This is a genomic window from Shewanella sp. 125m-7 (genome assembly GCF_052977045.1).
In genome coordinates, this window is the sequence record NZ_JBRILQ010000020.1 from 1 (window position 1) to 57671 (window position 57671).

Annotated in this window: 45 protein-coding genes (1 of these 45 running past the window's edge); 27 read left to right on the forward strand and 18 right to left on the reverse strand. The window is 45.2% G+C overall.

Going from position 1 to position 57671, the window contains the following annotated elements:
- Window positions 1–92 precede the first annotated feature (92 nt).
- The 3 genes from ACVBIL_RS10890 to ACVBIL_RS10900 form a co-directional block, all read right to left on the reverse strand.
- Window positions 93–551, reverse strand: coding sequence for a GNAT family N-acetyltransferase (locus ACVBIL_RS10890; RefSeq protein ID WP_447167005.1), 459 nt, complete (start codon window positions 549–551; stop codon window positions 93–95).
- A gap of 121 nt (window positions 552–672) precedes the next feature.
- Window positions 673–1332, reverse strand: a complete 660-nt coding sequence (locus ACVBIL_RS10895; protein ID WP_447167006.1) for a 7-cyano-7-deazaguanine/7-aminomethyl-7-deazaguanine transporter — start codon at window positions 1330–1332, stop codon at window positions 673–675.
- Between the two features lie 213 nt (window positions 1333–1545).
- Window positions 1546–2892 (reverse strand): isochorismate synthase, encoded by a 1347-nt coding sequence (locus tag ACVBIL_RS10900; RefSeq protein WP_447167066.1) that lies wholly within the window; start codon window positions 2890–2892, stop codon window positions 1546–1548.
- Between the two features lie 462 nt (window positions 2893–3354).
- Here ACVBIL_RS10900 and ACVBIL_RS10905 point away from each other — a divergent pair, with 462 nt between their 5' ends.
- The 8 genes from ACVBIL_RS10905 to ACVBIL_RS10940 all read left to right on the forward strand — a co-directional run bounded on the left by ACVBIL_RS10905 (window position 3355) and on the right by ACVBIL_RS10940 (window position 11420).
- Window positions 3355–5298, forward strand: a complete 1944-nt coding sequence (locus ACVBIL_RS10905) for a TonB-dependent receptor plug domain-containing protein (protein ID WP_447167007.1) — start codon at window positions 3355–3357, stop codon at window positions 5296–5298.
- Between the two features lie 17 nt (window positions 5299–5315).
- On the forward strand, window positions 5316–6725 hold the full coding sequence (locus ACVBIL_RS10910; protein WP_447167008.1) for an ATP-binding cassette domain-containing protein: 1410 nt from the start codon (window positions 5316–5318) through the stop codon (window positions 6723–6725).
- On the forward strand, window positions 6715–7410 hold the full coding sequence (locus ACVBIL_RS10915; protein WP_447167009.1) for an energy-coupling factor transporter transmembrane component T: 696 nt from the start codon (window positions 6715–6717) through the stop codon (window positions 7408–7410). The genes ACVBIL_RS10910 and ACVBIL_RS10915 overlap by 11 nt, the downstream gene beginning before the upstream one ends.
- Window positions 7407–7952 carry a core component of ECF transporter gene (locus tag ACVBIL_RS10920; RefSeq protein WP_447167010.1) on the forward strand — a complete coding sequence of 182 codons (546 nt, stop codon included), beginning with the start codon at window positions 7407–7409 and terminating at the stop codon, window positions 7950–7952. The genes ACVBIL_RS10915 and ACVBIL_RS10920 overlap by 4 nt, the downstream gene beginning before the upstream one ends.
- A 53-nt stretch (window positions 7953–8005) precedes the next feature.
- A complete protein-coding gene (locus ACVBIL_RS10925; RefSeq protein WP_447167011.1) occupies window positions 8006–8767 on the forward strand; it encodes a DNA-binding protein in 762 nt (253 codons plus the stop codon).
- A 32-nt stretch (window positions 8768–8799) separates the two neighbouring features.
- On the forward strand, window positions 8800–9015 hold the full coding sequence (locus ACVBIL_RS10930; protein WP_447167012.1) for a hypothetical protein: 216 nt from the start codon (window positions 8800–8802) through the stop codon (window positions 9013–9015).
- A 255-nt stretch (window positions 9016–9270) separates the two neighbouring features.
- Complete coding sequence (locus ACVBIL_RS10935) at window positions 9271–10455, forward strand: HD-GYP domain-containing protein (RefSeq protein ID WP_447167013.1); 1185 nt, start codon at window positions 9271–9273, stop codon at window positions 10453–10455.
- Window positions 10456–10721: 266 nt separating this feature from the next.
- Complete coding sequence (locus tag ACVBIL_RS10940) at window positions 10722–11420, forward strand: DJ-1/PfpI family protein (protein ID WP_447167014.1); 699 nt, start codon at window positions 10722–10724, stop codon at window positions 11418–11420.
- Between the two features lie 529 nt (window positions 11421–11949).
- On the opposite strand, the gene ACVBIL_RS10945 is transcribed toward ACVBIL_RS10940, so the two are convergent.
- From ACVBIL_RS10945 to ACVBIL_RS10960, 4 genes are all read right to left on the reverse strand, one after another.
- On the reverse strand, window positions 11950–12888 hold the full coding sequence (locus tag ACVBIL_RS10945; RefSeq protein WP_447167015.1) for a YeiH family protein: 939 nt from the start codon (window positions 12886–12888) through the stop codon (window positions 11950–11952).
- Window positions 12889–13433: 545 nt separating this feature from the next.
- Window positions 13434–14612, reverse strand: a complete 1179-nt coding sequence (locus tag ACVBIL_RS10950) for a diaminopropionate ammonia-lyase (protein WP_447167016.1) — start codon at window positions 14610–14612, stop codon at window positions 13434–13436.
- A gap of 83 nt (window positions 14613–14695) precedes the next feature.
- Window positions 14696–15079, reverse strand: a complete 384-nt coding sequence (locus ACVBIL_RS10955; protein WP_012157267.1) for a RidA family protein — start codon at window positions 15077–15079, stop codon at window positions 14696–14698.
- A 19-nt stretch (window positions 15080–15098) separates the two neighbouring features.
- Window positions 15099–15779, reverse strand: coding sequence for a helix-turn-helix transcriptional regulator (locus ACVBIL_RS10960; RefSeq protein WP_447167017.1), 681 nt, complete (start codon window positions 15777–15779; stop codon window positions 15099–15101).
- A gap of 340 nt (window positions 15780–16119) precedes the next feature.
- Between ACVBIL_RS10960 and ACVBIL_RS10965 the strand changes: the two genes are divergently transcribed.
- The 5 genes from ACVBIL_RS10965 to ACVBIL_RS10985 all read left to right on the forward strand — a co-directional run bounded on the left by ACVBIL_RS10965 (window position 16120) and on the right by ACVBIL_RS10985 (window position 21940).
- The gene (locus tag ACVBIL_RS10965) at window positions 16120–17286 is read left to right on the forward strand and encodes a M24 family metallopeptidase (protein ID WP_447167018.1); all 1167 of its coding nucleotides are present in this window, start codon (window positions 16120–16122) and stop codon (window positions 17284–17286) included.
- Window positions 17287–17349: 63 nt separating this feature from the next.
- Window positions 17350–18129, forward strand: coding sequence for a maleate cis-trans isomerase family protein (locus tag ACVBIL_RS10970; RefSeq protein ID WP_447167019.1), 780 nt, complete (start codon window positions 17350–17352; stop codon window positions 18127–18129).
- Window positions 18130–18168: 39 nt separating this feature from the next.
- Window positions 18169–19155, forward strand: coding sequence for a DMT family transporter (locus ACVBIL_RS10975; RefSeq protein WP_447167020.1), 987 nt, complete (start codon window positions 18169–18171; stop codon window positions 19153–19155).
- Window positions 19156–19237: 82 nt separating this feature from the next.
- The gene (locus ACVBIL_RS10980; RefSeq protein WP_447167021.1) at window positions 19238–20392 is read left to right on the forward strand and encodes a M20 aminoacylase family protein; all 1155 of its coding nucleotides are present in this window, start codon (window positions 19238–19240) and stop codon (window positions 20390–20392) included.
- Window positions 20393–21496: 1104 nt separating this feature from the next.
- Window positions 21497–21940 (forward strand): hypothetical protein, encoded by a 444-nt coding sequence (locus ACVBIL_RS10985; protein ID WP_447167022.1) that lies wholly within the window; start codon window positions 21497–21499, stop codon window positions 21938–21940.
- Between the two features lie 120 nt (window positions 21941–22060).
- On the opposite strand, the gene ACVBIL_RS10990 is transcribed toward ACVBIL_RS10985, so the two are convergent.
- Complete coding sequence (locus ACVBIL_RS10990; protein ID WP_447167023.1) at window positions 22061–23155, reverse strand: hypothetical protein; 1095 nt, start codon at window positions 23153–23155, stop codon at window positions 22061–22063.
- A 366-nt stretch (window positions 23156–23521) separates the two neighbouring features.
- Here ACVBIL_RS10990 and pip point away from each other — a divergent pair, with 366 nt between their 5' ends.
- The 3 genes from pip to ACVBIL_RS11005 all read left to right on the forward strand — a co-directional run bounded on the left by pip (window position 23522) and on the right by ACVBIL_RS11005 (window position 28722).
- Complete coding sequence (gene pip / locus ACVBIL_RS10995) at window positions 23522–24481, forward strand: prolyl aminopeptidase (protein ID WP_447167024.1); 960 nt, start codon at window positions 23522–23524, stop codon at window positions 24479–24481.
- A 506-nt stretch (window positions 24482–24987) separates the two neighbouring features.
- Window positions 24988–26079, forward strand: coding sequence for an NADH:flavin oxidoreductase (locus tag ACVBIL_RS11000; protein WP_447167025.1), 1092 nt, complete (start codon window positions 24988–24990; stop codon window positions 26077–26079).
- 690 nt (window positions 26080–26769) lie between these two features.
- Window positions 26770–28722 carry a BCCT family transporter gene (locus ACVBIL_RS11005; protein ID WP_447167026.1) on the forward strand — a complete coding sequence of 651 codons (1953 nt, stop codon included), beginning with the start codon at window positions 26770–26772 and terminating at the stop codon, window positions 28720–28722.
- Between the two features lie 138 nt (window positions 28723–28860).
- Here the strand turns inward: ACVBIL_RS11005 and gorA are convergent, their stop codons facing one another.
- The 3 genes from gorA to ACVBIL_RS11020 all read right to left on the reverse strand — a co-directional run bounded on the left by gorA (window position 28861) and on the right by ACVBIL_RS11020 (window position 32040).
- Window positions 28861–30216, reverse strand: coding sequence for a glutathione-disulfide reductase (gene gorA / locus ACVBIL_RS11010; protein ID WP_447167027.1), 1356 nt, complete (start codon window positions 30214–30216; stop codon window positions 28861–28863).
- 283 nt (window positions 30217–30499) lie between these two features.
- The gene (locus ACVBIL_RS11015) at window positions 30500–31036 is read right to left on the reverse strand and encodes a hypothetical protein (protein ID WP_447167028.1); all 537 of its coding nucleotides are present in this window, start codon (window positions 31034–31036) and stop codon (window positions 30500–30502) included.
- 221 nt (window positions 31037–31257) lie between these two features.
- A complete protein-coding gene (locus tag ACVBIL_RS11020) occupies window positions 31258–32040 on the reverse strand; it encodes a hypothetical protein (RefSeq protein ID WP_447167029.1) in 783 nt (260 codons plus the stop codon).
- Window positions 32041–32315: 275 nt separating this feature from the next.
- On the opposite strand from ACVBIL_RS11020, the gene prlC reads away from it, so the two are divergent.
- Together prlC and ACVBIL_RS11030 are read left to right on the forward strand one after the other, a co-directional pair.
- A complete protein-coding gene (prlC, locus tag ACVBIL_RS11025; RefSeq protein ID WP_447167030.1) occupies window positions 32316–34355 on the forward strand; it encodes an oligopeptidase A in 2040 nt (679 codons plus the stop codon).
- A 130-nt stretch (window positions 34356–34485) separates the two neighbouring features.
- Window positions 34486–35058: a thioesterase family protein gene (locus ACVBIL_RS11030; protein ID WP_447167031.1), complete on the forward strand. Its 573-nt coding sequence runs from the start codon at window positions 34486–34488 to the stop codon at window positions 35056–35058.
- Window positions 35059–35105: 47 nt separating this feature from the next.
- On the opposite strand, the gene ACVBIL_RS11035 is transcribed toward ACVBIL_RS11030, so the two are convergent.
- Window positions 35106–35753, reverse strand: coding sequence for a glutathione S-transferase family protein (locus ACVBIL_RS11035; protein WP_447167032.1), 648 nt, complete (start codon window positions 35751–35753; stop codon window positions 35106–35108).
- Window positions 35754–35949: 196 nt separating this feature from the next.
- Here ACVBIL_RS11035 and ACVBIL_RS11040 point away from each other — a divergent pair, with 196 nt between their 5' ends.
- The 3 genes from ACVBIL_RS11040 to ACVBIL_RS11050 all read left to right on the forward strand — a co-directional run bounded on the left by ACVBIL_RS11040 (window position 35950) and on the right by ACVBIL_RS11050 (window position 41320).
- Complete coding sequence (locus ACVBIL_RS11040) at window positions 35950–36639, forward strand: DNA-3-methyladenine glycosylase I (protein WP_447167033.1); 690 nt, start codon at window positions 35950–35952, stop codon at window positions 36637–36639.
- A gap of 361 nt (window positions 36640–37000) precedes the next feature.
- Window positions 37001–38152, forward strand: coding sequence for an efflux RND transporter periplasmic adaptor subunit (locus tag ACVBIL_RS11045; protein ID WP_447167034.1), 1152 nt, complete (start codon window positions 37001–37003; stop codon window positions 38150–38152).
- A gap of 9 nt (window positions 38153–38161) precedes the next feature.
- Window positions 38162–41320, forward strand: a complete 3159-nt coding sequence (locus ACVBIL_RS11050; protein ID WP_447167035.1) for an efflux RND transporter permease subunit — start codon at window positions 38162–38164, stop codon at window positions 41318–41320.
- Between the two features lie 448 nt (window positions 41321–41768).
- On the opposite strand, the gene yfcE is transcribed toward ACVBIL_RS11050, so the two are convergent.
- Window positions 41769–42326 carry a phosphodiesterase gene (gene yfcE / locus ACVBIL_RS11055; RefSeq protein WP_447167036.1) on the reverse strand — a complete coding sequence of 186 codons (558 nt, stop codon included), beginning with the start codon at window positions 42324–42326 and terminating at the stop codon, window positions 41769–41771.
- A 224-nt stretch (window positions 42327–42550) separates the two neighbouring features.
- Between yfcE and ACVBIL_RS11060 the strand changes: the two genes are divergently transcribed.
- A complete protein-coding gene (locus ACVBIL_RS11060) occupies window positions 42551–43885 on the forward strand; it encodes a permease (protein WP_447167037.1) in 1335 nt (444 codons plus the stop codon).
- 540 nt (window positions 43886–44425) lie between these two features.
- Here ACVBIL_RS11060 and ACVBIL_RS11065 read toward each other — a convergent pair.
- Window positions 44426–46045, reverse strand: a complete 1620-nt coding sequence (locus tag ACVBIL_RS11065) for an AbgT family transporter (protein WP_447167038.1) — start codon at window positions 46043–46045, stop codon at window positions 44426–44428.
- Between the two features lie 1163 nt (window positions 46046–47208).
- Here ACVBIL_RS11065 and ACVBIL_RS11070 point away from each other — a divergent pair.
- From ACVBIL_RS11070 to ACVBIL_RS11080, 3 genes are all read left to right on the forward strand, one after another.
- Window positions 47209–47778, forward strand: coding sequence for a LemA family protein (locus ACVBIL_RS11070; RefSeq protein ID WP_447167039.1), 570 nt, complete (start codon window positions 47209–47211; stop codon window positions 47776–47778).
- A gap of 121 nt (window positions 47779–47899) precedes the next feature.
- Window positions 47900–48922: a DUF3137 domain-containing protein gene (locus ACVBIL_RS11075; RefSeq protein ID WP_447167040.1), complete on the forward strand. Its 1023-nt coding sequence runs from the start codon at window positions 47900–47902 to the stop codon at window positions 48920–48922.
- Complete coding sequence (locus ACVBIL_RS11080) at window positions 48919–49668, forward strand: lytic transglycosylase domain-containing protein (RefSeq protein ID WP_447167041.1); 750 nt, start codon at window positions 48919–48921, stop codon at window positions 49666–49668. Before ACVBIL_RS11075 ends, ACVBIL_RS11080 begins: the two co-directional genes overlap by 4 nt.
- 187 nt (window positions 49669–49855) lie before the next feature.
- Here the strand turns inward: ACVBIL_RS11080 and ACVBIL_RS11085 are convergent, their stop codons facing one another.
- Window positions 49856–51238, reverse strand: coding sequence for an MATE family efflux transporter (locus ACVBIL_RS11085; protein ID WP_447167042.1), 1383 nt, complete (start codon window positions 51236–51238; stop codon window positions 49856–49858).
- Window positions 51239–51345: 107 nt separating this feature from the next.
- Between ACVBIL_RS11085 and ACVBIL_RS11090 the strand changes: the two genes are divergently transcribed.
- Window positions 51346–52224, forward strand: a complete 879-nt coding sequence (locus tag ACVBIL_RS11090) for a LysR family transcriptional regulator (protein ID WP_447167043.1) — start codon at window positions 51346–51348, stop codon at window positions 52222–52224.
- Window positions 52225–52618: 394 nt separating this feature from the next.
- Window positions 52619–52876: a hypothetical protein gene (locus ACVBIL_RS11095; RefSeq protein WP_447167044.1), complete on the forward strand. Its 258-nt coding sequence runs from the start codon at window positions 52619–52621 to the stop codon at window positions 52874–52876.
- 342 nt (window positions 52877–53218) lie between these two features.
- On the opposite strand, the gene ACVBIL_RS11100 is transcribed toward ACVBIL_RS11095, so the two are convergent.
- The 3 genes from ACVBIL_RS11100 to ACVBIL_RS11110 all read right to left on the reverse strand — a co-directional run.
- Window positions 53219–54061 (reverse strand): 23S rRNA (adenine(2030)-N(6))-methyltransferase RlmJ, encoded by an 843-nt coding sequence (locus tag ACVBIL_RS11100; protein WP_447167045.1) that lies wholly within the window; start codon window positions 54059–54061, stop codon window positions 53219–53221.
- 57 nt (window positions 54062–54118) lie between these two features.
- Window positions 54119–55360, reverse strand: a complete 1242-nt coding sequence (locus ACVBIL_RS11105; protein ID WP_447167046.1) for a winged helix-turn-helix domain-containing protein — start codon at window positions 55358–55360, stop codon at window positions 54119–54121.
- A 318-nt stretch (window positions 55361–55678) separates the two neighbouring features.
- Window positions 55679–57671, reverse strand: the 3' portion of a protein-coding gene (locus tag ACVBIL_RS11110; protein WP_447167047.1) for a multiheme c-type cytochrome. Its footprint extends 299 nt past the window's final position; the window shows 1993 of its 2292 coding nt (coding positions 300–2292); its start codon lies off the right edge, out of view — the gene reads right to left on this strand; its stop codon occupies window positions 55679–55681.

Consider the following 57671-nt stretch of genomic DNA (forward strand, 5'->3'; position numbering starts at 1 on the left):
TCATTCTCATTTGCAAGCTTTATCGCAGCGTTTTTTCACATTCTATGCGTTTCTTTACTTGAGACTCATACCTCAATCTCTTACCTGCCTGCTTATACGTGCTTTTGCAGGTGTAGCTTATTCTGGCTATGGTTTTGTGCATCGCTAACCATAGCAGTAATCTGATATTGATTACTGATCAGCATGTTTAGCATGCTAGGGAAACAGTTACGGGTTTTAACGTCGATACGTTGATAGCCCTGCTCAGTCGCCCAGCGCTCTTGGTATTCAAGTAAGCTCTTGGCTAAGCCTAGACCACGAAAATCAGGCGTTACACCCCCTAGCCAGCTGTAGAACACTTGGTCATCAGTTTGGTAGCCAAGCTTAAAACCGGCAATTTCACCTTCGACTTTAGCAATAAGCAATAATGCTGGACCAGCAAGCAGTCGCTGACGGATCTCTTGGCTGGCGTAGCCTTGCTCAAATTCAGGAATAGCTGAATAGACAGTCTGGATCTGCTCAAGCACTTCAGGCGTAAACTCAGTTACGGCTTCAATTTCAATGGTGTACATTTCTGACTCTCAATAACATCGCCAGTTCACCCAGTAATACAACCAAACCATTGGCTGAAAGGTGAACGAATTGGCGAAATTATAACAGGTCCGTCCAGTTGTTGTTAAGCGTTAACTGCCGTTAGATGGCGGTTTTGCGAGCCGAATCTTGTAAGATCTTATCTTGTAAGAACTTTAATAGCAGACCGTATACAGGCAAGAACAGGCCTAAACTAACAATTAGCTTAAATCCGTAATCGACAGTGGCAATTTCAGGCCAGTGCGTCGCCATAAACTCATCTGTTGAAGCATAGAAAGCGAGACCGAAGAACACGATCGTGTCGATAAGGTTGCCGACGATAGTCGACGCCGATGGTGCTACCCACCAAGATTTGGTTTCTCTGAGCTTGGCAAATACAAAAATATCCATCAGCTGGCCAACTAGATAGGCGGCAAAGCTTGCGAAAGCGATTCTGAATACAAAGTTATTGAACTCAAGTAATGCTTCGGCGCCTTGAAAGCTACCTTGATGAAAAACCACGCCCATTAAGTACGAGATGATCAGTGCCGGTAACATGGCGAGGAAGATAATCTTTCTGGCGGCTTGCTGACCAAATATGCGCACGGTGAGATCGGTCGCTAGATAGACAAAGGGAAAGCTAAATGCGCCCCAGGTAGTGTGGAAGCCAAATATCTGAAAGGGGAGTTGTACAAGGTAGTTACTCGCACAAATAATAACAATATGAAAGCCTGCTAATAGCAGTAATGCACGGCGAAGCTGTGCAGGGGTCAACATCAACATCTTGTGGCCTTTTTAAATAAATCGGGCGGGGTTAGGGAACCCGCAATAGCGATCGTCGCTATAATTTTACAATTTTTGGTTAAACATAATGGTTTGCCCCCTATCGATATAGGGGGCGCAAATTATAGAGCAGATTTTTATTTGAGCAAGTGCAAATCTCAGCAGCATAATAATTTCTGCTGCTGAGCATGGTCAGCGGTAGGAGGCGTGGCGCTATAACTCAGTTAAGATAGATAAAATGGTGGTGAGCTTGTTCTCAAGCTCGGTCCATTCTTTATCGGCTTCGGAGCCTGCAACAATACCCGCGCCGGCAAATAGATTGATGCGGCCAGGCTCAATTAAGGCGCTGCGTATTGCTACGGCAAACTCACTTTCATACTTATTGAAATAGCCGCACGCTCCGGCATACCAGCCTCTAACGTAGCCTTCTTGCTGGCGAATAAAGTTCATCGCCGACTCTTTCGGTAAACCGCCTACCGCAGGCGTTGGATGCAGCGCCTGGATCAGCTGAAAGTCATTCACGCCGGGCTTTAGTTCGGCACGAATAGAGCGGTGCAGATGCTGAATATGGCTGAGCTTAAATATCGTTGGGGTTTCATCTGCGCCCACATAATTACTTAATGGGTTGAGAACATTAACGATGTGCTGCCTAACAAGCTGATTTTCATGACTATTCTTTGTATCATCAAGTAGCGCCTGCGCTAGCTCTTTGTCTTCTTCTTGGTTTAGCCCACGAACCGTTGTGCCTGCGAGTGCCTCGGTGAACAGTTCACGTTGACGACGACGATACAAGCGCTCAGGAGTACAAGAGATAAAGGTACTGTCTGGGCTAAACTGAAAACCAAATTGAAAGCTGTTTGGATTACGCCCTTGCCAGCAGGCAAGTAACATCCAAGGATCGACAACTTCGTTGATCTCAAGCTGAGTCACGCGTGACAAGACCACTTTTGGCGTGTCTTCAATAAATTTTGGATGGGTGACCCGGTTAACCAGTTCATTCCAACGGTATCTATCGGGTCTATCGCTGCGTCCCATCAACGCCACCTTATTAGGAGGCGTCAGTGGTTTAGGGGCATCGAGTGCCTGTAGCGATTGTAGGGCGTTATCAATTTCAAGCGTAAACTCAGACTCGGTAAAGTTGAGATTGACCAGCAATTTGTATTCATTACCACTACGACGCAGTTCGATGCGAGGCAGAATAAAATGTGCTTTACCAAATTCAGGCCAGCTCTCATTGCGGCGATCAAATGCCACGCCGCCATAATAACGGATCTCTTGGTTACTGCTGAGGGCTCTTTGTTTTTGATATTCAGCCGATAGCTCAGCGTCATCTACGTCATCATCAAAGAAAAAGTCTTTACAGCTACCAATGGCTGCCACTTCCTCTTGGGTATCACGTCCCTTCCAATACACTCTTGGGTAAGTGGTTTGCGCGGCTAACCAGGCAATAACCGGAATTGGCGACACCACCACTGACAGCTGCACAATGGGATCGCTGTTTGGTTGGAGGGTAAAGGATTTGATTTTGTCGGTTAAAGACTTAATAGCTTGAGGCAGCATGGGGATGGTCAATAAGTACTCCAAACAAATATCATTAGGGCTTGCTTAGAGGAGCTGCCTCTAATTGGGATACACCCATCGCACAGTGGTAATAAGAATCTTTACCACAAACTAATAGTCTGAGCATACCGTGTCAAGTCGATTACTCTACCTGTGTGAGCTTCCACTGACTATTTTATCAGCATGGTTTAGATTTAACCGAAAATCATTGCATTATTCCTTAGTAATAACCAGTTAGCCATTATCGATACCGCGTGTGTGATTTTTAATCTGCGACATTCGTGCCCCCTTTTGTCCTTGCTACACAAAGTGTGGGTCAATTTGTCTGCCACTGTATTGTAACTCTCCCCTTAAAGTTAAAATTAGTCGATCTAAGTTTGTTTTATGATTTTATTAGCTTGAGTGATAGCCAGTGCTTTATTAAAAATAGCGGAAAACAGATCGTTAGGATGATGAAACTAGATGAAAACTAAAAAAAATGTGCTAAAAGTATCCACATTAGCACTGGCGATGAGCTTAGCGTATCAAGTTCAAGCTGATGAACTTGAGCGAAACCCTATTCTCGACGTAACAGAAGTGATTGTGGTTCACGGTGAACGTGCTTCTGTGACTGAAGCCGCTACTACGAACTGGAGCATAGATGCTGATGAGATTAAAGCATCAGGCGCGCAGAGCTTAGATCAAGTTCTTCAAAATGTACCTGGTGTCTATGTCAGAACGGGGGCTGCAGGCATTCCACGTGTTGATATTCGCGGATTAAAAACACGCCATATTACGTTCTTAATTAACGGTGTTCCAGCAAGTAGCACTGAAGATGGTCAGTTTGATCCCACTGTTATCCCAACCAATCAAATCGCCCGAGTTGAAGTGTCAGTCGGTCCGACATCTGTGTTGTATGGCCCAGGTGGCAGCGCAGGTGTGATCAATATTATTACCAAGCAAGGTGATGAATCATCTGCGCTGTCAGGTAAAGTTGAATCAGCAGCTGACAACACCCTTAACGCAGATATAAGTGCAGCGGGTTCTGGTGAAAACTGGCAAGGTATTATGAGTGTCACGCATCAAGAAACAGATGGCACTCCTATGTCAGATGATTTTGAAGATACGCGTAATCAAGTCGGTGATGTACGCTTTAATTCGGACAGAAAATTAACTAACTATTATGCTCAAGGTAGTTATTTCATCAATGATTCAACGAAGCTGATGGCAAACTACAGTCAACGCGATGGTAAGTGGGGACTATCACCCACAGTAGATCGTAAGAAAACCCCATCAAGAGTTGAAGATTATAACGAGCAAAGCATCCAGTTCGGTGCGGCTCATGAAATAAATAACGCACAGACATTACGTGGTTTTATTTATTATAATCAGACTGATATGGTTGAAAACTTTTATAACCATAAAATGAATAATTTAAATAGTATTGTTGACAGTACTTCGAAAGTCAGTGGCACTAATATTCAATTTATTAACGAATTTGAGTATGGCGCTGTATTAACGACGTCAGTGATTGTAGAAAAGCAAGATTGGTTCTCTCACACCAATAAACTACGCAGTACTAAAGGTTCTGGCGGTGGCACTGGCGGTGGTCAAGGTGGCCCTAGCGATATTGACGAAAGCATCATTATTTATACCGGTGCTGCTGAATACCAATATCAACACGATGGTGAGTATGGTTACAGCTTAGGCGCGGCCGTACATAATTACGATCGTGATAGTAATAGCGAAACTGATTTTTCAGCACAAGCATCTGCATTTTATCAAATCACTGATTCAAGTCGTATTCATACTGGTATAGCACAAAAAGTACGTTACCCATCAATTAGCGATTTATACGCGACGACTAGCGGTAATATGGAACTTAAAGCTGAGGTTGCTCATCAGTTTGAACTTGGGTTACAGCAATCTTTACCTTTTGATAGTCAATTAGATATTAGTAGCTATGTTACCGACGCAAACGATTACATCGCTAAAGATGATATGAACCAAGAGCAAAATATTGGTGATTATCGCTTTATGGGTGTTGATTTACAGATGACAAATCAATATTTCGATAGCCTCGGGTTAACGTTTGCTTATAGCTACATAGACACAGAAGATCGTACCACGAATGAACGTTTACAATACCGCCCTACTCACAATCTTCGCTTTCAAGCGAGTTATGATTTCTCCTTTGGTTTAACGACGCGCTTAGATGCTGAACGCATCATTGATCAAGTGAACGGTAAAGGTGTTCAATTAAATAATTACACCTTAGTCGATCTAAGTTTGAGTCAAAATATTTGGCATGAAAATTTAGAGTTATATGTCCGAGCAACGAACTTATTTGATGAGCTTTATTATCAAAGCGACTTTATGCCACAAGCGGGTCGTCAGGTCTTCGTCGGCATTAACTGGCAGATCTAGATCGTTCGGGGAAGAGTATGAAACTCATAGCGCTAGAAGGGATTCATTTTGGCTATGGATCAAACCAAAGCGAGATCTTGGACGATCTCAATTTGGTGGTTAATCAAGGTGAGTGTCACTGCATTAATGGACCAACAGGCTCGGGAAAATCGAGCTTGTTGCACTTGATGGCAGGCGAACTTTCTCGGCCTTATGAGGGGGACGTGTATCGTCACCCTTCATTGCTGGTTGGTTTGGTGATGCAAGATCCGAACGTACAAGTCTTGCGCCAAAGTGTTGGGGCTGAAATTGCCTTTGCGTTGGAAAACTTAGGCGTTGCATCTGAGCTAATGGTCGAAAAAGTGCAGCAGTCGTTAAGACGAGTGGGCTTGTACATTAGTTTAGATACCCCAGTTGATGTTTTATCGCTTGGGCAGAAATATCGTTTGATGATGGCGGCACAATTAGTGTTTAAACCATCGCTATTATTGCTGGATGAACCATGGGCCCAGCTCGATGATAAAGGTGTTAGAGAGCTCTATAACGTTCTGAAAATATTGTTGAGTGACGGTGTTGCGGTTGTCATGGTTGAGCATAACCCCGAAGCGTTTTCGGGCTTAGTCGATTATCTGTGGTTACTGCAGGACGGCGGGCTAGAAGCAGGGCCCCTACCTGTCGGTAAAGCGCTAACCACTTTCGCTATCGAGACCAATATTGAGCCTGCGCGTACTCGCGGGGCGATTCGCCGCATTAAACCCAGCATCAGCAATAAAGACTGTGAGTGCTTAATCACGATCCAGCCCCACGAGTTTAGGTTTTTAGATCAAGACAGCTTATTTCATTGCCAACAAAGCTTGTCGCTTTATCGCGGCGAAGTCATAGCCTTAGTGGGTGACAATGGTGCTGGTAAAAGTAGTTTGCTCAAAACTCTGGCTGGTATTCAGGCCAATACTCCAACCTTGCCTATCTCTGTATTAGGTAAGCGGCCGCAGCTGGGGATTTATGGCTCACAACTTGGCCTATTGATGCAACGCCCCAATCGGCAGTTGTTTGAGCAAAGCGTACTGAGCGAGCTGCAATTTAGTTTAAAGCGTTTCAAACTACCTTTAGCTCGCGCAGAACATATTTTACAAACACTAGAATTAACTCATCTTGGAGAGCGTTCGCCGCATAAGTTGTCCTATGGTCAGCAGCATATTATCGCGCTAGCCTCTCTGGTCTGCTTGCGGCCAAAGCTGCTGTTGCTTGATGACCCGTTTGCAGGGCTCGATAAGCAGCACGTAGAGAAAGTGGTGCTGTTATTGCAGCAATTAAGCGCCCAAGGCTGTGGGATCTTGCTTACTAGCCATCGTCGTGTCCCCACTTTTGAGGTCGATAACTACTGGCTGATCGAGTCTGGAAAACTGGTAGATGGATCAGGACATATTGAGCAGTTGAATGTGGGCTAAACATCGCATGGGCCGGAGTGCCAACAAGCCTTCAGGGTCTATTCGTTCAAACTCGATGCTTAGCACCACTCAATACTGCGCGTTGGCATTAATACTGAGCTTAGTACTGTCGAGCTGCGCCTTTTTCCTCCCCAATAGTGCGCTTGGCTGGTTGGTGCTGGCAGATCTGTTGTTGGTCGTGCACGGTTTATATCTCAAGAACAAGATCACCGCTCTGCTGAGGCTTGGCCTAGTGCAGTTAGCGCTAACCGTACCTCTCTATTATCTGCTCCATGGTGAAGCACAGTTGCTCGATGGTGTGATAGTGGTGCTACGAGTGTTCTTGGCCATGTTGCCCGGCTGGTGGCTATCGAGCACCCAAAGCCCTGAACGTTTAGGTGAGGTGCTCAGTTGGGGCTTACCCGCTAAATGGGCATTTGTGATCGCCGCATCAATCGGTTTGCTGCCCTATATGTTGCAAGAAACTAAAGAAATTTATGCAATTCAGTGCTTACGCGGGGCAAACATAACGCCTAAAGCACTGAGGAATCCCCAAAACTGGCCAGAGCTTATCTACTGTGTAGTGCTGCCAGTGCTTATTCAGCTACTAAAGCTATCAAAACAGATGGCAAAAGCAGCCAAGTTACGCCATTTCGGTAAAGTTAATCAGCCAACCCATTGGCCTGCAACAAAGGAAGATAAATGAAATCTCCATTTGACCTACAAGATGCCCTGTTTATTGGATTTTGCGCCACCTTACTGGTGGTGCTCAAAAGCATGTTACGTCTAAAGCTAGGCTTGAGCGGTCACTCCATGTTTTTGATGACCTTCTTCTATCTGATTTGCTACGGCGCCGTGGGGCGGGTGGGTTGCATTACCGCCTGCGGTTTACTGGCAGGGTTAGTCGCTATGATGCTCAGTGTGGGCAAAGGTGGGCCGATGATCTTGCTTAAATTCGGCTTACCTGCAATGGCGATGGATCTCGCGTTACTGGTGATGTCGGGCTTATTTAGTCTGCGCTGGCAAAGCATTATTTTGGCATTGGTCGCTTGTCTAGCGTGGGCGGGTAAAGGTTGGCTAGGTAATTTGCTGGCCGGAATGAGTGGCCAAGTTGCGCTGGCGCAATTTGGACTGAGTTTCATACAAGGCGGGGTATTTGCCACTGCAGCGGCATTGCTCGTGCCCACGGTATTAAAACGGTTACATGCCCATGATCTGCTGCATAGAAGCCAGATTGACGATAAATAGTGTGTTTGTCGGTATTGAGATAAACAACACCAGCAACTAAAAAAGGGTTTTAGATGAAAGCTTGGTTAATTTGTATTGATGACACCGATGATATCGGAACGAAGGGAACTGGAGAGATTGCCGAAGAGATTGCGGCAAAACTCGCCCCCGCGTCGTTAACTGGGGATGATAAAGCCCCCGTTAGTCGCATGGTGACCCGTCATCAACTGTTTGTACATCCCGATATTCCTTATACCTCGCATAATAGTGCCATGTGTTTTCAGATTGCTACAAGCTTGAGCTTTAATGAGATTAAAGCCATCTGTATTGCGCATTTAAAGCAAGAATCGGCGGCGGCATCCGATCCCGGTTTAGCCATCTTAGATCTTGCCTCCAGCTATGACATCCAGCAGTTAATCGCCTTTGGTCAGCAAGCTAAAGTTGAGGTAAAAACCAAACAGCAGGCTTACACCTTGGCAGAAGTGCTAGGCATTGATTTGTCAGAGCATGGTGGTACGGGCCAAGGCGTCATTGGCGCAGTTGCAGGATTAGGTCTACGACTGAGTGGGCAAGATGGCCGGGTAAAAGGCCAGTTAAAACTAGGGCAGACCACTGATGAATCTGAAGCGATTGAGCTGAGCGTTGCAGAAGTCCTTGCCCGTACGGGATTGGAGGCGGTGATCTCCGTAGAGGGTGACAAGCTAGCGGTGGATCAAGTATTAACACTTAAAGGCAAGATCAAAGCGGTATTTACCCAATATCAGTTTGCCTTATTAGTGAGCCGTGATGCAGGCCGCTGGGTCAATGCCACTAAACAACAATTAAAGCCGTACTAATTTTCATACCGTTTAGGATAATAGGAGGGGACATGCAGCAGTGGTTTACCCATGTCGATGGCTTATGGCAGTTTAAGTTTGGCATTGAAGACTATCTTCCAGCCCGCGCCGCCGCAGCCCGTTGCGAGGTGTTTCTTAGTGATGATGAAGATGAGCATACCGATAATGTTGCTCGCTCTTGCTACAACTGTATGTATCGTCGTTGGCAACCGATGAGCTTTCAATGCCATAAGCGGCGCGCCGAATAACAGCAAACATTAATATTAGTGGTAGGAAATTATTTTTTATTGCCATTTGAGGCCTATTTGTTGTGCATTAGCGAATATTAATTAACTTTGTCTATGGTGATTTAACAGTTCAGAGAATAGAATAGCCGGCTTCTTACAGAAAATAACAAGATGGGCTCCGTGTAATCCGGGCCACAACATCAAACTTCTGCAAAGGGTACGGTGGCTATTTTGTTGCTGTATTAAAGGTTTAATCATCCGGGGACCGAAGAGATAATGGGTGATTCATTCGAATCAAATGGCTTGATAAAGATACCTGTTTCAAAGTTGAAAGTAGGCATGTTTGTTGAGGCCATAGACAAAAGTAACAGCCAGGTTAATATTGCGAGTGCAGGGCAAATTCGCAGTGCCGAAGCCATTTTAAGACTACATAAGAGCCAAGTGACTCATGTGTGGGTTAATGCTGAGCGTTCAGAACCTAGCTTAGGTTTAGGGCGAGCGACTGCTGCACCTAAAACTCTACCGAAAAAAGTCAGTGTCGAACGCGCTACAACTCAAAAACAAGCTAAAGAATTAATGCTTGAGGCGAAAGACCTGATCCGCAAAGTGCTGTCTGAAACTTTTGAAGGCAAAGCAATCGAAGTTAAGCCCTTTGAAGCGTTAGCCGACAATATGATTGAGTCGGTAATGCTCGATGCTGATGCACTTAAGTGCGTATCAGCACTGCGCTCTAAAGACGTGTATTTGCTTGAACATTCGATTAATGTTGCCTTTTTGCTGGTGACTTTTGGCCGCTATTTAGACTTTGATACCGACATGCTACGGCAGATGGCTGTTGGTGGGATTTTACATGATATTGGCAAGATTAAAGTCGATAGTGAGATTCTAAATAAGCCGGGTAAATTAACGGCCGAAGAGTTTGAACACGTTAAGCGGCATCAAACCTATGCCGTGGAGATCATGGGACAGACCAAAGGGTTATCTCAGGTCAGTAAAGATATTAGTTTGATGCACCATGAAAAACTTGACGGCAATGGCTATCCTCGCGGGCTAAAAGGCGATGAAATTCCAATCCATGGGCGTATGAGCTGTATTGTCGATATCTTCGATGCATTAACTGCGACCCGCTGTTATAAAGAAGCCATGAGCCCGGCTGCTGCCTTTAAGATCCTACTCAGTTTGACGCCATTCCACTTAGATCAAAAGTTAGTTTATGAGTTTATCCGCTGCATTGGCGTATATCCGGTGGGCTCATTAGTACAGCTGTCTGATGGCCGTATTGGCATAGTATGGGAATCTAAAGGGCGCGATGCGCTGCACCCTAAGGTGAAGTGTTTTTACTCGATGAAGCACAAATGCTACACCAAGGTGGAGATTGTCGATCTGCTGAGATCATCATTTAATATCGAAAAGGGCATATCCCCAAGTAGCTTGGATATCGATCCGACACAATTCTACTAGTGATGAGTCGGGTTTAGCGAATATCAAGCGTCCTTAATTGGGCGCTTTCTATTTTCAGCACTAAACCTTTAACTTGAGAAATGGGCTTGCCATTACTCATTCTGAGCTGGTATTAGATCCCACTACGCCGCATAGTTTGAGCCAGCTCTATTTTTGATGAACGATTCCTAAATTGACTTAATAATCATTGAATTAATCCTATTTACTCGGCACTAAGCTAAGTCTAACTAGGCAAAACCAAACACGTTATATGATGGGGGATTTCAATGCAACGTAGGCAATTTTTACAAGTCAGTAGCGCGCTATTAGCCAGCAGTGTGCTTAGCACCAGTGTGCAGGCCAGCTCGGCAACAACGCCGCCTTTTAGCCGCGGTAAATACCGCATACTGGCACTGGTGTTTGATGACTACGAAACCCTAGACTTACACGGCCCAGTTGAGATGCTAGGCCATATGCCCAATACCGAGATAAAGCTTGTGGCCACCAAAGAGATCGTCAAAAGTTATCAGGGACCGCGAGTGGTTGCCGATTGCTTAACAACAGACACTTATGACTGCGATCTGCTATTAATTCCTGGTGGATTAGGTACTCGTCCATTAGTTAGCGATACAGCACTGCGCCAATGGCTGGTGGCGCAGGTGGCGCGCAGTCAAAACGTATTCACTATTTGTACTGGCACGGCGTTACTTGCTATGACCTCAGTACTGAATGGACGCAAAGCCACCACTAACAAAATGGCGTTTCAATGGGTGACATCACTAAACGATAATCCACAGTGGCAGGCTAAAGCGCGTTGGGTATTAGACGGTAAGTTTTTAACTTCATCAGGGGTGTCAGCTGGTACCGATGCAGCCTTGTTTTGGGTCAAGCACCTGCATGGCGAACTGGAAGCTAAGCGGATCCAAACGCTAACCGAATATAACTGGATTGAAGACCCGAATAACGATCCTTACGCAGTAAGCTAACCGATACTGAATTAACAGCTTTATAAGTAAATCATCTAGCCTTAGCTGATATTGCTATTTATTAGTAATAAAGGATCTTGGCGAGTCAGCGAGTTAGTCACAATAATAGTCATACATTCAGACTGCCAAAAAGGGGAGATTACATTGAATAACTGGCTAATATTATTGTGTTGTGTGGTGTTAATTACAGCCTCTTTGCTAACGAGCGGGCTCACCCGCGCCTTAATCGACTTAGGCGCTTTTAGCTGCTTGCTTGGTTTACTATTTTGGCGAAACAATGACAAAAAACAGCGCTCATAGGCGCCAATACCATTAACTTAAGGTGGTTACTCAGAAAAGTCTTATGACTTTGAAAGATACGAATGGACCACAGAGGACACGAAGAGCACGAAGAAAAGCCACTCTAAGCTTTTTCTTTTCTTCGTGCCCTCCGTGTAGCAAACGTAGTGAGCGCTTCGTGGTTTATGGCCTGTAAAGCAAAGAGCCCTGTTTTTATATAGGTATTATCGCTAAATGAGAGTCTTGATAGTTAGTGGCTTGCCAGAATATATGCCAGCGAGCTACTGCCGATAGCTAACCACAGCAGTACACCTAAAATGAGTGGCTTAGGGCCAGTCGATTTCATTTTCTTAATCGTAATACCTGCACCAATCAAGAACAGACACACTACCAATAAGCGTTTTGATGCCTCAAATATTGCCCCGTACACGACTTCGCCTTGCGGCAACCAGTGCGCAATCGCAATCGCTAAGCAGTAAAAGCCAATAAAGTAGGGGATAGCAATCTTATTTTTATCGCCTTTAAACAACATGGCACTGATGAGTGCGATTGGAATGATCCACAGGGCTCTAGCCAGCTTAATCGTGGTTGCTGTGGTTAGTGCCTCACTGCCATAAGCAGAAGCCGCGCCCACCACCGATGAGGTATCGTGAATCGCAATTGCGCTCCAAACCCCAAAATCATGTTGGCTCATCGATAACGCATGGCCGATGGCCGGAAACACAAACAGCGCAATGGAGTTAAGAATAAATACAGTGGCTAAGGCAATGGCCGTTTGTTCACTGCTGGCTCTAATCGCTGGCGACACTGCAGCAATGGCGCTACCGCCACAAATAGCGGTGCCAGAGGCAATTAGGTGGCCGGTTTTATGATCTAGCTTGAGTAGGCGCGTTAAGGCAAAACCTAAAATCAGGGTAAAAATGATTGAGCCTAAGATCAGTGGCAAGTTTTGCATACTAATGCTGACAGCTGCATCAAGCTGAATGCCAAATCCAAGACCCACAATAGAGTAGGCCAGAAGCTTCTTAGTCAGCGCACCAAGATGTATTTGATCCGGCGCCCAGCCTATGCTGGCAAGTGTAAAGCCCAAAATTAGCGCCACAGGAGACGAAACTATAGGTAATAGGCAGACGAGACCTGCAATAATGAAGATTGCTAAATGGGTTTTGTTGCGGGTTTCGCTGGTCATTAGAAGGCAGTCGTATATAGCAGGTCAGCTAATAATTATAACGCTCGAACAAGATTTAATAAATTAAATAGTGTTGACGGTTGTAGTCAGCAAAATTGAATGTCTGGAAGGTTTTAGGAAAAGCTAAGACGGACGGCCTGCAGCCTAGGGAACGTGACTACGTCACTGACGGAACGCTGTGCTTACGGAAAAAAGCTAAGACGGAAAAGCATATTTTTTAGTAGGTTGGGCTTTAGCCCATCAAGCTTGGTTTATATAAAGAATTTGTCGGCATAAATGCCGACCTACAGAAAGCCGAAACGCTAAGAGATTCTGTGGGGCTGGCTTTATGCTTTTCCTAGCAGCCAACTTGTTGGCGTCCTAGCAGGTGCGTAGCACCGTTCTAGAAGCGAGCTGCCGAGCGTTCTATCTTTAATGTTGACGTCCTAGAACCTAGAACCTAGGTCATAGGTCATAGGTCCTAGCAGCGAGCTTGCGAGCGCCCTATCTTTTAATAACAAAAAAGCCGCTAATAAGCGGCTTTTTGTTATCTAAATTCGAAGAACTTATTTTGCAGTGCTGTGCATGCCTTCCCAAACGATTTGACGGTAACGGTCTGGGTTCGTGTCGCCTTCAGTGCTGAAAAGCATGATAACGGCATCTTGGTCTAGACCAAGTTGAGTGCGGTATTCGCTGTACTCTTCACGGCTAGCTAGCATGTATAGAAGACCAAGAGTGAGTGCACCAGACTCACCGCTAACAACCTTAGTGTCGCCAGCTAGTGGGTTACCAAGAACGCGCATACCTGTCGCAGTGACTTCATCTTCAACAGATGCGAAGAAGCTGCTGCACTGCTTTAGGATTGGCCAAGTCACTGGGTTAGGCTCGCCACATGCAAGACCTGCCATGATAGAGTTTAGCTCGCCAGTAACGGCAACCATTTCGCCTTTAATACCAGAGTTGTAGATACAATCAGCTTTTGCAGGCTCTGCAATAATGGTCTTGAAGTTAGCCGCGCCAACTTTGTCAGCGAAGTAGCCTAATAGACCGCCAGCCATAGCACCAACGCCAGCTTGTAGCATTAGGTGAGTTGGCTTAAGACCCATAGCTTCAACTTGCTCTTGCGCTTCAACAGCCATAGTCATATAGCCTTGCGAGATCCAAGTTGGGATCTTGTCGTAACCTTCCCAAGCGGTATCTTGTACTAGCATCCAACCGTTTTCAGTCGCAGTTTGGCTAGCAATACGTACAGTGTCGTCGTAGTTACAATCAGTAACGATACACTCAGCACCTAGATTCTTAATGCGAGTCACGCTAGCTTGCGATGAACCCTTTGGCATGTAAACCACTGCCTTTTGACCCATTTCACGTGCAGCCCAAGCCACACCTGTTCCGTGGTTACCGGCAGTTGCTGTAGCAAAAACCAATGGCGCGCTTAACTTAGCGGCAACGGTTTTCATATCAATTTCGCTGATATCCACATTTAAGTGCTCAGCTAATTGCTTACCTAAAGCGTATGAACCACCCAATACTTTAAAAGCATTGAGGCCAAAACGGTAAGATTCGTCTTTAACCAGAATCGCTTTAACACCCAAACGCGCCGCTAATTGCTCTAAAGAGATCAAGGGTGTTGGTTGGTAAGCTTCGATCTGCTGGTGGAATTGACGAGTTTTTTCAGCTACTTGAGCAGTGAAAAGATCAGACGTCTCACCGTTGAAGAAATCATTTTGAGTCAGCTTTAGCATGGTAACCACTTAAATTATGAACAAGGAGGCAGTAGTCCACTCACTAAAGGTAAGTGGACAGCAGGACTTAGTTTAAAACTAAATTATTTGATGAAGGCGATTGCTTCAACTTCTACTAGCGCATCTTTTGGAAGACGAGCAGCTTGAACACATGAGCGTGCTGGTGCTGCTTCTGTGCCAAAAACTTCAGTGTACACTTCATTGAAAACAGCGAAGTCTTCCATGTTAGCTAGGAAGCAAGTGGTCTTAAGTACTGTGTCAGTACCTGCGCCAGCTTGTTCTAGAACCGCTTTAAGGTTCTTAAGAGATTGGTAAGCTTGCTCTTTAACGCCGCCTTCAACGAAAGCCATAGTCACTGGATCAAGCGGTAGCTGACCAGAGGTGAATACTAACTTGTCGAAAGCAAGAGCTTGAGAGTATGGACCAATTGCAGCAGGAGCATTTTCAGTATGGATTACAGTTTTCATAGCGTTGTGTTCTCGATAATTAGGCTTTAAATTCACGGATGTACTTGTACACCGCATGCTTGGTAATACTTAAATGGTTAGCAACTATGTTAGTTGCTTCTTTTAATTCGAAGATACCGTTATCAAACAGCACCTTAGTAATAGCTTTATTGCGACCTTTCAGATTGACGCTGTCATCAGCTTCAACCTCAGATATCGCGTGGTTTAGCGCTTGCTCTACCACATCTCCAGCTGATGAGCTGAAGTTTTCAGTCATATCAAAACTGTGATGCTGGGTGGTATCAGGCATCAGGGTTTTGATGATCTCCGGGAACGGATAAGACAAGTTCATATTGACGCAGAACATGCCAATCGGTTTGCCGTTCTCGCCTTGTAAAATACAAGTGCTCGATTTGAGCATTTCACCGCCCTTGTTGTTACTGAAGTAACTTTTAGGGGTGACCTCACCAGTTTGTTCATACTGGCGCAGCATCTTTAAGCCTAAATCGGTGATCGGCGATCCCACTTTACGACCGGTATGGTGGCCGTTAACAATTTTCACCACCGACTGTTCAAAGCTCTCTAATGAATGAATCACAACTTCGCAGTGAGGCCCTATTAGATCGGCCATGCTTTCAGCTAAGTGGAAATAGCCTTGCAGTAGCTCACGATCTCTAGCTGTAAATTCCGTTTTGTATGCCTGTTCTGCCGCTTTGATCATTTCAGATTACTTTTGTGAACTATAGATGCCGTTATTGTCAACTTTTTGAGTTAACAATTCAAGCCTTGAATCAACTTTATGTAACTATGGGACGTTTTTTCGCGGTTTTAAGCAAGTTAAATTTAACTACGGTTTAAAATATTTGACTTTGGTCATGGTTTTTCTGTTTGACGACACATCTTGAGTTAACAGATTTTAACTATGAGATATGTGTCACATTTTTAAATTCTGCAAACAGTATGATGCGCACCAAGTTAACGATAGTTGACTAAAGCAGATTTCCGGTCACTTTAGTGACCTTTTGGCAAATAGGCCAGTTGTGTGGGATGTGGAGATAAAAATGAAAAGCATATTACAGCGTGGATTTACAACAGCAGAATTTGAAATGCGTGCAGCTAAAGCTCAGCAGAAAATGCGTGAGCTAGAAGTCGATGCGATTCTGTTAACTACTGAGCCGAATGTGCGTTACTTCTCTGGTTTCCACACTCAATTCTGGCACAGCCCGACTCGTCCATGGTTCCTAATCCTACCTGCTGAAGGTAAGCCTATTGCGGTTATTCCTGAAATTGGTGCAAGCGGTATGGCGGGCACTTGGGTTGATGACATTCGCACTTGGGCTTCACCACGTCCTGATGACGACGGTATCAGCATCGTAGCCAGCGTACTTAATAGCTTACCTTCACGCTTTGGCCGTGTGGGTGCCACGCTAGGTATTGAGTCCCACCTACGTATGCCGGTTGCTAACTACCTACAGTTAACCACATTAGTGAGTAAAGAGTTCGTTGACGTTTCACTAGCGATTCATGACATTCGCCAAGTTAAGTCAGTGACTGAAATTGAAAAAGTGCGTGAAATCTGCCGCATCACTAACGTCGGTTTCGACAAAATTCCAGGTTATGCCAAAGCGGGCATGACAGAGCGTCAAATCTGTAAGCAGTTCGGTATCGACATGCTGATGGAAGGCGCAGACGAATGTCCATACATCATCGCAGGTTCAGGCCAAGACGGTTACGACAGCATCATCATGGGTCCAACTGACCGCATCATCGAAAGTGGCGATGTGCTAATCATCGACACCGGTGCAGTACGTGACGGTTACTTCTCAGATTTTGACCGTAACTGGGCCTTCGGCCATGCAAGCGAGCAAACTAAAGCGGCTTACCGTGCAACGTATGAAGCAACCAGTATGGGCTTTGAAGCTGCGCGTCCAGGTAACACCACTTCAGATATCTATAACGCAATGTGGAAAGTACTAGAAGCAAACGGCGCATTGGGTAACGACGTGGGTCGTCTAGGTCACGGTCTAGGTATCGAGCTAACAGAGCGTCCATCAAACACGGCCACAGACAACACAATATTAGTACCAGGCATGGTGATGACACTAGAGCCAGGCATGGTTTACGCACCGGGTAAATCTATGGTTCACGAAGAAAACATCGTGATCACCGAAAATGGTGCTGAGTGGCTAAGTAAGCGCGCTGAACCAGAACTATTGATTATCAAATAATTTTAATAGCCATTGATTTCTCTGGAGGGGACTGGGGAAATCATTACTAAAGAGCATCTCACTATGATGAGTTTTGAAGCATTTACATCGTTTGAACAGCCGCTTGAGCATAAGCAGGCACCAAGAATTAATCGCGTACATATCGGTCTAGTGCAGTTAAGCACAGACCACAGCCTAGAGATGGATTGGGCTAAGTTATTAGGTACACAAGCAGGCGTGTTTAGTTCTCGCGTGTTTTACTCAAGCGAAATGACACCAGAAGCACTTGATCAAATCGCTAGCGGAATCGTTGAAGCGTCTGACTTGATTGCTACTGGTTTGCCAATGGATGTAATGGCATTTGGTTGCACATCAGCTTCAATCATTATCGGCGAAGAGAAAGTAGCGGGCCTACTGACTCAAAACCGTGGTGACATTCCAGCGACCAACCCATGGACAGCGGCTAAAGCGTCATTCAAGCACTTAAATGCAAAAAAGATTGCCGTGTTCTCTCCATACCCAACGAGTGTTAACTACCCGCTATATCAGCAGCTAACAGATGCCGACTTCGATGTAGTGACATTAGGTTCATTGGGCATCGAACGCGACACCGACATCACCCTAGTCGCTAAAGAATCTATGTTCGCAGCACTTGAGTTGATGCTTAAAGATTCAGACGCAGAATTGGTATTTATGTCATGCACTAACTTACGTGTGCTTGATTATATCGAAGAGATCGAAGCCAAGTTTAGCATTCCAGTAGTGTGCAGCAACTCTGCCATGTTCTGGCATGCAATGCACCTGACTGGCAACGTAGCTATGTGTCCAGGCTACGGCAAACTACTTAACAATCAAACAGCTTAAGCTGTTGACTACCAAACATAAATTGTTGGAAAAATAATAATGACTAATACACAGAAAGGTTGGATGGCTGCGGTTTTCGTTGGTCTGTTATGGGGTATCCCGTGGATTGTTGGTACACCTATTCTTGAGGTGATGGATCCGCAAGTACTCGTTTGGTTACGTTACACAGTAGCATTTATTACACTAGGTTTGATTTTCAACATCGGTCTTGCAACTGGCAAGATGAAGAAAAAAACTGATTTTAAACTTAACTGGGCAAACCGTAAGGACATCTTCTGGGCTGCATGTTGCGGTATCATTGGTCAAGGTTCTTTCAGCTTCCTATCATTCCTTTCTTTGGATTATATTACCGCTTCTGAAAACGGCGTGATCCAAGGTTTGATCCCAATTCTAATCTTAAGTGTGGGCTTCTTACGTCACGGTGAGCGTTTCACTGTTATGCAAATCATGTGTGCGCTAGGTGCTTTCCTCGGTGTGGCGATTCTAGTGATGGACCCACAGTCAGAGACTCAAGGTTTCAATATTGGTCACCTGATCTGTTTCGGCTCTGCAGCAAGCTTTGCAACAATGGCTTATGCTCGTGCCAAGCTAGCAGAAAAATACGGTTCAGTTGCGACTATGTTCCACCAGTTTGTATTCGCTGCACTCGGTTTTGGTTTGTACCTGTTCGTTGTTGGCGCTGACTTTAGCTCTGCATTGAATGTATTTAGCTCACCACTACGCATTATGTGTATCGTTATCTTAGGTGTATGTATCTCTGGTATGAGCTACCTAGTTTACATCTACGGTATGGAGCGTGTAGGTGTTGACGGTACGGGTATGGCGCTAAACCTAATGCCACTGTCTTCATTCATTCTAGCGGTATTTGCACTAGGTGAGCAGGTAACACCGATGCGCTTAATTGCAATCGCAGTGGTAATTACTTCGATGATTGCCTTCATGAGACTAGGCAATAAGAACAAGGTAAAAGCTGAAGAAGTTGAAGCTGAGTTGCCTATCGCACCTAAGCCATGTCGCAGTCAGTAACTGATTAATTCAGTTAGTAAATAAAAACCATTTTTGCAACCGGTGACCTAGTCACCGGTTGTTGTTACAAGAGATAAAGAATATGAATATCGAGCAAAAAGTAATTGAGTGGCGTCATCACATTCACCAGCACCCAGAGTTTGGTACCCAAGAGCACGAGACTGCAGCATTTGTAGCAAGCAAACTAGAAGAGTTTGGCATTGAAGTGCACACAGGTATCGGCGGCACAGGCGTTGTGGGTATCTTAAAGTGTGGTGACAGCGAGCGTTCAATCGGTCTACGTGCCGATATGGACGCCCTACATATTCATGAAGAAAATACCTTTGATTACGCATCAGTAAACACTGGCGCCATGCACGCTTGTGGTCACGATGGTCACACGGCAATGCTACTGGCTGCAGCGCATGAGCTAGCACAAACTAAAAACTTCGATGGCACGGTTTACTTCATCTTCCAACCAGATGAAGAGCGTGGCACAGGCGCTAAAGCGATGATCGCTGACGGCCTATTCACCCGTTGGAAAATCGACGCTGTTTACGCCATGCACAACCTACCGGGTATTGAAGCCGGTCACTTTGTGACGCGCCCTCACTCAGTAATGGCGAGCGAAAGCAGCTTCGAAATCGAAGTACTAGCAACGGGCGGCCACGCGGCAATGCCACACATGGGGACTGACCCAATCGTTGTTGGCGCGCAAATCGTGACTGCAATCCAAACCATCGTTTCGCGTAACCTAAGCGCGATTGACGAAACTGCGGTTATCTCGGTCACTGAATTTGCCACTAACGGTACGGTTAACGTTATCCCAACTAAAGTGACTATCACGGGCGATACGCGTAGCTTTACCGATGGCGCACTGCACAAGATTGAAAAAGCGCTTGAGCGTGTGGTTGCGGGTCAGTGTATGTCTGCAGGCGTTGATTACACTTACAAGTTCAACAACAGCTTCTTATCGACGATTAACACGCCAGATGAAACCGCTTATGCGATTCGCGCTGCTGAGACAGTTGTTGGCGAAGATAAAGTTAACGGCAGCTGCCAGCCATTTACCATCAGTGAAGACTTCTCGTTCATGCTACGTGAAGCGCCAGGTTGTTACATCCTAGTGGGTAACGGCGCAGGCTGTGGTTGCGGTAGCGTAGCGCTACACAAGCCAACTTACGACTTTAACGACAATATCTTAGTATCTGGTCTGAGATACTGGCAGACGCTTGTTGAACAGTGTTTGGCTAAGTAATTTGCACATTACTTGATGGTGCTGATTAACGCTTAAGGCTGTGTTTTAAGTTAGTGTTTTGAGGTTAAGGGTTAGCATTGTTAATTAATCATGCTGAGATTAAGAAGGCTATGAGCTTAGGTTCATAGCCTTTTTTGTTGCTTGGTTTTGCGCCAAGCGGGCGCAAGGGGAGGAGTTAGACTTCGTCTAACGACTAAAGCAATCAAACTTCGTTTGATAATTCTATCAGGCTGCGCCTGACTTCTAAGTTAGACTGCGTCTAACAACTAAAGTCGTGGGATTCCATCCCATATCAAGCTTAAAGATTTAAGCGAATCAAGCTGCGCTTGATAAAGGTCGTGAGCTTCCAGCTCACACTCGGGCAAAAGGGGGACAACAGCTTCCCCCTCTTGCATCACCCGAGCCGCCCCGACGAAGTTGTTGATCCTCATACTTATGGATAAATCACTAACGCTTCCGATGGGGCATCCTGCCCCGCGAAAGCTAACCCGACATCCCTGTCGGGCTCACGTGATTTATTCCAACGTACTTCGGCAACTTCGATGGGGATTGGTGTTTTCTGCAAGTAAATTATTTTGATTTAGCTTACTAATTCTCTTGAAAATGTCTAATTAAGTCCACATGTAGATCTTATCCGTTATCTCGCGATCGGATCGTGAAAAACAGTTTGGGTCTTTTCTTTTATTATCTTTTTTAGAGAGTAATGAAATGAGAAGACGTAACCCGAATATAAATACACATTTGGCAAAAGTGGTCGAGATAGGGAAAGTGGTTTGTAACCTAATCCCATTAATACTAGAGGCGTTCAATAATGGTAATTTTTGCCTCTTAGTTGTTTATTCCATTTTTGCAGGCTATCGAATATGGAGGATGTTATCGAAGAAATCAAAGGCTAATAGTAAAAAACAAAATTGATTTTTATCAATGCGTAACGTGAAACCTAAACAGGTTAAATACGTAATTTGTAAATCTAGATATACCAAAGGATATGATTACGTTGAAATTATTTTCTAAGTAATCTGTTTTTCACTGAGAAGGCTCAGACCTTCTACTAAAGGGTAAGTATCTTGAGTAAGGCTGATATATTTGCTCTAGCGAGGATAATTGAACAATAAGCTAACCGTCACCAATCGTAATGGTCGTTCTATGGATATTGACCTGAGTAGGCTTCATTCGATGTTAATTGAAGCTAGTACTTCGCTTATGTCCAAAAGCCGCAAAGCAGGCTACGTGAACGGTAGTTCGATTGAACCTAAATTAGCCCTGTTTCATAGAGCTAACTTAGCTATAGTTGAAAATGCTATTCGCGAATTAAAACAGTTTGATGGTTTAATGAATTGGCGTTTTGCGGCTATTTGTCCTTTAGAAATAGTAAAAACTATCATTTCTAGGCACATATGGTTAGAAAAGCTGACGGGGTTAAATGTCAGTATTTTAGGCTTGCTAAAACAGATAATTTGGCGATATCTGTTCACTGTAAGTTATTGCTTGTTAGTTCTTGAAAGCCAGTCTTACTTTGTGCGCCCTAAAAGTCGAAGCCCGCCTTAGGGTTGAGTATTTTGTATAGTCGTAACCCTCCACAATTGCTCTCCCAACTTAAACTAAATCCTTATAAGCTCATTTTTAATTGATAGATATCTATCCTTACATGTCTAGCCTATCTTAGTCTCAATCCCGCAATCTAAGCTGACTCTTGCCGTACTTCGTGGCAAACGGCATCGCCTCTTGGGGGCTGAGGGTGAATTCGTTTTCGCAGCCGCTGCCGTTGGGTGTTTCCCATAGCTCGATGCCTTTTGGGCTGAGGGTGAGGTAGAAATAGCCTGAGCCATCTGAATTATCGCAATCCTCATAAACCTCCATATCGGCAAACAGTTTTTCGCGTAGGGCTGGTGGTAGTTGATGACGCATTTCATCAAGGGCTGCATCGTCTCTAAACCATTGCCATGGGTTGAATGCTTGGCCATCACTTAGATTGAAGCTAGTGAAAGTGCGATTGATACCGCCAGCGCCATAACCTGCTGCCCAGCGGTAAAATCGCACGCTTAACCAATGTTGGTTCATAAAATCGATTTCGGCTCCGGTTTCATCTGTGATTGGCAGGCCGGTTTGCGCCAACATTCTGCGGCGGGTTTCAAAGGTTTCTTCAAGTTGAGTCTTACTCGTTAGTTTCTGCTTTAACCATTGGTTTATTGCAGGAATGCCTGCTTGCTCACCTTTAAGTTCGAGGCCGAGTTCTGAGCCATAGCTGAGTTGGCGATAGCTAATCTGCGGAGATCCTGATAACTGAGGATTAGCTTGGTCAGAAGTAGATGACTCAGAGTCTTCATTCTCAAATGGCTGCCATTTACCACGGCTAAGTTGTGGCGCTGTTTCTAGTGGCTGGTTGAAAGCATCGCTGCTGCAGTCATTGATGCCATCAGGACTGATTTGGCGTTCAAGCGTGATCGTTAATGATTTGCTAGCAGCTGATGGCTCTTTATTGAACCAGAGCCCCGTAAGTTGCTGCTCGCTGACATTATCAAACTGCCAGAAGCCAGTTTGCTTGTCTTCTTGCCAATGGTTATCGACCTGCTCGAGTCTGATTGGCGTTAAGTAACGCTGATAGTAATAACTGCCTGTGCCGTATTCATTAAAGCAGACACGAATTTTGCTCTTGCCTAAGGTGCCTTGCCAGATCCCGCTTAAGTCATCGGCGGAAAATACTGGAAAAGCAATACTTGAAACTAGTGAAGCGAAAATACAAGGCAACATCCGAGTGTACATAGGGCTTGTCTCTGGAGGTGACTAAAAAAGCGTCAATCAAGCTGAATGATAGGCTTGAATTTAAAGCGACACATTAGCGGATTAGTGATTTTAAATCAAAGTGTTCAGCAAGAATAACCAAGACCGCTAGAATCATATACTTCAATATTTCTCGTTAATGGATCCAATTCATTACATCAAGCCTTTTGCACTTTCATGTTCGATTTTGAGCTGAAAAGGTTTCATGATTTCGGCTGGATACCCTATGTAATAATGCCTTGTCAAAGTCGCAGTACCTGTCGCTCTTGTATGGCCCTGTAGCGCCATGACGCAATCAACATATCGCTGGTGAACAGCACATCAAGATAACAATATTAGGATCTGTATATGAATAACAATGAGATCGCCGAACTTTACCCGCCAATAGAACCTTATCATCAAGAAATGCTAAGGGTCTCAGATGTTCACGAAATCTATGTTGAGCAATCAGGTAACCCTAATGGCAAGCCGGTGGTATACCTGCACGGTGGGCCTGGTGCTGGTACCGATCCTCAGTGTCGACGCTTATTTGATCCAGCCTTGTATCGTATTGTTATTTTTGATCAAAGAGGCTGTGGTAAAAGCACCCCAAAAGGTTGCCTCGAAGATAATACTACCTGGGGACTGCTCAGCGATATGGAGCAGATCCGCGCGCACTTAGGCATTGATACATGGCAAGTCTTTGGTGGCTCTTGGGGCAGCACTCTGGCGCTAGCTTATGCCATTAATCACCCTCAAGTTGTTGATGAATTGGTATTGCGTGGAATATTTCTGCTGCGCCGTAAAGAAATTTTGTGGTTCTATCAGTGGGGGCACACACTGTTCCCTGACTTATTTGAGCAATATATTGGCTTTATCCCTGAAGATGAGCGTGATGATGTTATTCATGCCTATTACAAACGACTCACCAGTGACGATAAAGCGTTAAGAATCGAAGCGGCTAGAATATGGGGTAAATGGGAAGGCAGCATGTTATCGGTATTGCCCGATCCTGCTCGTGAAGAGCACTTTAGTTCAGATGAATTTGCCGAAGCATTTGCTCGTGTTGAGTGCCATTACTTTGAAAATCGTGCCTTCTTTCCAAACGATAACTACCTACTCGATAATATCGATGTCATTCGCCACATTCCTACGGTTATCGTGCAAGGTCGTTATGATGTGATCACCCCGTTTGAAGCGGCTTGGGACTTACATAAAGCGTTTCCTGAGGCGAAGTTTTTAGTCATTCCAGATGCAGGGCACGCGGTTAGTGAGCCGGGGATCAGAACAGCGCTTATAGAAGCGACTGATTTCTTCGCTAACAAATAATAATACCCATGGCATCTTGAATAAATGGCGGGCTCTGCCGCCATAGCTGTGTCATGTTTTAAAATTGATGGCAGTTTTTATCAGGCCAGTTGCAGTTGCAACTGGCCTTTTATGAGGCAAATATTTTCGCGCTGCAGTTGGGAGAGGCTTATGAGACTGGCAGCTGTGATGTCTCCTTTAATCCTTGGGTATGTCGAGTTTTCTCATAGTGATTTTCTTTCTTCAGCGGTTTTGACCTTTGTCATTTACTCTTGTATTTCCATTTTTTGCTATAGCTTCTTTGAGTCTGAATACTTAGATTAACCCTCTCCGATAATGGCACTGCTAGACTTCACTTCTGCTTTCTGCTTTCTACTTTGCGCATCGACTATTCCAAGCTAATTACCAAAAGCTGAACCTAGCTTAAGGAATTTCTTATATTTTGCGCGTAGGATCCTGCGCCTGCTGTTTTTGTTGCTTGTTAAGGCTGTTAGCGAGCACGGAATAAGAATTTAAGAGGATTACACGTGAGCACTTTGTTTTCACCCGCCCGTATTGGCAACATGACACTGAAAAACCGTTTTGTACGTAGCGCGACGTGGGAAAATATGGCGACAGAAACAGGCCATATGACCGACAAGTTGTACGCTGTGTATGAAGAGCTGGCTAAAGGTGAAGTGGGGCTGATAGTGACTGGCTACGCCAACATTGTTGCCGAGGAAAAACCGAATGCTGGCATGATGGGTATGTACGATGACTCGTTTATCGCTGAATACCAAAAGCTAACTGAGCTGGTACATGGTTACGACTCTAAAATCGTGATGCAGCTGGCCTATGGTGGTACTAAGACCACTTACAACGTCGGTGAGCGAGTGATCTTTGCCCCGAGTGCCATTGCTGAGCGCGGTACTCAAACCTTGGGTAAGGCGATGAGTAAGCCTGAGATCGATTACATCGTTAACGCGTTTGCACAGGCGAGTCGCCGCGCACAAGAGTCGGGCTTCGATGGCGTTGAGATCCATGCTGCGCACACTTACCTAATCAATCAGTTCTTGAGCCCTTACTATAACCAGCGTGAAGATGAATATGGCGGAAGTCTTGAGAACCGCATGCGCTTTTTGCTGGAGATCTACGCTGAGATCCGCAAGTTGGTTGGCGAGGACTACCCAATTCTCGTTAAGTTAACGGCCTCTGAGTTTTTCGATGGTGGCTTAACTTTTGCTGAAACCCGCACTATCTGTAAAAAGCTTGCTGCGATTGGTGTCGATGCCATTATTATCTCCGGCAATATTCATGGTAATGCGAATACAGTAGTGGGTGAGTCATTTGATGGTTATACCATTCAAAATGAAGGCTACTTCCGTGAATATGGCGCAGTGATAAGCCAGGAGGTAAACGTCCCCATTATTACCGTTGGCGGCCTAGCGGATATTTGCGCCATTGAAGAGATTGCAGCGAGTACCAATATTCAGTTCTTTGCTCTTTCAAGACCTTTACTTGCCGAGCCACACCTGCTTAAGCGTTGGTCTGAGGGGAGTACTGCAGAAGTGGATTGTGAAAGATGTTCAAAGTGCCGTACTAAGCGCGGTAATTTCTGTGTGGTGTATAAGAGGCGATAATTGCTTGCTGACGCTGTTAGCGTTAAGCGATTCTTGTTTTGTATGGCACGATGATATCGTGCCTGCTACTTTGACACTGTTCTAGCCGCTCCTGCCACACTCCTCTACAGGTACTTTTACAACTTCCCTTTATATCAATCACTCTCTCCCACCAGTTTCAATCAGCAGAATCGCACAGAAAAATCCACGTTACAGCTTGTTTGTTAGAGAGAACTGTCGTGTTGATTTAATGTGCTGGAACAACCTAATAAAGTGAATTATGCATGTTTAGGCTCGATTTTGCCCGAAAGCCTCATTTATATACTTTTAACCTAAAGACGTGAGGCGTTATAACCATTTTATGCGTGTCCATAAAGCCTGTCTATAAAGGGGTTGGTTGTGTTTTGGTTGTTTTCTGAACGCCTAATTTTTGGCGGGTAAAACTATGTGAGAACTTGGTCACAATTCTGATTGATTCGAGAGATAAGTTTGTCGACAGTTAGGCTAATTAACATTATTTTATCCTTAGTCCATATTAATCGTAATCTGGATAACTTTCGAGTGTTATAAGACTCACAAAAAAAAACCGTTCACACACAATACTCATACTCTTTAACTTAGTATCAAACCCGTCTGGTTCTCTCAGTGCGGCGAGCAGCCTGTGGCGTGCACTTAATCAAATCTGTTTTTAGGTTGTTGCGGACAATAAAAATGAAAAAGCACTTTGAGCTTATCGACAAGCCGACATTTTTCGGCGCGTTAGTATTACTGTTTTCTGTGGTTCTCCCCTTACTGGTATTTCCTGAACAAGGGGCGCAATGGATTGCGGTAGCTAAAACGTTTATGACAGACAAATTAGGCTTTGCCTATTTAGGTCTGGGATTGGCTGCTTTTTTCTTCATGATCTATATCGTGTTTTCAGATATCGGCCAAATCAAACTCGGCGATCCTGATGAAAAGCCTGAATTCGCACTGGCGTCTTGGGCGGCTATGCTATTTTGTGGTGGTATCGGTGCCAGTATTTTGTACTGGGGCACAATCGAGTGGGCTTACTACTATCAAAACCCACCGTTCCAGTTAGAAGCGGGCAGTGAAGAAGCGGTACGTTGGGCAGCCACATACGGCTTGTTCCACTGGGGACCGATTGCTTGGTGTATCTATATGATCCCAGCGATTCCAATCGCTTACTTCTTTTATGTGCGTAAACAGCCAGTACTTAAGGTGTCGGCAGCACTGATGCCAGTTATTGGTGAAGCAAATAGTTTTGGCAAATTGGGTAAAGTCATCGATATTCTGTTTATCTTTGGCCTATTGGGCGGCGCGGCAACGACGCTCGGCTTAGCGGCCCCTTTGATCAACGAAGGTATTAGCTACTTGTTCGGTATTCCTGCATCTACTGGCAGCCAAATTGGCGTGTTGATGGTGTGTACTGCCATCTTTGCTTATTCTTCATATATGGGCATGGATAAAGGCATTAAGATCCTCAGTAATATCAACTTCTGGGGCGCGTTAGCTTTGCTGCTGTTTGTACTGGTTTGTGGTCCAACTATTTTCATGTTGGAAACCGGTCTAGACTCAATCGGTCGCATGCTATCTAATTTCTTTGTTATGGCGACGTGGGCAGAGCCTTTTGGTGGTATGGGTACCTTTGAAGATACACACTTCCCACAAGATTGGACCATTTTTTACTGGGCGTGGTGGTTAGTATTTGCACCGAGTATGGGTCTATTCGTTGCGCGTATTTCTCGTGGTAGAACAATCAAGCAGATGGTATCGGGTGCGGTGTTCTTCGGTTCACTCGGTTGTTCATTGTACTTCATCATCCTAGGTAACTACGGTTTATCGTTGCAGCTATCTGGACAGCTTGATGTGGTTAGCATTCTTAATGCTGAGGGCGCGACTCGCGCGATCTTCGCGATTTTAGAAACACTGCCGTTTAGCACTGTCGTCATCGCACTATTTACGCTGTTATGTGTGATTTTTACCGCCACCACGTTTGACTCGATTTCTTATATTCTGGCGTCGGTTGTACAAACCAATGTGACCGAAGATCCGATGCGTTGGAACCGTTTGTTTTGGGCATTCACCTTGTCATTAATGCCGTCGGCCCTATTGTTTATGGGCGGCTTGGCAACCTTGCAAACTGCGGCGATTGTGGGTGGTTTACCGCTATTGATTATCGCAGTTATGTTGATGATCTCAGGCGTTAAAGCTGCGACTTTAGACTTAGCGCATCAAGATGATTATGTCGATCCGGTGATCAATATTTCTGATCTGCCAGATGTTGATCCTTGGAGTAAAGAAGGTCAGGCATTGGCACGTTTTGAAGGACTACGTGATAACGCGATTGAAGCGGCTGAACTTGAGCGTGAAGCTAACGATGCTATCTGGGAGCTGAAAAAGCAATTGCGTAGAGAAGCGCTGGCACGCGGAGAGTCGAGTGTTGAGCTAGGTGACGCACCCGACGAGATTATCGAGCAGCTACGCCAGTTAACAGATGATTCGATGAAGGCTAAACAAGCTAAGTTAGAAGCGTCACAACTTGCGCAGGAAGCGCGAGTTGGCTTTGATACGCTTATGCGTGAGAAGGAGCAAGAGGAAGCCTTGCAGGCTCAAGAAGAAGTGAAACTAGCGATTCAAGCTAGGTTAAACACGCCAAGCTAACAAGCAAATTGTTAGCGCTGCTTAGCGTGTTAGCTCAATGCCAGTAAAAGGAACTACGGGTATTGAGCGTTAAATTAAAGAGACAAAAAAGCCGCTATCTAGCGGCTTTTTATTTGTCATTCATTTAGAATTAATAGGTTACCTCATAGTAACGAATTCTTCCGCACCCGTTGGGTGAATTGCCACAACAGCATCAAAGTCTGCTTTGGTTGCGCCCATCTTCATCGCAACGCCAAAACCTTGTAAAATCTCATCCATGCCGTAACCGATACCGTGAATACCCACGACTTTTTGATTATCACCCGCACAAACTAGTTTCATCTTACACGCTTGGCGATGAGCCGTTACCGCAGTGTACATTGAAGTGAATCCAGAGGTATACACGGTCACATTGTCTTCGCCGAATTGGGCATTCGCTTCTGGCTGTGTTAAGCCCATAGTGCCAATGGCTGGGTGACTAAATACTACGGTTGGAATGCAGCTGTAATCCATCTTAGCATCTGTCATGCCGTTGAATAAGCGCTCAGACAGCAGGCGACCCGCTTTAACGGCAACAGGGGTTAGCTCAACACCGCCAGCCATAATGTCACCCACACAGTAGATGCCTGCATCAGTGGTATTTTGCTGCGCGTCGGTGATCACATAACCTTTGGCATCTAACTCAACCTTAGTGTTTTCAAGGCCGATATTGCCTGTCGACGGTAGTCGGCCAATAGCCCAAATTAGGCAATCTACATCGTAGCTTTCGCCATTTTCAATCTTAAGCGTTAAGCTGCCATCATCATTTTTGGTGACCGACTCTGGCGTGCTGTGGGTATGCAGCGTTGGGCCATCAATCGCCATCGACTCCATTAGCGCTTCGCTTAGCATAGGGTCGAAGTTACGTAGCGGTGCATGTTTGCGTACAAACAAGTGGGTATCGCTACCGAGTGCTTGCAGTACACCAGCCACTTCAACTGCGATATAGCCTGCACCGACAACGGCAACACGCTTAGGCTGCTCAGCTAATGCGAAGAAACCGTCAGAGTCGATACCGTGCTCGGCACCAGGAATATTTGGAATGGTTGCTGCGCCGCCAGTGGCGATTAAAATGTTATCGGCCGTGTAATGCTCACCGTTGACTTCGATGGTGCTTTTATCAACGAAACGACCGTAACCGCGTACTAGGGTAACGCCATTGCTTTCAAGGCCGCGATCGTAAGAGCCATGAATACGGTCGATATAGGCTTCGCGGCTAGCAACTAATGTGCTCCAGTCAAACTTGTTGACGGTAACATCAAAGCCATAGTCTTTAGCGTACAGGTGCATGGCTTCAGCGACTTGCGCGCCGTACCACATTACTTTTTTAGGTACACAACCCACGTTGACACAGGTGCCGCCGAGCTCTTTTGCTTCGATAAGTAGCACCTTGGCGCCACGCATGGCCGCTCTGTTAGCCGATGCAATACCGCCGCTACCTGCGCCAAGACAGATATAATCAAAATGTTGAGCCATGTGTATCTCCAATAAAGTTGCGAACTGTTTGACAAAAGCAGATGAGTGGGGCTTTTGTACCTGTAATTATGATTAATCCGTTGCTTGTTTAAAGTTAGATAAACAAGCCATCACGAATTAATTTATTGGCTTTGTGCCAGTTCAAGAACGCACCATTGTAGAGGGAAAAATTTGATCCAGCTAGCCCTATAAATTATGAGTGAGATGACTTAAGTTTAGCATTCTGAAAGCCAGCATCATTGGCAATGCCATCGGTGCGGAGGCTGCGTTTAAGTTGCTTGTGTTAGCGTTTGTGCTGACAGTTTCCGTGGTCACTCAGCTCCGGTCCCTCGGCGCCGCATTTCATGCATTCCCATTCGCCTTGTCTGACGCTTAACTCTTGTTGGTAGTGGCGATTGCGTGAGTTGACTCCAGAGCTTAAGTTGCGTTCTAGGCTGTTCATGCGGCTGTTAAGCCAGCGACAACTAGGATCGTTGGCTACCTTGCTGCGACTCGCAAGTTGTTGTTTACGGCTTTGAGGTTTGGCTTTTTTTGTTTTTGTTTTGTTAGTCTTGCTGTTTTTAGCATTGGCTGGTGAAGAGGCTGTCATAGCCGGGGCAGAGTAATTAAAGTGACTTTTGGTTTCGCTGGGGACCGTTATCGGCTGTCCTTTATCATTAAGGACGCTGCCTAAGTCGAGTGAAGGCCTATCTTGTTCATTGTGAGAATTAAGCTTATTGCGAGAGGTTGGTTTACTGCTAGAGATAAGCTCACTGCTATAGCTTGTCTGGCTATATAAGATGATAAGTGTGGCTATCAATAGACGAGATAGAAGTAACATTCCCTGTTCCTCTGTAGCAAGATTAGCGTCCGTGTAATCTCATATGTGTTTGTATCAGTGTTTGTATCAGGATATTGAATTGCTCCAGCTTGAATAAGTGTTATCAAGCAAGAGCACAAGCGGTTAGCTGCTCAGTAATGAGTATAGCTGACAATATTTTTTCAGTTCGGCTTGTCTGGGTTTATTCATAGCGACCCGTTAGGTGTTATTAACGGTATCGGCTAGAAATTCCAGCTCAGGTGCAGGCCTGCAAAGGTTTCATCTAGGCTGCCCGTAATGCCATCATTACGCGCCTCTAGCTTGATATCTTCTTGAGCTATGGTGTGGCTGATATGACCTGATACGACCAAGTTATTAGGCAATAGGTACTCTGCTTCTACGCCAAACTGAAAGTGGTTAGGACCATCATGTTCTTCGGTGACATATTGGAAATCGAAACCTTGGGTAACATATGGGCTAACGTTTAAGCCTTCGGCCAACTCCCAGTTACTGTGTAGGCTAACTTCGACGAAGTAGCCGGCAGCCTCAGTTGAATAGGTGTAGCTTACGGAAGGAATTAACCACTCAACAGCTGTGTATTCGAGTGAGCTAAACAGCTCATTGTCATGGGCGCGGTCATCGCCATAAAATTCTAAACGCTGATAGCCAAGGCTACCACTTACGTTTTCGCTAAGCTCAAAACCATACTCAATACCAAAGTTCCATTCGGTATAGTGTTGGCTATCCCCACGGCCTACACTGGCATACACGTTAACGTTATCCTTTTGCACTGCAGCTGTTGCCCAGTAAATACCGCCTTTATCTAGGTTATTACGGCCTTCAGAGATGTATTTTGAGTCCCAGCCAAGATCGATAAGCCCTTGAACTTGTCCGCTATCATTACGCGGTAGCGTTTCGATGATTTTAGTATTGTGTGAATCATCGATGTTAGGCGCGTCATCGGCAAAGGTTGCTGTACTGATTAATAACGTCACTAAAGCAGTATATTGGCTAGTTTTTATCATATCTGAACTCAAAATTTTGGCGCAAGAAATTAACTAGTTGCATACTAGATTTAAATGCATGAATGTAAATGATAATGGCTCGTGTTTGCGACATGGTTTGCAATACCGCAAGTGGATAAACTTTGTGCTGAATAAGTTTGATGTTTGTCATAGTAAATCCATGTTCTAGCTGCTAGCGCAGACATTCTTTACAAAGAATTATGGGTTAAATATTGAATAAGAGCTCATTAGCCCTTATCTCTTAAGTATCAACATAGAATGTTAAGGAATCATCGATGAGCAATCCTTTGCTAAACAGCAATAAGCTACCGCCTTTTTCAAGTATCAAGCCAGAACATATTCAGCCAGCTGTCGAGCAAGGTATTGCCGATTGTCGTCAAAAGATCGAGCAAGTATTAGCTAACCAAGATCCGTTTACCTGGGACAATTTAGTCGCGCCGCTAGAAGAGGTCGATGATCAGCTCGGGAAAATCTGGTCACCTATTTCACACATGAATTCAGTAGTTAGTAGCGAAGAGTGGCGTAAAGCCCATGATGCTTGTCTACCTTTACTGTCTGAGTACGGCACATTTGTGGGCCAGCATCAGGGACTTTATGAAGCCTACAAGTCACTTGCTGAGTCAGCTGAATTCGCTAACTACTCGCAAGCGCAGAAGAAGTTGATTGCAAACAGCCTGCGTGACTTTGAATTATCAGGTATTGGCTTAAGCGATAGCGACAAGCTGCGCTACGGTGAGTTGGTTAAACGCATGTCTGAACTAACCAGCAGTTTCTCTAATCAGTTATTAGATGCGACGCAAGCTTGGACTAAGTTGATCACCGATGAAGCAGAGCTTAAGGGGTTGCCGGAGTCAGCTGTTGCAGCAGCAAAAGCAATGGCCGAAGCGAAAGAGCTAGATGGCTGGTTATTTACACTAGATTTTCCATCATACCTACCTGTGATGACATACAGCGACAACCGCGAGCTACGTGAAGAGTGTTACCGCGCTTTTGTTACACGAGCGTCTGATCAAGGTCCAAATGCTGGCGAGTTTGATAATGGCCCATTAATGGATGAAATTTTGGCTTTGCGCCATGAGCTTGCAAATCTGCTTGGTTTCGACAGCTACGCTGATAAGTCATTAGCGACTAAGATGGCAGAGTCTCCTGCGCAAGTACTCGACTTTTTAACCGAACTTGCAGCTCGCTCAAAGACTCAAGGTGAGACTGAGCTTGCAGAGCTAACTGAATTTGCAGAGAAAGAGTGCGGTGTAACTGAACTTGAGGCTTGGGATCTTAGCTTCTACGCTGAAAAGCTTAAACACCATAGATATGAGATCTCACAAGAGTTACTGCGCCCTTACTTCCCTGAAGACAAAGTGTTATCGGGCTTGTTTTATACGGTATCACGCCTATTTGGCTTAACCGTTACAGAGCGCAAAGAATTTGATACTTATCATAAAGATGTGCGCTTCTTTGATATTACCGACAGCAACAATGAGCATCGCGGTAGTTTCTACTTAGATCTCTATGCCCGTGAAGGTAAGCGTGGTGGCGCTTGGATGGATGACTGCCGTGCACGTCGCAAAACAGAAAATGGCTTACAAGATCCCGTGGCCTATTTAACCTGCAACTTCAATGCACCCGTGGCAGGCAAACCTGCACTATTTACCCATGACGAAGTCACAACTTTGTTCCATGAGTTCGGTCATGGTATTCACCACATGCTGACTAAGATTGATGTAGGTGGCGTATCGGGTATTAGTGGTGTGCCTTGGGATGCCGTTGAGTTACCTAGCCAGTTTATGGAGAACTGGTGTTATGAGGAAGAAGCATTAGCTGAGATCTCTGGCCACTATGAAACAGGTGAACCATTACCTAAAGCCATGCTAGATAAGATGTTAGCGGCGAAGAACTTCCAGTCAGGTATGATGATGTTGCGTCAACTTGAGTTCTCACTGTTCGATTTTAAGATGCACCTTGAGTTCGACCCAGCTAAAGGCGCTGAAATTCAGCAAAAACTGGATGAGGTGCGCGAGCAAGTTGCAGTGATTAAGGCGGCTGAATTTAATCGTTTCCAGCACAGCTTTGCCCATATCTTTGCCGGTGGTTATGCTGCGGGCTATTACAGTTATAAGTGGGCCGAAGTACTCTCTGCCGATGCATTTTCACTGTTTGAAGAGCAGGGGATTTTCAATAGTGAAACAGGTCAACGATTCTTAGAGAACATCTTAGAGATGGGCGGCAGTGAAGAACCTATGGAGCTCTTTAAGCGTTTCCGTGGTCGTGAGCCACAAACTGATGCGCTACTTAGACACAGTGGCATAACGGGTTAACATTTGTTGTAATCCACTATTGAAAAGGCACCTAAGGTGCCTTTTTTGTTTGCTCTGTTTCACACTTGTTATCTGGTATGACCTCTGTTAGCCTTTCGATTCTCATTTTTAATGCTTGGGTTAGTGGTAGATGAATCTGTATTTTAGGCTGTTTTGGTTATTTATTTGGCGTACGCGTCATTGTCAGAAAATCGAATTCTTAGACACGAGTACACTGTCATATCGCGCCCTGCCAAGCGACTGCGATGTTAACTTTCACCTTACCAATTCTCGTTACCCGGCGTTTATGGATCTTGCTCGCACCTACATGATGGCCGAGATGGGATTTTTGAAACGATTTTTAAAGTTAGGTTGGATGCCCATCGTCAATGCGGCTGAGTTCACCTACATTCGCGATATTAAGCCGTTCGCCAAGTTTGAAATTGAAACTAAGCTGGTGGGCTGGGATGAAAAGTACTTTTATATTGAGCAGCGTTTCGTTAGCGACCGAGGCCTACATTGCATTGCGCATGTTCGTGGGGTGTTTGTCTGTAAAGGTAAGCAAGTGGCTATTACTACCATGCTTGAAGAGGTGGGCTTTACACAGCCTGCGCCGCCAATGCCGGCAGAAGTGATCAAGTGGAAAGCATTTTTACAGCTTAAGAAAGAATGTAATTTACCGGTTAAGCCTAATGAGGCGATAGAATTTAAAGTGGCAAGCTAATTGCCGTTAGTTGTTAGTTGCTGTCTGTCGCAGTCAGTGCCACTTAACTAAGTATGTCTACATCGCTCACTTTGGCTTAATGTGGCGAGAGTGAGCTCTATTTCTTCGATAGTTTGAATGACAGACCCTCTTAATTTGGCTTGGATCCAGTAGCGACCAATATGCTGGTAATCGAGCAGTTGTAGCTTGCTTTCTAAGCTTTTAAGACAGGGAATGAAGGCACAATCAGCCAAGGTAAAACTGTCACCACATACCCAATGGTTGCTCGCGAGTCGTTTATCGAACTCTTCCAATATGGTCAACACGGCTTTTTCTAAGTGCTTGGTGTGGATCTGATCATGACTGGTCTCACGGGCCTGCAACCACTGTTCAATGCTTCTCTCTAATCGGTTATCACTTAATCTGTCGTAGAGCCTAACATGTAAGGCTTGCATCTTGTCGATAGGAATAAGCTGAGTGCCAGAGCTGATATAGTTATCGAGATATTCGATAATGATGCTGGCATCACTAAATAACTCTCCTGACTTGAGTTGTAATGTCGGGAGTCGTCCTGAAGGGGTAAGATTCATAAAACGACGTCGATTAAAAGCATCGGTGAGATCTATGATGTGCGGATAAAAGCTTGCCTGTTTTTCATAGAGGGCGATAAGCGTTTTTTGTGACTGGCGTGCCAGTGGGTGGTAATACAGATCCATATCCAATATCGGTTCGTAATTTTAATGATTACTATTAACCTTAGTCGCTAACCCTTGGACTCTCAATGCCATTGGGGATGCGTTGAGCGCGACTCAGGCAGCGATTGGAATAAACCATTAGGCCCGAACAATTGTTTAGTGTGTATAAGCATAAGGTTAATCTATTGGTGATTGAATTTAAAACACGAGAGAGAATATGAGCCAAATTGAAAAGTTTGCCACTATTTATGCCAGAGCTGCAGAGCGAAAGGGAGGGGATGCAGGATTAGAAGCGCTGCTCCCTACAGGTTTGTCGCCTTTAGAACTGACACAATATAGCGATGCACAACTTCTATCAGAGATCAGTAAGAAGGTATTCCAAAGTGGCTTTGTGTGGCGGATTGTAGAGGCTAAATGGCCTGAATATGAGAAAGCTTTTTTTGGCTTTGAACCCTTTAAAGTGTTGATGTTGTCGCCAGAGCAGCTACAAGAGCGCGCCAGTGATCCCAAACTGATCCGCCATTTAAAGAAGACGATGGCCATTTATGACAATGCCCATATGGTCAATGATATTGCGGCTGTGCACGGCAGCTTTGCCAAGTATATTGCTGACTGGCCGAGCCAGGATATCACAGGGCTCTGGGCTGAGCTCAAACGCAAGGGCACTCGCCTCGGTGGTAATACAGGGCCTTACTTTTTGCGCGCTATGGGCAAAGATACCTTTCTATTAACCAATGACGTACAAGGCTATTTGAAGAGTCACGGTCTAGTTGATTATGGCTTTAGCTCAAAAGCTGGCATGAAGCAGGTGCAAGAGGTGTTTAATCATTGGCAACAAGAATCTGGGCGCACTCTAGCCAATATCAGTAGAGTGTTAGCTTGTAGTGTTGGTGATAATCGAATATAGATTTTAACCTGGCTGTTTTTTGATTTTGTGCCGCAGGATAAAATCCTTATAAATTAATTGTTAATGGTGACTTGATGTTAATGATGCACGCGTTAAAGCTGCTAGCATTAACTTCTGGGTAACATGTTCCGCTTGTTATTACTCCTGTTAACAACTGGTAAACACATGCGGCTGATTTTATGCGGAAATTTTCATTAACTTACAATTTAAACTAGGAGTTCTTCTTGTTGACACGCGGACATTATGAGATAAAGGTCCGTTAAATATTTGACAAAAAATTATGCTTCCAAAGGTGGGTTTGACGGCACTTTCTGCTTTCAAAAAACTCATTACCGAGTAGATGGCTTTATTAGGAGTTCTCATGCGGCAAATAGTGAAAATTGCCTCTGTTTTAAGTGTGGCGTTATGGATAACTGGCTGTGAGCAAAAACCTGAACAAGGGCCTCAGCAGCGTGGACCAATGGAAGTAGGTGCTATAACTATCACCACTAAACCTCAATCAATTATGGTTGAATTACCGGGTCGTAGTAAGTCTTATTTGGAAGCGGAAGTACGTCCACAGGTAAGCGGTATTATTATGGAACGCGGCTTTATTGAAGGTAGAGATGTCGAAAAAGGACAATCTTTATATCAAATCGAGCCATCGACCTATGAAGCTGCACTTGTTAGTGCCAAGGCTGATCTGACTAGCGCTGAAGCAGGCTTAGTATCGGCTAAAGCAAAGGCACTGCGTTTTGAGAAGCTAGTAAAGCTTAATTCAATCAGTGAACAAGATTATGATGAAGCGGATGCGGCTTACAAAGAAGCGTTAGCGCGTGTAACGGTTGCTAAAGCGGCAATTAATACTGCACAAATTAATCTAGAGTACACCAAAGTAACCGCGCCAATCTCTGGTCGTATCGGTAAGTCTGACGTGACTGCTGGTGCACTTGTTACTGCAAATCAGAGCCAAACACTGGCAACGATTCAGCAACTTGACCCGATGAATATTGATATCGCTCAGTCGAGCGCGCAGATGTTGCGTCTTAAGTCTCAGCTAAAGCGTGGTCAAATTGAAGCGGCAGCTAACGCGAATGTTGAGCTGATCCTTGAAGACGGTACGCCATATGCTCAAACCGGTGTGTTGCAGTTTGCTGAAGTGACAGTAAACGAAAACACAGGTTCAGTGATTATCCGTGCAGAGTTTCCGAACCCTGACGGTGTGTTGATGCCTGGCATGTATGTACGTGCGGTATTAAATACAGGTACCGATCCAGAGGCAATTTTAGTACCACAAAGAGCGATTACCCGTAATACCAAGGGTGAAGCGGTTGCTATGGTTATTGAAGATGGCAAGGTTGCAGCGCGTATCGTAACAACTGCAGAGGTTATTGATAACCAATGGCGTATTACCAGCGGTCTTAAAGCCGGTGATCAGCTAATCGTTGAAGGCCTGCAAAAAATTCGTCCAGGTGCCCCAGTTAAAGCGGGTCCTTTGGTTGCTGATAAGAAACCTGAAACACAACAGAAATAGGGCAGAGTTATGGCACGTTTCTTTATCGATCGCCCAATTTTTGCATGGGTGATCGCTATTATTGTGATGCTGGCAGGTGTGCTCTCTATTGTGGGCCTCCCCGTATCTCAGTACCCGAGTATTGCACCGCCGTCGGTTGTGATCAGCGCTGTTTATCCTGGTGCATCGGCTAAGACGATGGAAGACTCGGTAACTCAGGTTATTGAGCAGCGAATGACAGGTCTTGACCACCTTCGCTATATTTCATCGACCAGTGATAGCTTTGGTAATGCGCAAATTACCTTAACGTTTAACGCCGAAGCCGATCCTGATATCGCGCAGGTACAGGTGCAGAACAAGCTACAGCTTGCAATGCCTCTACTACCGCAAGAAGTTCAGGCGCAAGGTGTTAACGTAACTAAGTCGAGCGCGGGTTTCTTGATGGTAGCGGCCTTCGTATCTGAAGACGGTTCACTGGATAAAAACGATATTGCCGATTACGTGGGTTCTAACATTCAGGATCCGCTAAGCCGTGTTCCTGGTGTAGGTACCATTGAGCTATTTGGTGCGCAGTATGCAATGCGTATCTGGCTTGATCCATTAAAACTGACGCAATATAACCTAACCAGCCAAGATATTATTAGCTCGATTAGAGAGCAAAATGCGCAGGTATCGGCAGGTCAGTTAGGTGGTGCGCCATCATTACCAGGCCAAGAACTCAACGCGACTGTATCGGCTCAAAGCCGACTACAAACTGCAGAACAGTTCCAAAAGATCATCATTAAAGCCGATACATCGGGCGCGAAAGTGTTCCTAGAAGATGTGGCACGTGTTGAACTAGGCGCAGAAAGCTACGCAGTTGAGTCATATTATAATGGTAAAGCTGCAGCAGGTGTGGGTATTCAGTTAGCAACCGGTGCAAACGCATTGGCTACGGCTGAAGGTGTACGTGCAAAGATTGCAGAAATGATGCCTTTCTTCCCTGAAGGGATGGAAGTGGTTTATCCCTATGACACCACGCCATTTGTTGAGAAATCAATTGAAGGTGTTGTGTATACGCTGCTTGAAGCCGTGGTACTCGTATTCTTGATCATGTACCTGTTCTTGCAGAACTTCCGTGCAACGCTAATTCCAACGATTGCGGTACCCGTTGTACTACTGGGTACGTTTGCAATTTTGGCGGCAGCAGGCTTCTCTATTAACACCTTAACCATGTTCGCTATGGTACTGGCAATTGGTCTTCTGGTTGATGACGCGATTGTTGTGGTGGAAAACGTTGAGCGTGTAATGCAAGAGGAAGGCCTCAGTCCCATTGAGGCCACCAAGAAGTCGATGGATCAGATCACCGGCGCGCTGGTGGGTATTGGTCTAACGCTATCTGCAGTATTTGTTCCTATGGCATTTATGTCGGGTTCAACGGGTGTGATTTATCGTCAGTTCTCAATCACGATTGTGTCGGCGATGGCACTGTCTGTGATGGTGGCGATTATTCTGACACCTGCACTTTGTGCCACCATGCTTAAGCCCATTGCTAAAGGTGAAAGCCATGTGAAAACAGGTTTCTTTGGCTGGTTTAACCGCAAGTTTGACGCACTAACGTCTCGTTATGAAGCAAGTGTAGCGGCAATGATCAAGCGTATAGGTCGCACTATGATGGTGTACCTTGCTATCACGATTGCAGTGGGTTGGATCTTCATGCGTATGCCTACCGCATTCTTGCCTGACGAAGACCAAGGGATCTTGTTTACCCAGGCTATTTTGCCGGTGAACTCGACTCAGCAAGAAACTAAAGAAGTACTTGAAAGAGTGTCTGACTTCTACCTAAACGATGAAAGTGCCAACGTTAAATCAGTATTTGCGGTTTCAGGCTTTAGCTTCGCGGGTAATGGTCAAAACATGGGTATCGCATTCGTTGGTCTAAAAGATTGGTCTGAACGTACTGGCCCTGGTCAAGACGTACAGTCGGTTGCTAACCGTGCCATGGGCATGTTCTCGCAGATGAAAGAAGCCTTCGTGTTTGCCTTCGTACCGCCAGCGGTAATCGAATTGGGCACCGCTAACGGTTTCGACTTCTACCTGCAGGATAAGAATGGCCAAGGTCATGACAAGCTAGTCGCGGCACGTAACATGTTGCTGGGTATGGCAGCGCAGAATCCAAACCTAGTGGGCGTTCGTCCAAATGGTCAAGAAGATGCACCGCTTTATCAAGTTCATATAGACCATGGTAAGTTGCGAGCCTTAGGTATTGATATTGAGTCGGTTAACAGCGTACTGGGCACTGCCTGGGGTGGTAACTACGTTAATGACTTTATCGATCGCGGCCGTATTAAGAAAGTATACGTGCAAGGTGAAGCTGAGTACCGTATGCAGCCAGAAGATCTTGATTCTTGGTATGTACGCAACTCTAAGGGTGAGATGGTTCCTTTCTCAGCCTTTGCTTCAGGTACCTGGGCATATGGCTCTCCACGTCTAGAGCGTTTTAACGGCTTACCTGCGTTGAATATTCAAGGTGGTACAGCGGAAGGTTACAGTACGGGTGCGGCGATGGATGACATCGAAGCCATGGCCAAGAAACTACCGCCAGGATTTGGTATCGAGTGGAACGGTCTGTCTTATGAAGAGCGTCTGTCGGGTAACCAAGCACCTATGCTGTATGCTTTATCTATTGTAGTGGTATTCCTCGTATTGGCGGCGCTTTATGAAAGCTGGTCGGTGCCATTCTCGGTGATATTGGTCATACCGCTGGGTATTATCGGTGCACTACTTGCGATGAATGGTCGTGGCTTGCCTAACGACGTGTTCTTCCAAGTCGGTCTACTGACCACCGTGGGTCTAGCGACTAAGAACGCCATCTTGATTGTAGAATTCGCCAAAGAATACTATGAGAAAGGGGCGGGTCTTGTTGAAGCAACCTTACATGCGGTTCGAGTGCGTCTACGTCCAATCTTGATGACGTCGCTAGCGTTCGGTCTGGGTGTTGTGCCGTTAGCAATCAGTAGCGGTGTAGGCTCTGGTAGCCAAAATGCCATCGGTACAGCGGTACTGGGTGGTATGATGAGCTCGACCTTTATGGGTATTTTCTTTATCCCAATCTTCTTCGTGATTGTTGAGCGTATGTTCAGTAAGCGCGAACGAGATGCAGCGAAAGTTGCTAAAGCAGAGGCCAAAGCTGCTAAGGCGAACAAATAGCCCTAGGGTTATATCGTTAATGCGCTAAGACTAAAAAGCCCAGCAGATGCTGGGCTTTTTGTTGCCTTAAAGATAGAGCGATCGCAGGCTCGTTGCGAGGACGGTGCTGCGCACCTACTAGGACCTAGGTTCTAGGTCGCCAACAAGTTGGCTGCTAGGAAAAGCTAACAGCTTAAAAGCTAACAGCTTAAAAGCTTAAAAGCTAAAGCCTACTCGTAGTGCTTGGAATCTTTTGGTTGTTGCTTTCCTAGGGCCTAGGACCTCGTACCTAGGATCTATTTTTTAAGCTTTTCCGTCTTGGCTTTTCCAGGGGCCTAGCACCTCGCACCTAGGATCTATTTTTTACGCTTTTCCATCTTGGCATTTCCTAGGGCCTAGCACCTCGGACCTATTTTTTAAGCTTTTCCGTCTTAGCCTTTCCTAGATCCTAGCACCTCGCACCTAGGACCTATCTTTTAACGCGTACCAGACAGCTTAGTAACAGCTCATCGTTATCGAGTGCGCGCACTTGGCACTCGGTGTCAGTAATTAAGCCGTATGAAGCTCGACCATCATTGCGTGGAATTGTGGTTGAACCTGGGTTGAACAGCAGTATATCGTCGCGATATTCGGCGACCGGAATATGAGTATGACCATAGACTAAGGCATCACCGGCTTGCAGTGGCGGGAGTTTGTCTGGGCTATAAATATGACCATGGGTTAAGAATAACCGTGTCTGTGGAAGCAACACTTGGGCATAACTCGCCGTGATAGGGAATTGCAGCAGCATCTGGTCAACTTCGCTGTCGCAGTTACCACGAACCGCAATAATCTGATCGGCATAGGCATTAAGCGCCTCAGACAAGCCGACAGGATCGTACCCTTCAGGAATGGCGTTACGTGGGCCGTGATTTAGTAAATCTCCGAGCAAAACAAGATAACGTGCATTGGATTGTTCAAACCGGCTCAACATGGCTTGCGTGGCTGAAAGGGAGCCGTGTAAATCAGAGGCGATAAAGAGTTTCATAAACGATGCCTAGAGAGATAAAACAGCTGCTAAATATAACCCTGTTACTCGATAAATCTACTAATTAATTAGATTTAATGACAAAAAAACGATGGATCAATTTGGGTGAACTAAAATAACAATTAACTATTATGGTGAAGCCGCTTCCCCCCTCTTTAGCCGTAATGATTAGCGCTAGCCAAGGTTGTTAGCGAATTAAATATTCCCGAATTAATAGAGGCAATATGATGCAGAGTTTCTTTGAACTAATCTGGCATGTGCTTAGTACCTTAAGTGGTATGGTGTGGCAAATTTATTGGCCGCTGGCCTTTGGTTTAATGCTGTCATCTGTACTGCGTAATATTTTGCCCCTCGATGTCGTTGTAAAGCACTTAGGCAGAACCAATGGAACCAGTCTCCTGCTTACCACGCTTTTGGGTATGGTCTCCTCTTCTTGTTCATATGCTGCGGCATCCCTTTCTAAAACCTTATTGATTAAGCATGCCACACTCCCCAATGCCATGGCTTTTTTAGTGGCAAGTACCAATCTGATTTTGGAAATGTTTATCGTACTCGTGTCCTTGCTTGGTTGGCAGTTTTTGTGGGGTGAGATAATCGGTGGCCTGTTACTTATCGTCATAGTTGGCTTTATTTTCCGTTTCTATCCTAAAGAGCAGTCTCGGGCACTACGTGACAAGTTGTTGGCTGAAGAGAAAGGCGTTTCGACTGAAATGAAATGTGGTGAGACCATGCCCGGTATGGCTGCTGCAACCCCAGCTGCCAATCCAAGTCCAATCGCTAGTCCAGCCTCTAGCTCAAGCTCAAGTTCAAACGTAAACAAGAGCGCTACAGAGATGAAGTGCGGTGCCGATATGCCTGAAATGGCTAAAGCGGACCCTAGTTCAAACGTAAATAAGAGTGCTAAAGAGATGAAGTGCGGCGCAGGGAAATGTGGTGCGGATATGTCGGGCGCAGATACAAAAAACAGTAGCGATAAGCAGCCTAGCTACATGGATAAGATACGCAGTAGTGCCGGTTATTTTTATATGGATATCGGCATGATAGGTAAAGATATCGTTATTGGCGTGGTCATTTCTTCGGTATTGATTGCCTTAGTGCCGGCTGACTGGTGGCGAGAGTTGTTTATCAGTAGTCAGACTAGCCTGCCCGCATGGATACATTCCTTATTAGATGTGCTCATCGGTATCTTTGTGGCTGTGATTGCCTATGTATGCTCTGTCGGTAACTTATTATTGGCGGCGGCCTTGTGGCACGGCGGTATTTCATTTGGTGGTGTAATGGGCTTTATTTTGGCAGATGTGCTAACTATTCCTATGCTGCGAGTCTATGCCAAATATTACGGCACCAAACCTGCACGTTGGATGGGAGCGCTGTTATTTTTGAGCATACTGGCGACAGGGCTGATCATTGATTTAATTTATATGCATGTGGATTGGTCAGCGTCGAAGGAAGCCATTCGTACCTTGCATCAAAGCGGCTTTGGTTGGAATTTCACTACCATGATGAATGTCATTTTTGTCCCGCTATCGATTTGGTATTACCGTTTAGGTAAGAGCTAGGAAGGTACTAGGTTCTAGATCCTAGGACGTTCGCAAGCTCACTGCGAGGACGCCAACAAGTTGGCTGCTAGGAAAAGCGTAAAGATAACAGCGTTACATCTTTGCTTTACTGTCTCAGCTTTTCCTAGGGCCTAGAACCTCGCACCTAGGATCTATGTTTTAAGCTTTACTGTCTCAGCTTTTCCTTGGGCCTAGAACCTCGCACCTAGGATCTATGTTTTAAGCTTTACCGTCTCAGCTTTTCCTAGGACCTAGGATCTCGAACCTAGGGCCTAGGATCTATGTTTTAAGCTTTACTGTCTCAGCTTTTCCTAGGACCTAGTACCTCGCACCTAGGATCTATGTTTTAAGCTTTACTGTCTCAGCTTTTCCTAGGGCCTAGAACCTCGCACCTAGGATCTATGTTTTAAGCTTTACCGTCTCAGCTTTTCCTAGGGCCTAGGGTCTCGAACCTAGGGCCTAGGATCTATGTTTTAAGCTTTACCGTCTCAGCTTTTCCTAGGACCTAGGACCTCGAACCTAGGTCCTATCTTTTACCTTCTAAGGCGTATAATAGGTTGCAGCCCCTGGGCCTACTGGCAGGCCAAATACAAACACCCAAAGAAAGAAGAAGCAGGTCCAGCCGATAAAGAACACTATCGAGTATGGCAGCATGGTTGCGACTAACGTGCCGATACCAAGGTTCTTTTTATACTGAGATGCGACGGCCAAGATCAGGCCAAAGTAACTCATCATCGGGGTGATAAGGTTGGTTACCGAATCACCGATTCGATAAGCCGCTTGAATAGTTTCTGGTGCGTAACCGACCAACATCAACATAGGGACAAAGATAGGCGCGGTAACGGCCCACTGAGCAGAAGCACTGCCTAGCATCAAGTTGATAAAGCCACACATCATAATAAACAGCACAAATACTAATGGTCCGGTTAAGCCGACTGCATTTAGGGCGTCGGCGCCGGATACGGCAAGTACAGCGCCTAGGTTGGTCCACTTAAAGAAGGCGACAAACTGCGAGGCGAAGAATACCAACACTATGTACATACCCATGCTGCTCATGCTGTGAGACATGGCGTTAATCACATCAATATCGCGTTTCATGGTACCCACAACGCGGCCATATACTAGGCCTGGTATGGCAAAGCAGATAAAGATAAATGCCACGATCCCTTTTAAGAAAGGAGAACCAGCGACTAAGCCTGTCTCTTGGTTTCTTAACGGTGCGCCCTCAGGAATGATGGTGAGCGCTAGCACTGCCGACATGACTAAAATGGTCAGTCCCGCTACCTTTAATCCCTTCTTTTCGAGAGCATTAACCGTATCCATTTTCTGTTGGCTAAGGTCGGTTGCGGCCTCACTCACATCATATTTACCTAACTTAGGCTCAACGATTTTTTCGGTAACGAGTGCGCCAAGGAAAGTGATTAAGAAAGTGGAGACAAACATGAAGTACCAGTTTACTTCGGGTCCAACTAGGTAGTCTGGGTCAATCATTTGCGCCGCAGCTTCTGTGATCCCAGATAGTAATGGGTCAACGGTGCCCAGTAGTAAGTTAGCGCTATATCCACCCGATACGCCAGCGAAAGCGGCTGCCAGTCCGGCAAGTGGGTGACGACCTAAAGAGTGGAATATCATCGCCGCCATTGGGATTAACACCACGTAACCCAGCTCTGATGCTGTATTTGATACGATACCGGCAAAAACGAGCGTCAGTGTCACTAAGCGTTTTGAGGCTCCCATTACGAGTAAGCGCATGGCCGCAGATAGCAGACCGGAACGCTCAGCAATACCTACGCCGAGCAGGGCGACAAGCACTGTTCCTAGCGGAGTAAAACCTGTGAAATTAGTCACTAAATTAGAGACTATCATCCTTAAGCCTTCGCCGTTCATCAGGCTGACAACGTGGATAAGCCCATCGCTGCTGCGACCCGATGCACCCTCTGGACGAGGATCGATAACGGTGAGTTCGAAATAGCCTGCTATGCCACTAATAACGACAACAGCAGCACAAAACATGGCAAATAGGGTGATAGGGTGAGGCAGTAAGTTACCGAGTCGCTCAACCACGTTTAGGAAGCGAACAAACCAGCCATTAGGTTTGTTATTGGGAGCAGAGGGGAGATCGTCGGACAAGGGCAAACTATCGCCGTTATTGGTGCTCATAATATCTTCCTTCAAAGTAAGTTCTTTATTTTGTTGTTTTTATTTTAATTTTCTTCGACTTGAGTGACTACAAATGAGCACTGTTTTGTTAAGCCGATGTGGCATGATGGATAATAAAAATTAATTAAACCTTAAATCGACTCATTTGTTGTTAGCGTAGTTTGCCGTAATCGTGAGTGCCAGTGCGGCTTTGCAGGGTTTTAAACTTGAATTAAGGAGAGGGTGTTTAGCGAATTTTAGGCAAAAAAAAAGGACTCATTTGAATGAGTCCAAAAGGGATTGATTAACAATATCCGTTGGGATTGGAATGACTATAACTAGGGTTAGCTGTATCAAAGCTGAACGAGCAAAACAACTTGGATTAACAGTTGTTAATCTTACGGATTACAAAGTTTATTTTCGCGTAAGTACTTAATAGTATGGTTGTTTTTGTTTGGTTTTTAACCCAAAAAAAGGACCCATATTAAATGAGTCCAAAGGGGATAGATGTTGGAGATGTCCGTTAGGAATGTGATTACTATATCTAGGGTAAGCTGTATCTAGACTGAATAGAAATAGCGTTATATTTCTAACTTATTTTAGTCTGTCATTTACCATGGCCAATTTCGCTAGCTTGGTTTTTAAACTCAAAACGATACAAATAAATGACTAAGCCTAAAGTTAATTAAAAGTACTAATTAGTTCATCGGTTAGGGTATGACAGTTGCTGAAATACGAGAGATGATTTTTAAACCGTTCAAAAAACAACAGTTTTGTACAAGGTTCTTAATGTTGATTTTAAAGAATATTAATTATTTGGGTGAACAGAGAGTATACGGCTGCTAGTCATTTTCTATTGCTTAAACAGTTAAGTCGATAAAGGTGATATTAGTCGATGTTTAGTTGACGTTTTACAGCAACTTTTTAAGAGTTTGTTGTGGCTTAGGTTAAAAAGTAACACACTAATCACTAGTGTAATCTGTATAGAAGCTGGATTTCATCGCTTAAATAAGTAACAGTATGAGTCATAAGTAAATAGTGTATCGCTTTGTCTTAGCTAGAGAGGACTTGCTTCTGAAGATGATTTTTTCAGAAAAGAGTGACAGAAATGACTTGCTGCAAAAGATTGCAGCTTTGGCAAAGAGCAGCGAAACCATTTCAATAAAAATAGGTAGGAAGTACAAATGGAAGGGATATTGTTGGGGTTAGGTTTAGTCGTGATTATTGGCTACCTCTGGTATGTGAGCTTAATTAAAAAGCGTAATACAGGGCGAGAAGCCTTATCTGGCATAGACGTTCAGTTGAAGAAGCGCTCTAACCTGGTACCTAATATTCTCAAGATCGCACAAAAGTATATGGATCATGAAAAGTCGTTACTCACAGAGATCACCGAATTACGCACCTTGGCGACTAAGGGTTATAACAATGCCGATTCTGATGCGGTGAAATCCCACCTCGACGTCGCTGAAAAGCTCAATCAAAAAATGTCACAACTTATGGTGAGCGTCGAAAATTATCCTGATCTCAAGTCAGACAATACCATGCTGCAAGCGATGCAAACCTATAACGAAGTGGAAGCGCAGCTGTCTGCAGCGCGTCGTTTCTATAACTCGGCTGTTTCTGAACTGAATACCGCAGTTGAAATTTTTCCCGGATCAATTATTGCCTCAATGGCTAACGTCAAGGTGATGCCTTTTTATGAAGCAGACGAGGCGTCAACAGCCCCTGTAGATGCCAGTGATTACTTAAAATAACTGATTGTTTAAAGTGACTGATTATTTAGAGTAATTGTGACTTTTCAGTAATAGCCGCAATTCATATCAAGATTGCGGCTATTGCTGTGGCTAAACCGCATCGGAGTGTGTGAGCGATAATATGAACCTCTTTAGCTTCCTTTTTGGCGCATCGATAAAGCCTATCCGCAACAGTAATAACTTAGTTGCCGCCCCAGCAGAGATTGATGAGTTTAAGCAATACTATCAACAACACCTTGAGCCTCTGACCAGTAAGTTTGAAAACGCACGTGTAGCTAGCTTAAAGTCTTGTCGCCAGCGCTTATATCTTTCTGTTGCCATCTATCTGAGCTTGGTTGGCATGGCTTTTATGTTTATACCTTACCTAAATACTTCAAACTCTATGCCGATTTACCTTATCGGTTTGGTTGTGCTGGCGCTGCCGTTTGCTTGGTGGGTGTTTAATCCAATTAAGCATTATAAGACTGATGTGAAGCAGAAAATCTACCCATTAATTTTTAAATACTTCGGGCATGATTTTCTTTTTAGTCCGAAGCATAAGATGAGCCTAACAAGGCTTAAAGCCTCAAAGCTACTGCCTTATTATGATGCTGCTAACTTTGAAGATTATGTGCAGGGCACCTATAAGAGTACTGAGATTGCGATTAACGAGCTGCATCTTACCAAGCAAATTAAACGTGATAAAAATACCGATACAGTAACGGTTTTTAAAGGGGTGATGATTGAACTGAGCAGCCACAAAGATTTTCGGGGGCATACGGTTGTGGTTAAGACTCGCGGCGGTTTAGTGAACTTTCTGTCAGATTCTTTTAAGGGCCTAGAGCGGGTAAAGTTGGAAGATCCCATTTTTGAAAAGCAGTTTGATGTGTTCTCTACAGACCAAGTTGAGGCGCGATATCTATTAACTGTCACCTTTATGGAGCGATTACAGGCGCTATCGGCAAGTTTCGATAACAAGATCCAATGTGCTTTTTACCAAAATAAGTTACTTATTATGCTCGGCAGTAAAGATAATCGCTTTGAAATGGCGTCGATATTTAAAGCGGCCACCTTTGAATATGAATTTAGCCAGATAAATAAAGAGATGAAGCAACTTTTTGCTATAGTCGACGTTCTGCAATTAGAACAATCGACTGGATTATGATGAAGCAAGGAATGCTGGTTGGTTTACTGTGCTTGTTTGCCGTTACTGCGCAGGCCGAGGCCGAGGCCCAGACTCAGACTCAGGGACAGAAGCCACACTTTGTGGCTAAGCCATCAAATAAAAGTGTGTTGGGGAAAAGCGTAAAGGGTGACACGACACCAAGTCGATTAACTAACGCTAAAGTGATTAGCCATAGCCGAGATCAAGGCGAGAAGGTGTATCACTATCGCACTGCTGATGGTGTATTAGTGTTTAGCGATCATGCTCCGCAGCAGGGGCATTATCAGGTGTTACTGTTTGATTGCTACGCCTGCCAACCTGAGTCCAATATCAACTGGAAATCGATCCCGTTGTTTACTTATCAATATCAGCGTTTAATTGCCAATGCGGCAAAAACGTATCAACTCGAACCGGCGCTGATCCGCGCGGTCATTCATGCTGAGTCGGCCTTTAAATCGGCTGCGGTCTCTAAAACTGGCGCTCAAGGCTTGATGCAGTTAATGCCTGCAACAGCAAAAGAGTTAGGGGTGAGTGATGCGTTTCATCCTGAGCAAAATATCTTGGCAGGCAGCCGCTACTTAGCGCAGCTACTCAAGCGGTTTAATGGTGATATTAATTTGGCCTGCGCCGCCTATAATGCAGGCGCCTCACGGGTAGATCAATATAATGGTGTGCCGCCCTACCCTGAAACCCAAGCCTATGTTGAGCGGGTGCAGATACTGCTTAAACGTTATCGTAATAGTTAACTTCTGATTTTAACGTCAAATCAAACCAAACCAAACCATAAAGATAAAGATAAAGTAGTGGGCGATACATAGGGCCCCACTCCATTTATATCCACTGAAACCCAAGCCCATGTTGAACGGGTACAGATATTGCTAAAGCGCTACCGTAACTGCTAGCGCTTTTGACTCGATCTTAAACCGATTGATATTAGGCTGCCGCTAAAATGGGATTGTTTACCGTTAATCCCACTGTTCGCGAGCGTGCTTTAACGTCTAGCCAAACCATAGGCACCACGATAAAACACAGTACGACATTAGAGATTGGCATAGCCATCCACACGCCATCAACGCCCATGAATTTTGGCAAAATATATAAAAATGGCAGTTGGATAAGCATGTTTCCGCATGCAATAACTAGGGCTTTTACCCCTTGATTAGTTGCCATAAAATATACTGAAGACAGGGCGATAAAACCGTCGAGAGGCATGGCAAACAGATGCATTCGTATGCCATCAACCGCGGTTGCAATCAGCTCTGCATCATTATTATTAAAGAGCCCAACCATGGTTTGTGGGATGATATTTAACAAGGCTATCCAGCTAACGCCTGCAATGAGGGTGACCTTGATTGAGAGCTTGAGCATCTTAGTAATATTCTCGTGCTGCTCTGCGCCATAGTAATAACTCACAGGTGGTTGTAAGCCTTCGGCAATACCTTCGGCAACTAAGTAATAGAGCACCATGAGATAACCCACAATGGCAAAGGCGCCCACGGTTAATGGCGTGCCAAACTCCATAAATAGCCGGTTATGTAGTGCAAACACAAAACTCGTATACAGATACATGAACAGGCTGGATGAGCCGAGTAATACGATTTGCTTGGCAAATGCAGCCTTAAACCAAACACACTTTTTAGGCCAATGTATATTACTGCTGCGCGAACAAAAATAGGCAAGTCCTAAGACACAAACTACGGACTGGGCAGTAATAGTCGCAATGGCAGCGCCAAGCAGCCCAAAGTTGAATACACCTATAAGAAGGTAATCCAAGCCAATATTGATGAGCGCACCGAGCACCATTAGGGCTGTGGCTATGTTAGGGCTTTCATCATTGCGGATAAGTAGCGGTATTGCCGAGGCAATGATTGTCGCCGCAGCTCCCCATATGAACACCCCGATATAATCTTGCGCCATCCCCAGAGTGGCCCCCGCGCCGCCTTGAGCCTCAAGAAAGTAGGTACTGAACTGCGACAAAATGCTGGTCGAGATCAGCGCAAGAGCTAGCATCAACAATAAGCTGGTGATCAAAATCGTCGGCGCTGCGCGAGTGTCACCTTTACCGCGTTGAATTGAAAGTAAGCTACCGCTACCCATGCCGACCATGATGCCAAAACCCACCATAAAGTAGATCACTGGCCAAGCCATGTTAATCGCTGCTAAGCCTTCATAACCTATGTAATGGCCGATAAAGATGCCATCGACAATTTGATATAGGCCGTTAACCAACATGGCTGCAATTGCAGGTAGGGTATAACGCCAAAAGGTTCGGCTAATTGAGCTGTCATGAGTATTTACGGGGCTTAGAGCTAACATTTACAGTAAAGGTTGATGAATAGTGACCGGCACATTACTCTGTTATTGAGATTGAAGAAAGTTGGTTACTATCTGTTTTAGATATAGGTTGGCTAATAGGTGAAGCGATGAATTGGACGTTAGATGAGCTTAATGCATTTGTTAATTCGGTAAAGTTAGGTTCATTTTCGGCAGCCGCCAGAAAGATGGGTAAGGCGCAGTCTCGAATTAGCACAGCCATCAGTAACTTAGAGGCTGGCTTAGGGTTTGAGCTATTTGATCGCAGTGCCAAATTACCGGTATTGACACCTTTAGGTGAGGAGATGTTCATTGAGGCGCAGTCGGTACTCGCGCAGTGTCAGCGACTCAATGCGCGGGCTATGACGGTGACATCTGGTGAAGAAGTGGTACTAACATTTGCAATGGATGAAGCGGTGCCTGTCAATGCATTTGAAGCCCTGTTTCAACGGATCTCGACGCAATTCCCGCTACTTAAACTCACTATCATCAATGGCTCTCAGGAAGATATCGCTCTATGGGTTGATGCGGGGCGTGCCGATATCGGTATCATGTTCCACACCTCGACTATGTTGCCTGACTCACTAGATTTTATGTCGATAGGCCAGTTCAAACACAGTTTAGTGGTCGCGCCAACCCATCCTCTGGCTTCTATTCCAGCACCGACCCTTGAGCAGTTAATATTATACAGACAGCTGGCGATTTGTGACATTACAGGCCAGTCTCAAACCAAGCCGTTATCAGGCAATTATTGGTATATAGACAGTTATTACTACATCATCGCTTTAGTGCTGCAAGGTGTGGGCTGGGCGTTAGTGCCAGACCATGTAGCAAAATCAGATTGGTATATTGAAGATTTAACAGCGCTATCGAGTGAATATATTACAGATCCGTTATTGGTAGAGATGGGCGTAGTCAACCGCCGAGATAAGCAGATAGGCCCAGTGATGCATTGGTTATTTGAGGAGCTGCACTCGGTATTGCAATAAACTCTAGGACCTAGGTTCTAGGACGTTCGCAGGCTCACTGCTTGAAAGATAGGGCGCTCGCAAGCTCGCTGCTAGGACCTAGGTTCTAGGACGTTCGCACACTCACTGCGAGGACGGTGCTGCGCACCTACTAGGGCGCCAACAAGTTGGCTGCTAGGAAAGCTAAAAGCAAAGACTAGAGCCGATTCATGGAGCCTGAATCTGTTGCTTGCTTCTTTTAAATCTTGGATTTTCCTAGGGCCTAGAACCTCGGACCTAGGACCTATCTTTATAAGCTCTTTCTCGAAGTGACGCAGTCACGTCCTCGCTTTTCCTAGAGGACCTAGAGAGAACCTAAGATCTAGCAGCGGCAAAGTGTTAATGTTTAATAATCGACTCATGATAAAGGAATAATATGAAACGGATTTTGGTTGTACTGTTGATTTTTCAGGGCTTAACGCTAGTAGGGTGTTCATCAAACACTATTGCAAATGCGGGCTGTGATTTTGTTAGCGGCGCTCACAGTAACGAACAGCAAAGAGAGCAGCGAGAATCAATTGGCGGGAGTTCGACTGCATCAACTCAAAATAATAAAGATGTCGAAGTCGGTATCTTAAATGCAATTCTGGGAGTATTTAGCCGTCAGCTGAATGATGATCAAGAGTGTTTATAAGCATCAGGTTAGGAGATAGGACCTAGGTTCTAGGACGTTCGCAGGCTCGCTGTTCGATAGGTACTAGGGCGTTCGCAGGCTCACTGCTAGGACGGTGCTACGCACCGACTAGGACGCCAACAAGTTGGCTGCTAGGAAAAGCTTAAAAGCAAAGGCTAAAGCTGACGCATCGCGCCAGTAATATTTTGATTGTCTCTTTTAAATCTTAGCCTTTCCTAGAAGCGACAACGTCGCGCTCTCGAAGTGACGCAGTCACGTCTCGCAGGGCGAAGCCCGTTCTCGTCTTAGCTTTTCCTAGGGCCTAGAACCTCGGACCTAGGATCTATCTTTTAAGCTCTTTCTTTATTCCGGCACTTCTTGCTTAACAGTTGTCTTGCCACCGTTATGGCCAATACGGCGCTCTAAATAATCGAGCATCTCTTTGGCGATAGTATCTAGCTGCCACGGGGGATTGATAACCCATAGGCCTGCTGCTGTCATGCCAAATTCATTGCTATCAGGCTTAATCGCTTGCTCAATACGCAGTTGATTTTTAATGCCGCTCTCGGCTAATAGTTTCAGCATACCTTCGGTTTGATCACGGTCAACAACCGGATACCACAACATAAATACGCCAGTAGAAAAACGCTTATGCGCTTTAATAATCGCTTTAGCGACATCTTGATAATCAGTTTTAATTTCGTAACTCGGATCAATCAAAATTACGCCACGACGTTCAAGTGGTGGTACTGCTGCGATAAGGCCTTTAAGGCCATCACCCTTGATAACACGCACATGGCGGTCACCAGCAAACTGTTCTTCTAAAGTGAGGAAGTCAGTACCATGAAGCTCGTGCAATACCATGCGATCTTTTTCGCGCATGTTCATATCTACAAAAGCCGGAGAACCGGGGTAAAACTCTAGATCCTCTTTACCTTGGTTGAAGTGTTTTACATCGGTAATGTACTGCACTAATGACTCTGGCAAGTCTGTTCTGTTCCAGAGTCTGGCGACGCCATCTAAGTACTCGCCGGTTTTCTTTGAAAACTCATCGGTTAACGCGTAGCCGCCAGCACCTGCATGGGTGTCGATATAAGCCATTGGCTTATCTTTTTTGTGCATAAGTTTAAGCACTTGCAGCAAAATAGCGTGTTTGAGAACATCGGCATAATTGCCTGCGTGATAGCCGTGACGATAACTTAACATTGAGTTTAAAACCAAAGATGGAGAGAGCGTTGATTATACAACAACTCCAGCCTAGTATCATAATTTGAGAGTTTGCCGCTGCATCCACATGATATTGTTGTTGACTAGCGGCAGTTGCCATACGGCGGTGGCATCGTCTTGATAGACGCGGTAAAAGCGTAAACTCTCTTGTGTTAGATGCTGCTTTCTTAGGGCGAGATAGATGAGTTGTGCGGTGTCGGACAACGCATTGGGTGAAGACAGTGTGGTTTTACTGACCTCAATATCGAAGCGTTCAACTTTACGCTGTTGCCATTTTTCTGTCGTACGCTTGAAGTGACCGCGGATCTCGTAACGGATAGGCGTGGTGTAGCAGTCTTCGTCGGTAATACAGGCGGCGAAATAAAATATGCCGTTATCAGGTGCGAGGTTGACTAATGAAATACGAATGTCGCTACGCACTAGACGATTGTCATTGATGGAGAAGTACAGATCGCCATGATAGATCTGTTCTTTTAAGTCCCCTTGATGCTTTTTAAGTTCAGGCAGATCCAACTTGTTATAGGTCTTCTGCTCCATCCTGATTTTAGTGGTTAGAAAGTCTGATAACTCTAATTGGCTGCCGTGTTCGGTTTCGCTACTGATGTTGATCAGTTGCTTACCACTACATTGGTTTTGTTGGTAGTCAGGACAAATGGCAAAGCTGTCCATCTTGTTGCTAAGTAGCGCAAAGCTGGTAAAGCTACTAAACGGTGCTTGCCAGTTTGGCTCATCATTTATTTGGTTTTTTAGGCGTTTATTGGTGGCATCGGCTGACAGTTTTGACTGTTCAGCAGCGGCAAAGACACGAATGTTACCGGCAATATTACTTAGCTTACTGTTTACTAGGTTTTCGTTATAAGGCGCTTGATTATGGCTGATATAAGCGTAGCTGAGCAAGATCAGTGATGCGATAACTGCGATTGCAAACAGCAATGCCGCTTTTGGTTTTTTAAAGCAATAGTTGTTTTTGCTTTGACTCGCTAGATGTAATACATAACCGTGTCTTGGAATCGTTTTAAGTTCGACTTCTGGGTAGTTAGCCAGCTTCTTTCTGAGCACACTAATGCACTGTTGCAGTGATGATGCGGAGACAACTCTGTCATGCCAGCCCGCTTCTAATAAGGCTTCGCGAGTAATCAATGTGCCCTGATGTTTAAGCATCAGTTGTAACACTGCGGTCTCGGCAAAGCTGAGTTCGATACGTGAAGAGTCTTCAGCATCAACTAGGTGTTGCTGAACCACGTTTAAGCTTAGCGTTGGCGTTAGTTGCACGGGCATTCTCAAATAAAACAAATATCTAATTCAGTATATTCTTAGGCTTTTAGTGGAGGAAATTTTTGCAGCTAAACTTTGACCCACTTCCGCCTTTACGTAAAGGTTGCCAGCTAGCGCAACAAGTTTTTAGCTGCGATAAAATCAGTTTATGCATAGAAATGTTAAATGAGGACTCAATATTTTAAAGGGATTAAAGCACCGAGTTTTAGTCGCTTGCTATAAAAGTTGCAGCCTAACGCAAAGTGTTAGGCTGCTTGACCTCTTTGTCTGATCAACTTGCAGGGAAACCAGGTTGGGACATCAATTTAAAACTTTCAAAGATTACAAGTTATGCACCTGTTTAAGGTTGTCTAACGAGTGACAAACTGCGCACGCTTCAACTTGCAGCTCGTTTGCAGCAACGCCGAATCGACCCCCGTTTTGCTCCATGTGTGCACGCACAGCCTTATTGATAACCATCTTACCGTTGGCATTTTCTTGCTTAGCATGGCAGGCATAACACGTTGCAGAAACTGGTGAAGTATACGCATCAACAGTGATATCAATCGCAGGGTGTGCCCTTGAATCTGGGTTGTAATCTAGATCCAGTGCCAGTGGGCGACCGACTGCCGTTAGGCGTTCAACACCAAAGGTGTCACCTTCGTGACAACGGTAGCAGTTGGCTTTATCGGCTGGAAACTCGATATTACGTACGCCGTTTTCACGATCTTGGGTCGCACGTTGATTGGTGTGTAGTGAGTGCATCCATACTTTGTGGTCAGGATGGCTTACGGTTAGCTGTTCAACATAATCCCAATCACCTTTCTTCGTGTGCATCTCTCGAATAGCCTGAGTTGGTGGTGTGTTCGGGTTATGACAAGCTAAGCATGGATCAACAATGTCGGCTGTTGAGCTTAGGAAGCCCGGCTTACCGCCTGGCATCATAGCGCGCTCTTCAAATGGACGTACATGCTCGCCAAGTTCGTCGTGATCATGGCCAGAAAAACAGGTGGTATCTGCTAGCTCTTTGTTGATCTCAGTCTTACGACTATGGCAGCTACGACAAGCTAGCTCTGAGTTGTCGTTAAATTCATCATAACCATGGCACGAGCCACAAGTTCTGTTACTGACAATCACTGGTCTCTTAGCTTCAGGTGCGTCGGTTAGCCCATCTTTATTAAAGAACCAGCGCTTGTTTGCTTCGGCATTTTTAGTGTGGCCTGATTGATCACAGCTCACTAGATTTTGTGCATCGTCAAAACAGTAAATAAAGCGGTTAGTGATAAAGCCTGCATCGTCAATTAAGTCGCCTGAAATGGCATCTTGAGTTACAACAGGGCCCATTAAGTAGGTAAACACATTGCCTTCAGACTTGTGTAACTGTGTACGTTCACGCTCACCGGCTGGAGTGTCACCGCTACCATCTTGCGTAATATCTTTCTTATTACTCTTAACAAAGATGCTGTAGCCACGGCTGGTGGTGAAGTCGACAGACGTACCCCAGTTTACGTAAAGCTGCAGGTTTTTAATCCAATCGGCATCAGCAGGGTTATTGTTTGCAACAGCAATACGTTGCCCTTGTCTATCAAGCATGGCAAAGCTGATTTCAGCAAAGTGCTCACCGTTTTTTTCTACGAGCTTAGCGTCTTCAAGGCTGATGTTGACGATATTGCGCTGATCTTCCTCTACTGCTTTCTCTGACTTACTCATATGAACATCGTAAGTATTCTCTGGTGAGTGACAGGTTAGGCAGTTACCGTTATCAGGTTGAGTGCTGTGGTCATACACTGGATTAGTGGTCATATCGTGACAGCTTGAACAAGTCTCACGTGCTGGCACTTGGTTCCAGTTAGTGGCTTGCAGCTCTGTGTCGCTCACTTCTTTAGCGTGACAAGTGGTACAGTTGCCTAGCGCTTGCGGCGTAATACCAATATGCGCTGTATGGGCTAACACCGGCCAAACCATAGCAGGATTACCCATGTTGTTATTGGTGTGGCAGCTGGCACAGTTTTCAATGTTGGCGCCACCATGTTTAATCGAGGCGATATCATCGTGACAGCTTAGGCAAGAGCTGCCGTCGATGATGCTGCGATTGTTGGTGATTTCGCTACCATCAAGATTAAAGTCAGAGATAACTTCAGTGGCTGGTAGATTGTCAGTTTCTAAAACGCTAAATAGCACGCGCTGGGTGTATTCGCTGTTGTGACTGATATCGCCAGCAACAAGAGATGAATTCATGCTGTAGCTGTAGCTGCCGTCCATGTTGTCCGTTAACGTGCCGGCACACCCTTTAGCGGGTGAACATGTTTCACCGGCTAGCTTTTGCCACTGTGAA

Excerpts from the sequence above, each read along its gene's own strand:
- ACVBIL_RS10940 (WP_447167014.1), top strand. The coding sequence starts at position 10,722 with ATGCAACGTAGGCAATTTTTACAAGTCAGTAGCGCGCTATTAGCCAGC.
- ACVBIL_RS10955 (WP_012157267.1), bottom strand. The coding sequence starts at position 15,079 with ATGAAAACTGTAATCCATACTGAAAATGCTCCTGCTGCAATTGGTCCA.
- ACVBIL_RS11075 (WP_447167040.1), top strand. The coding sequence starts at position 47,900 with ATGAACCTCTTTAGCTTCCTTTTTGGCGCATCGATAAAGCCTATCCGC.
- ACVBIL_RS11045 (WP_447167034.1), top strand. The coding sequence starts at position 37,001 with ATGCGGCAAATAGTGAAAATTGCCTCTGTTTTAAGTGTGGCGTTATGG.
- ACVBIL_RS11060 (WP_447167037.1), top strand. The coding sequence starts at position 42,551 with ATGATGCAGAGTTTCTTTGAACTAATCTGGCATGTGCTTAGTACCTTA.
- ACVBIL_RS10920 (WP_447167010.1), top strand. The coding sequence starts at position 7,407 with ATGAAATCTCCATTTGACCTACAAGATGCCCTGTTTATTGGATTTTGC.
- yfcE (WP_447167036.1), bottom strand. The coding sequence starts at position 42,326 with ATGAAACTCTTTATCGCCTCTGATTTACACGGCTCCCTTTCAGCCACG.
- ACVBIL_RS11070 (WP_447167039.1), top strand. The coding sequence starts at position 47,209 with ATGGAAGGGATATTGTTGGGGTTAGGTTTAGTCGTGATTATTGGCTAC.
- ACVBIL_RS10945 (WP_447167015.1), bottom strand. The coding sequence starts at position 12,888 with ATGACCAGCGAAACCCGCAACAAAACCCATTTAGCAATCTTCATTATT.
- ACVBIL_RS11100 (WP_447167045.1), bottom strand. The coding sequence starts at position 54,061 with ATGTTAAGTTATCGTCACGGCTATCACGCAGGCAATTATGCCGATGTT.
- ACVBIL_RS10935 (WP_447167013.1), top strand. The coding sequence starts at position 9,271 with ATGGGTGATTCATTCGAATCAAATGGCTTGATAAAGATACCTGTTTCA.
- ACVBIL_RS10895 (WP_447167006.1), bottom strand. The coding sequence starts at position 1,332 with ATGTTGATGTTGACCCCTGCACAGCTTCGCCGTGCATTACTGCTATTA.
- prlC (WP_447167030.1), top strand. The coding sequence starts at position 32,316 with ATGAGCAATCCTTTGCTAAACAGCAATAAGCTACCGCCTTTTTCAAGT.
- ACVBIL_RS11005 (WP_447167026.1), top strand. The coding sequence starts at position 26,770 with ATGAAAAAGCACTTTGAGCTTATCGACAAGCCGACATTTTTCGGCGCG.
- gorA (WP_447167027.1), bottom strand. The coding sequence starts at position 30,216 with ATGGCTCAACATTTTGATTATATCTGTCTTGGCGCAGGTAGCGGCGGT.
- ACVBIL_RS10930 (WP_447167012.1), top strand. The coding sequence starts at position 8,800 with ATGCAGCAGTGGTTTACCCATGTCGATGGCTTATGGCAGTTTAAGTTT.
- ACVBIL_RS10965 (WP_447167018.1), top strand. The coding sequence starts at position 16,120 with ATGAAAAGCATATTACAGCGTGGATTTACAACAGCAGAATTTGAAATG.
- ACVBIL_RS11040 (WP_447167033.1), top strand. The coding sequence starts at position 35,950 with ATGAGCCAAATTGAAAAGTTTGCCACTATTTATGCCAGAGCTGCAGAG.
- ACVBIL_RS11015 (WP_447167028.1), bottom strand. The coding sequence starts at position 31,036 with ATGTTACTTCTATCTCGTCTATTGATAGCCACACTTATCATCTTATAT.
- ACVBIL_RS10900 (WP_447167066.1), bottom strand. The coding sequence starts at position 2,892 with ATGCTGCCTCAAGCTATTAAGTCTTTAACCGACAAAATCAAATCCTTT.
- ACVBIL_RS11035 (WP_447167032.1), bottom strand. The coding sequence starts at position 35,753 with ATGGATCTGTATTACCACCCACTGGCACGCCAGTCACAAAAAACGCTT.
- ACVBIL_RS11080 (WP_447167041.1), top strand. The coding sequence starts at position 48,919 with ATGATGAAGCAAGGAATGCTGGTTGGTTTACTGTGCTTGTTTGCCGTT.
- ACVBIL_RS11105 (WP_447167046.1), bottom strand. The coding sequence starts at position 55,360 with ATGCCCGTGCAACTAACGCCAACGCTAAGCTTAAACGTGGTTCAGCAA.
- ACVBIL_RS10975 (WP_447167020.1), top strand. The coding sequence starts at position 18,169 with ATGACTAATACACAGAAAGGTTGGATGGCTGCGGTTTTCGTTGGTCTG.
- ACVBIL_RS11095 (WP_447167044.1), top strand. The coding sequence starts at position 52,619 with ATGAAACGGATTTTGGTTGTACTGTTGATTTTTCAGGGCTTAACGCTA.
- ACVBIL_RS10925 (WP_447167011.1), top strand. The coding sequence starts at position 8,006 with ATGAAAGCTTGGTTAATTTGTATTGATGACACCGATGATATCGGAACG.
- ACVBIL_RS10960 (WP_447167017.1), bottom strand. The coding sequence starts at position 15,779 with ATGATCAAAGCGGCAGAACAGGCATACAAAACGGAATTTACAGCTAGA.
- pip (WP_447167024.1), top strand. The coding sequence starts at position 23,522 with ATGAATAACAATGAGATCGCCGAACTTTACCCGCCAATAGAACCTTAT.
- ACVBIL_RS10890 (WP_447167005.1), bottom strand. The coding sequence starts at position 551 with ATGTACACCATTGAAATTGAAGCCGTAACTGAGTTTACGCCTGAAGTG.
- ACVBIL_RS11065 (WP_447167038.1), bottom strand. The coding sequence starts at position 46,045 with ATGAGCACCAATAACGGCGATAGTTTGCCCTTGTCCGACGATCTCCCC.
- ACVBIL_RS11090 (WP_447167043.1), top strand. The coding sequence starts at position 51,346 with ATGAATTGGACGTTAGATGAGCTTAATGCATTTGTTAATTCGGTAAAG.
- ACVBIL_RS10905 (WP_447167007.1), top strand. The coding sequence starts at position 3,355 with ATGAAAACTAAAAAAAATGTGCTAAAAGTATCCACATTAGCACTGGCG.
- ACVBIL_RS10990 (WP_447167023.1), bottom strand. The coding sequence starts at position 23,155 with ATGTACACTCGGATGTTGCCTTGTATTTTCGCTTCACTAGTTTCAAGT.
- ACVBIL_RS10950 (WP_447167016.1), bottom strand. The coding sequence starts at position 14,612 with ATGCTAAAGCTGACTCAAAATGATTTCTTCAACGGTGAGACGTCTGAT.
- ACVBIL_RS11030 (WP_447167031.1), top strand. The coding sequence starts at position 34,486 with ATGAATCTGTATTTTAGGCTGTTTTGGTTATTTATTTGGCGTACGCGT.
- ACVBIL_RS10910 (WP_447167008.1), top strand. The coding sequence starts at position 5,316 with ATGAAACTCATAGCGCTAGAAGGGATTCATTTTGGCTATGGATCAAAC.
- ACVBIL_RS11085 (WP_447167042.1), bottom strand. The coding sequence starts at position 51,238 with ATGTTAGCTCTAAGCCCCGTAAATACTCATGACAGCTCAATTAGCCGA.
- ACVBIL_RS10980 (WP_447167021.1), top strand. The coding sequence starts at position 19,238 with ATGAATATCGAGCAAAAAGTAATTGAGTGGCGTCATCACATTCACCAG.
- ACVBIL_RS10970 (WP_447167019.1), top strand. The coding sequence starts at position 17,350 with ATGATGAGTTTTGAAGCATTTACATCGTTTGAACAGCCGCTTGAGCAT.
- ACVBIL_RS10915 (WP_447167009.1), top strand. The coding sequence starts at position 6,715 with ATGTGGGCTAAACATCGCATGGGCCGGAGTGCCAACAAGCCTTCAGGG.
- ACVBIL_RS11050 (WP_447167035.1), top strand. The coding sequence starts at position 38,162 with ATGGCACGTTTCTTTATCGATCGCCCAATTTTTGCATGGGTGATCGCT.
- ACVBIL_RS11020 (WP_447167029.1), bottom strand. The coding sequence starts at position 32,040 with ATGATAAAAACTAGCCAATATACTGCTTTAGTGACGTTATTAATCAGT.